56 protein-coding genes and 1 pseudogene (1 of these 57 cut by a window edge) are annotated in these 57016 nt (G+C 68.8%); 24 read left to right on the top strand and 33 right to left on the bottom strand.

Annotated features, from left to right (window positions below; translation table 11 throughout):
- From argJ to infC, 8 genes are all read right to left on the bottom strand, one after another.
- Positions 1-757, bottom strand: the 5' portion of a protein-coding gene (gene argJ / locus D0C15_RS23625; RefSeq protein ID WP_116049418.1) for a bifunctional glutamate N-acetyltransferase/amino-acid acetyltransferase ArgJ. It extends 395 nt beyond the left edge of the window; only the first 757 of its 1152 coding nucleotides appear in the window; it begins with the start codon at positions 755-757; its stop codon lies beyond the left edge, outside the window.
- Positions 754-1782 carry an N-acetyl-gamma-glutamyl-phosphate reductase gene (gene argC, locus D0C15_RS23620; RefSeq protein ID WP_116049416.1) on the bottom strand — a complete coding sequence of 343 codons (1029 nt, stop codon included), beginning with the start codon at positions 1780-1782 and terminating at the stop codon, positions 754-756. The genes argJ and argC overlap by 4 nt, the downstream gene beginning before the upstream one ends.
- A 104-nt stretch (positions 1783-1886) precedes the next feature.
- The gene (gene pheT, locus D0C15_RS23615; RefSeq protein WP_116049414.1) at positions 1887-4481 is read right to left on the bottom strand and encodes a phenylalanine--tRNA ligase subunit beta; all 2595 of its coding nucleotides are present in this window, start codon (positions 4479-4481) and stop codon (positions 1887-1889) included.
- A gap of 215 nt (positions 4482-4696) precedes the next feature.
- Entirely contained in the window at positions 4697-5764 is a 1068-nt protein-coding gene (pheS, locus tag D0C15_RS23610; RefSeq protein ID WP_116049412.1) for a phenylalanine--tRNA ligase subunit alpha, read from the bottom strand.
- Positions 5765-5915: 151 nt separating this feature from the next.
- Complete coding sequence (locus D0C15_RS23605) at positions 5916-6728, bottom strand: TrmH family RNA methyltransferase (protein WP_245976154.1); 813 nt, start codon at positions 6726-6728, stop codon at positions 5916-5918.
- An 8-nt stretch (positions 6729-6736) separates the two neighbouring features.
- Positions 6737-7108: a 50S ribosomal protein L20 gene (gene rplT / locus D0C15_RS23600; protein ID WP_116049409.1), complete on the bottom strand. Its 372-nt coding sequence runs from the start codon at positions 7106-7108 to the stop codon at positions 6737-6739.
- Between the two features lie 69 nt (positions 7109-7177).
- Positions 7178-7372, bottom strand: coding sequence for a 50S ribosomal protein L35 (rpmI, locus tag D0C15_RS23595; protein WP_091675522.1), 195 nt, complete (start codon positions 7370-7372; stop codon positions 7178-7180).
- Between the two features lie 79 nt (positions 7373-7451).
- Positions 7452-8084 (bottom strand): translation initiation factor IF-3, encoded by a 633-nt coding sequence (gene infC, locus D0C15_RS23590; protein WP_116049407.1) that lies wholly within the window; start codon positions 8082-8084, stop codon positions 7452-7454.
- A 320-nt stretch (positions 8085-8404) separates the two neighbouring features.
- Between infC and D0C15_RS23585 the strand changes: the two genes are divergently transcribed.
- A complete protein-coding gene (locus D0C15_RS23585; protein WP_425455416.1) occupies positions 8405-8701 on the top strand; it encodes a DUF1844 domain-containing protein in 297 nt (98 codons plus the stop codon).
- A 238-nt stretch (positions 8702-8939) separates the two neighbouring features.
- On the opposite strand, the gene D0C15_RS23580 is transcribed toward D0C15_RS23585, so the two are convergent.
- From D0C15_RS23580 to D0C15_RS23565, 4 genes are all read right to left on the bottom strand, one after another.
- Positions 8940-10214 (bottom strand): hydroxyacid-oxoacid transhydrogenase, encoded by a 1275-nt coding sequence (locus tag D0C15_RS23580; protein ID WP_116049405.1) that lies wholly within the window; start codon positions 10212-10214, stop codon positions 8940-8942.
- A gap of 89 nt (positions 10215-10303) precedes the next feature.
- A complete protein-coding gene (locus tag D0C15_RS23575) occupies positions 10304-10687 on the bottom strand; it encodes a RidA family protein (RefSeq protein ID WP_116049450.1) in 384 nt (127 codons plus the stop codon).
- A gap of 23 nt (positions 10688-10710) precedes the next feature.
- Positions 10711-11460 carry an IclR family transcriptional regulator gene (locus tag D0C15_RS23570; protein ID WP_116049402.1) on the bottom strand — a complete coding sequence of 250 codons (750 nt, stop codon included), beginning with the start codon at positions 11458-11460 and terminating at the stop codon, positions 10711-10713.
- Positions 11461-11533: 73 nt separating this feature from the next.
- A complete protein-coding gene (locus D0C15_RS23565; RefSeq protein WP_116049400.1) occupies positions 11534-12523 on the bottom strand; it encodes a sugar kinase in 990 nt (329 codons plus the stop codon).
- Between the two features lie 188 nt (positions 12524-12711).
- Here D0C15_RS23565 and D0C15_RS23560 point away from each other — a divergent pair, with 188 nt between their 5' ends.
- The 7 genes from D0C15_RS23560 (at position 12712) to D0C15_RS23530 (ending at position 22032) form a co-directional block, all read left to right on the top strand.
- Complete coding sequence (locus D0C15_RS23560) at positions 12712-14034, top strand: amino acid deaminase (RefSeq protein ID WP_116049398.1); 1323 nt, start codon at positions 12712-12714, stop codon at positions 14032-14034.
- Positions 14035-14082: 48 nt separating this feature from the next.
- Entirely contained in the window at positions 14083-15678 is a 1596-nt protein-coding gene (locus tag D0C15_RS23555; RefSeq protein WP_116049396.1) for an N-acyl-D-amino-acid deacylase family protein, read from the top strand.
- A gap of 33 nt (positions 15679-15711) precedes the next feature.
- Positions 15712-17130: a lactonase family protein gene (locus D0C15_RS23550; RefSeq protein ID WP_116049394.1), complete on the top strand. Its 1419-nt coding sequence runs from the start codon at positions 15712-15714 to the stop codon at positions 17128-17130.
- A gap of 225 nt (positions 17131-17355) precedes the next feature.
- On the top strand, positions 17356-18648 hold the full coding sequence (locus D0C15_RS23545; RefSeq protein ID WP_116049392.1) for an extracellular solute-binding protein: 1293 nt from the start codon (positions 17356-17358) through the stop codon (positions 18646-18648).
- A gap of 33 nt (positions 18649-18681) precedes the next feature.
- Complete coding sequence (locus D0C15_RS23540) at positions 18682-19653, top strand: carbohydrate ABC transporter permease (protein ID WP_116049389.1); 972 nt, start codon at positions 18682-18684, stop codon at positions 19651-19653.
- A complete protein-coding gene (locus tag D0C15_RS23535; protein ID WP_116049387.1) occupies positions 19653-20531 on the top strand; it encodes a carbohydrate ABC transporter permease in 879 nt (292 codons plus the stop codon). The genes D0C15_RS23540 and D0C15_RS23535 overlap by 1 nt, the downstream gene beginning before the upstream one ends.
- 10 nt (positions 20532-20541) lie before the next feature.
- Complete coding sequence (locus D0C15_RS23530) at positions 20542-22032, top strand: beta-N-acetylhexosaminidase (RefSeq protein WP_116049385.1); 1491 nt, start codon at positions 20542-20544, stop codon at positions 22030-22032.
- Between the two features lie 14 nt (positions 22033-22046).
- Here the strand turns inward: D0C15_RS23530 and D0C15_RS23525 are convergent, their stop codons facing one another.
- Both D0C15_RS23525 and D0C15_RS23520 read right to left on the bottom strand, forming a co-directional pair.
- The gene (locus D0C15_RS23525) at positions 22047-22724 is read right to left on the bottom strand and encodes a response regulator (protein WP_116049382.1); all 678 of its coding nucleotides are present in this window, start codon (positions 22722-22724) and stop codon (positions 22047-22049) included.
- The gene (locus D0C15_RS23520) at positions 22721-24376 is read right to left on the bottom strand and encodes an ATP-binding protein (protein WP_116049380.1); all 1656 of its coding nucleotides are present in this window, start codon (positions 24374-24376) and stop codon (positions 22721-22723) included. Before D0C15_RS23520 ends, D0C15_RS23525 begins: the two co-directional genes overlap by 4 nt.
- Positions 24377-24578: 202 nt before the next feature.
- Between D0C15_RS23520 and D0C15_RS23515 the strand changes: the two genes are divergently transcribed.
- A complete protein-coding gene (locus tag D0C15_RS23515; protein ID WP_116049377.1) occupies positions 24579-25898 on the top strand; it encodes a cation:dicarboxylate symporter family transporter in 1320 nt (439 codons plus the stop codon).
- Positions 25899-25904: 6 nt separating this feature from the next.
- On the opposite strand, the gene D0C15_RS23510 is transcribed toward D0C15_RS23515, so the two are convergent.
- Together D0C15_RS23510 and uvrA are read right to left on the bottom strand one after the other, a co-directional pair.
- Positions 25905-26345 carry an SRPBCC family protein gene (locus D0C15_RS23510; RefSeq protein WP_116049375.1) on the bottom strand — a complete coding sequence of 147 codons (441 nt, stop codon included), beginning with the start codon at positions 26343-26345 and terminating at the stop codon, positions 25905-25907.
- Positions 26346-26373: 28 nt separating this feature from the next.
- Complete coding sequence (gene uvrA / locus D0C15_RS23505; protein WP_116049373.1) at positions 26374-29229, bottom strand: excinuclease ABC subunit UvrA; 2856 nt, start codon at positions 29227-29229, stop codon at positions 26374-26376.
- A 231-nt stretch (positions 29230-29460) separates the two neighbouring features.
- Here uvrA and D0C15_RS23500 point away from each other — a divergent pair, with 231 nt between their 5' ends.
- Complete coding sequence (locus D0C15_RS23500; RefSeq protein ID WP_116049370.1) at positions 29461-30138, top strand: MBL fold metallo-hydrolase; 678 nt, start codon at positions 29461-29463, stop codon at positions 30136-30138.
- Between the two features lie 66 nt (positions 30139-30204).
- Here D0C15_RS23500 and D0C15_RS35165 read toward each other — a convergent pair whose 3' ends face one another.
- Genes D0C15_RS35165 through D0C15_RS34260 form a run of 4 tightly spaced genes read right to left on the bottom strand, consistent with a single transcriptional unit; the run spans position 30205 to position 31173 of the window.
- Positions 30205-30369, bottom strand: coding sequence for a hypothetical protein (locus D0C15_RS35165; RefSeq protein ID WP_245976153.1), 165 nt, complete (start codon positions 30367-30369; stop codon positions 30205-30207).
- 59 nt (positions 30370-30428) lie between these two features.
- The gene (locus D0C15_RS23490; RefSeq protein WP_245976152.1) at positions 30429-30626 is read right to left on the bottom strand and encodes a PhdYeFM domain-containing protein; all 198 of its coding nucleotides are present in this window, start codon (positions 30624-30626) and stop codon (positions 30429-30431) included.
- A complete protein-coding gene (locus D0C15_RS23485) occupies positions 30623-30967 on the bottom strand; it encodes a hypothetical protein (RefSeq protein ID WP_116049368.1) in 345 nt (114 codons plus the stop codon). The genes D0C15_RS23490 and D0C15_RS23485 overlap by 4 nt, the downstream gene beginning before the upstream one ends.
- Positions 30964-31173, bottom strand: a complete 210-nt coding sequence (locus D0C15_RS34260) for a hypothetical protein (protein ID WP_162830221.1) — start codon at positions 31171-31173, stop codon at positions 30964-30966. The genes D0C15_RS23485 and D0C15_RS34260 overlap by 4 nt, the downstream gene beginning before the upstream one ends.
- 147 nt (positions 31174-31320) lie before the next feature.
- On the opposite strand from D0C15_RS34260, the gene D0C15_RS23480 reads away from it, so the two are divergent.
- The 3 genes from D0C15_RS23480 to D0C15_RS23470 all read left to right on the top strand — a co-directional run bounded on the left by D0C15_RS23480 (position 31321) and on the right by D0C15_RS23470 (position 34040).
- Positions 31321-32733, top strand: coding sequence for an NsdA family TPR-like regulatory protein (locus D0C15_RS23480; RefSeq protein WP_245976151.1), 1413 nt, complete (start codon positions 31321-31323; stop codon positions 32731-32733).
- A 17-nt stretch (positions 32734-32750) separates the two neighbouring features.
- On the top strand, positions 32751-33233 hold the full coding sequence (locus D0C15_RS23475) for a hypothetical protein (RefSeq protein ID WP_116049365.1): 483 nt from the start codon (positions 32751-32753) through the stop codon (positions 33231-33233).
- A 585-nt stretch (positions 33234-33818) separates the two neighbouring features.
- Complete coding sequence (locus D0C15_RS23470) at positions 33819-34040, top strand: hypothetical protein (RefSeq protein ID WP_116049363.1); 222 nt, start codon at positions 33819-33821, stop codon at positions 34038-34040.
- 65 nt (positions 34041-34105) lie between these two features.
- Here the strand turns inward: D0C15_RS23470 and D0C15_RS23465 are convergent, their stop codons facing one another.
- Together D0C15_RS23465 and D0C15_RS23460 are read right to left on the bottom strand one after the other, a co-directional pair.
- The gene (locus tag D0C15_RS23465; protein ID WP_116049361.1) at positions 34106-34537 is read right to left on the bottom strand and encodes a nitroreductase family deazaflavin-dependent oxidoreductase; all 432 of its coding nucleotides are present in this window, start codon (positions 34535-34537) and stop codon (positions 34106-34108) included.
- A 35-nt stretch (positions 34538-34572) separates the two neighbouring features.
- Positions 34573-34911 (bottom strand): cupin domain-containing protein, encoded by a 339-nt coding sequence (locus tag D0C15_RS23460; protein WP_116049359.1) that lies wholly within the window; start codon positions 34909-34911, stop codon positions 34573-34575.
- Between the two features lie 107 nt (positions 34912-35018).
- On the opposite strand from D0C15_RS23460, the gene D0C15_RS23455 reads away from it, so the two are divergent.
- A complete protein-coding gene (locus D0C15_RS23455) occupies positions 35019-35420 on the top strand; it encodes a toxin-antitoxin system YwqK family antitoxin (protein ID WP_162830220.1) in 402 nt (133 codons plus the stop codon).
- A 24-nt stretch (positions 35421-35444) separates the two neighbouring features.
- Here the strand turns inward: D0C15_RS23455 and D0C15_RS23450 are convergent, their stop codons facing one another.
- The 3 genes from D0C15_RS23450 to D0C15_RS23440 all read right to left on the bottom strand — a co-directional run bounded on the left by D0C15_RS23450 (position 35445) and on the right by D0C15_RS23440 (position 36687).
- The gene (locus tag D0C15_RS23450) at positions 35445-35909 is read right to left on the bottom strand and encodes an SRPBCC family protein (RefSeq protein ID WP_245976150.1); all 465 of its coding nucleotides are present in this window, start codon (positions 35907-35909) and stop codon (positions 35445-35447) included.
- Positions 35909-36241 (bottom strand): ArsR/SmtB family transcription factor, encoded by a 333-nt coding sequence (locus D0C15_RS23445; RefSeq protein WP_116049352.1) that lies wholly within the window; start codon positions 36239-36241, stop codon positions 35909-35911. The genes D0C15_RS23450 and D0C15_RS23445 overlap by 1 nt, the downstream gene beginning before the upstream one ends.
- A 77-nt stretch (positions 36242-36318) precedes the next feature.
- On the bottom strand, positions 36319-36687 hold the full coding sequence (locus tag D0C15_RS23440) for a MerR family transcriptional regulator (RefSeq protein ID WP_116049446.1): 369 nt from the start codon (positions 36685-36687) through the stop codon (positions 36319-36321).
- A 147-nt stretch (positions 36688-36834) separates the two neighbouring features.
- Between D0C15_RS23440 and D0C15_RS23435 the strand changes: the two genes are divergently transcribed.
- Entirely contained in the window at positions 36835-38442 is a 1608-nt protein-coding gene (locus tag D0C15_RS23435) for a peptide chain release factor 3 (protein ID WP_116049350.1), read from the top strand.
- A gap of 29 nt (positions 38443-38471) precedes the next feature.
- Here D0C15_RS23435 and D0C15_RS23430 read toward each other — a convergent pair whose 3' ends face one another.
- Positions 38472-39308 carry a maleylpyruvate isomerase family mycothiol-dependent enzyme gene (locus D0C15_RS23430; RefSeq protein WP_116049445.1) on the bottom strand — a complete coding sequence of 279 codons (837 nt, stop codon included), beginning with the start codon at positions 39306-39308 and terminating at the stop codon, positions 38472-38474.
- A gap of 56 nt (positions 39309-39364) precedes the next feature.
- Positions 39365-40123 carry an ABC transporter permease gene (locus D0C15_RS23425; protein WP_162830219.1) on the bottom strand — a complete coding sequence of 253 codons (759 nt, stop codon included), beginning with the start codon at positions 40121-40123 and terminating at the stop codon, positions 39365-39367.
- A 40-nt stretch (positions 40124-40163) separates the two neighbouring features.
- Between D0C15_RS23425 and D0C15_RS23420 the strand changes: the two genes are divergently transcribed.
- Positions 40164-40874 carry a histidine phosphatase family protein gene (locus tag D0C15_RS23420; RefSeq protein ID WP_245976149.1) on the top strand — a complete coding sequence of 237 codons (711 nt, stop codon included), beginning with the start codon at positions 40164-40166 and terminating at the stop codon, positions 40872-40874.
- 21 nt (positions 40875-40895) lie between these two features.
- Here D0C15_RS23420 and D0C15_RS23415 read toward each other — a convergent pair whose 3' ends face one another.
- Complete coding sequence (locus D0C15_RS23415; protein ID WP_116049348.1) at positions 40896-42365, bottom strand: SDR family oxidoreductase; 1470 nt, start codon at positions 42363-42365, stop codon at positions 40896-40898.
- 38 nt (positions 42366-42403) lie between these two features.
- On the opposite strand from D0C15_RS23415, the gene D0C15_RS23410 reads away from it, so the two are divergent.
- The gene (locus tag D0C15_RS23410; RefSeq protein WP_245976147.1) at positions 42404-43258 is read left to right on the top strand and encodes a helix-turn-helix domain-containing protein; all 855 of its coding nucleotides are present in this window, start codon (positions 42404-42406) and stop codon (positions 43256-43258) included.
- A gap of 75 nt (positions 43259-43333) precedes the next feature.
- Positions 43334-44347, top strand: coding sequence for a LacI family DNA-binding transcriptional regulator (locus tag D0C15_RS23405; RefSeq protein WP_116049343.1), 1014 nt, complete (start codon positions 43334-43336; stop codon positions 44345-44347).
- Between the two features lie 9 nt (positions 44348-44356).
- Here D0C15_RS23405 and D0C15_RS23400 read toward each other — a convergent pair whose 3' ends face one another.
- Both D0C15_RS23400 and D0C15_RS23395 read right to left on the bottom strand, forming a co-directional pair.
- A complete protein-coding gene (locus D0C15_RS23400) occupies positions 44357-45364 on the bottom strand; it encodes a substrate-binding domain-containing protein (protein WP_116049341.1) in 1008 nt (335 codons plus the stop codon).
- A 53-nt stretch (positions 45365-45417) separates the two neighbouring features.
- Positions 45418-46014 carry a TetR/AcrR family transcriptional regulator gene (locus D0C15_RS23395; RefSeq protein WP_162830218.1) on the bottom strand — a complete coding sequence of 199 codons (597 nt, stop codon included), beginning with the start codon at positions 46012-46014 and terminating at the stop codon, positions 45418-45420.
- Between the two features lie 241 nt (positions 46015-46255).
- On the opposite strand from D0C15_RS23395, the gene D0C15_RS23390 reads away from it, so the two are divergent.
- Complete coding sequence (locus D0C15_RS23390; protein ID WP_116049337.1) at positions 46256-46843, top strand: DNA-binding protein; 588 nt, start codon at positions 46256-46258, stop codon at positions 46841-46843.
- A gap of 43 nt (positions 46844-46886) precedes the next feature.
- Positions 46887-47540 carry an RES family NAD+ phosphorylase gene (locus D0C15_RS23385; protein WP_116049335.1) on the top strand — a complete coding sequence of 218 codons (654 nt, stop codon included), beginning with the start codon at positions 46887-46889 and terminating at the stop codon, positions 47538-47540.
- 77 nt (positions 47541-47617) lie between these two features.
- Here D0C15_RS23385 and D0C15_RS23380 read toward each other — a convergent pair whose 3' ends face one another.
- Together D0C15_RS23380 and D0C15_RS23375 are read right to left on the bottom strand one after the other, a co-directional pair.
- The gene (locus D0C15_RS23380) at positions 47618-49600 is read right to left on the bottom strand and encodes a S9 family peptidase (protein WP_116049332.1); all 1983 of its coding nucleotides are present in this window, start codon (positions 49598-49600) and stop codon (positions 47618-47620) included.
- Between the two features lie 29 nt (positions 49601-49629).
- Positions 49630-50703, bottom strand: coding sequence for a TerC family protein (locus tag D0C15_RS23375; RefSeq protein ID WP_116049330.1), 1074 nt, complete (start codon positions 50701-50703; stop codon positions 49630-49632).
- Between the two features lie 355 nt (positions 50704-51058).
- On the opposite strand from D0C15_RS23375, the gene D0C15_RS23370 reads away from it, so the two are divergent.
- The gene (locus D0C15_RS23370; protein ID WP_116049327.1) at positions 51059-53935 is read left to right on the top strand and encodes an alpha/beta fold hydrolase; all 2877 of its coding nucleotides are present in this window, start codon (positions 51059-51061) and stop codon (positions 53933-53935) included.
- Positions 53928-54896, top strand: coding sequence for an ABC transporter permease (locus tag D0C15_RS23365; RefSeq protein ID WP_116049325.1), 969 nt, complete (start codon positions 53928-53930; stop codon positions 54894-54896). The genes D0C15_RS23370 and D0C15_RS23365 overlap by 8 nt, the downstream gene beginning before the upstream one ends.
- Positions 54897-54927: 31 nt before the next feature.
- Here D0C15_RS23365 and D0C15_RS23360 read toward each other — a convergent pair whose 3' ends face one another.
- Positions 54928-55476 carry a GNAT family N-acetyltransferase gene (locus tag D0C15_RS23360; RefSeq protein WP_116049438.1) on the bottom strand — a complete coding sequence of 183 codons (549 nt, stop codon included), beginning with the start codon at positions 55474-55476 and terminating at the stop codon, positions 54928-54930.
- 190 nt (positions 55477-55666) lie between these two features.
- Between D0C15_RS23360 and D0C15_RS35160 the strand changes: the two are divergent.
- Positions 55667-55876: pseudogene (locus tag D0C15_RS35160) on the top strand (pyrroloquinoline-quinone synthase PqqC); the annotation flags it as partial.
- A gap of 691 nt (positions 55877-56567) precedes the next feature.
- Positions 56568-56981 (top strand): hypothetical protein, encoded by a 414-nt coding sequence (locus tag D0C15_RS23350; RefSeq protein ID WP_162830217.1) that lies wholly within the window; start codon positions 56568-56570, stop codon positions 56979-56981.
- Positions 56982-57016: the final 35 nt, after the last annotated feature.

Raw genomic sequence — 57016 nt, 5'->3', positions numbered from 1 at the left:
GCTGGGCCAGGTCGCGGCACACGGCCTGCACAGCGGCGGCGAACTCGTCGGCGGCGGGAACCGCGCCCGAGGCGCCGTTGCACAGCAGCAACACCGTGTCGTTGGTCGACATGCACCCATCGGAGTCCAGCCGATCGAAAGTGGTCCGCGTCGCGGCCCGCAGCGCGCGGTCGGCGGTGGCGGCATCGACCTCGGCATCGGTGGTGAGCACGACCAGCATCGTCGCCAGCGCGGGCGCGAGCATTCCCGCGCCCTTGGCGATACCGCCGACTGTCCAGCCTTCGCCATGCTCCACAGCCTGTTTACTGTGGGTGTCGGTGGTCATGATCGCCTCGGCGGCGTCGCCACCACCGTCCGCGGAGAGGGCGGTCACCGCCTTGGCGATTCCGGCGGTCAGCGCATCGCTCTGCAACTGCTCGCCGATGAGGCCCGTGGAGCAGACCGCGACATCGATCGCCCCGAGGCCGAGTGCGTCGGCGACCTGTTCGGCAGCCGCGTGCGTGACCTGGAATCCCTGGGGGCCGGTGTAGCAGTTGGCGCCACCGGAGTTGAGGACGATGGCACGGGCGCGACCGTCGGCCAGCGCCTGTTCGCTCCACAGCACCGGATTGGCCTTGCAACGGTTGGCGGTGAACACCGCTGCGGCGACGTCGGCAGGTCCGTCGTTGACCACGAGGGCGACGTCGAGTTGGCCGCCTGCCTTCAGCCCGGCGGCCACACCGGAGGCGCGGAAGCCACGAGGTTCGGTGATGCTCACGGTGCGACCCCCACGGTGGACAGGCCCGTTGTCTCGGCGAACCCGAGCGCCAGGTTCATCGACTGCACGGCACCACCCGCTGTGCCCTTGGTGAGGTTGTCGATGGCGGCCACGGCGACCAGCCGCCCCGCGTCCGCATCGATCCCCACCTGGAGCAGAACCGCGTTGGAACCGACGGTTGCCGCGGTCGCGGGCCACTCGCCCTCGGGCAGCAGGTGGACGAACGGCTCGTCCGCGTAGGCCTTGTCGTAGGCGGCGCGCACGGCATGCTCATCCACGCCGTCGGCGAGCCGGGCGCTGGCTGTGGTCAGAATCCCGCGTGGCATCGGGGCGAGAACCGGGGTGAAGGAGACGGTCACCGGGGCGCCGGCCACGGCACCGAGGTTCTGCGCGAACTCCGGAGTGTGCCGGTGCGCGCCTGCCACGCCGTAGGCCCGTGCCGATCCCATGACCTCGGAGCCGAGCAGGTTGGTCTTCAGGCTGCGTCCCGCGCCGGAACTACCGGTGACCGAGACGATGCTGACCTCCGGCTCCACCAAGCCGCCGGCGAGTGCGGGTGCCAGTGCGAGGGTGCCGCCGGTGGGGAAACAGCCGGGCACCGCGATCCGGTTGGCCCCGCGCAACCGCTCACGCGCCCCCGGCAGTTCGGGCAGCCCATACGGCCAGGAACCCGCGTGTTCGCCGCCGTACCAGCGAGCCCAGTCGGCGGACCCGGTCAGCCGATGGTCCGCTCCGAGGTCGACGACGAGCACGTCCGGGCCGAGCTGTGCGGCGATCTCCGCGGAGTGCCCATGTGGCAAGGCCAGGAAGACCACGTCGTGACCGGCCAGGGTCTGCGCGTTGGTGTCGAGCAGTACGCGATCGGCCAGCGGAACAAGCTGCGGCTGGTGCTCCCCCAGCCGGCTGCCCGCACTACTCGCCGCGGTCAGTGCGCCGATCTCCACCTCGGGGTGGGTCAGCAGCAACCGCAGCAGTTCACCACCCGCGTATCCGCTCGCGCCGGACACGGCTACCGATACCGTCATGCGAATGATTATGCATCCGTACGCAAGCTTAATCAAATGGAAAGCAGAGCGCCCCCGGGTGACTCTCGTCATCCGGGGGCGCTGATCGCTGCCACGTCGGCCGGTCAGCTCCGCAATTCGGCTCCGAATCGTTCCGCCGCCGCGGCCACCGCGGCGTCGCGGGCTTCGGTGGCCTCCTCGACGGTCAGCGTCCGCTCCGGAGCCCGGAAGCGCAGCTTGTACGCAAGCGAACGCTTGCCCTCGCCCACCTGGTCGCCGCTATAGTCGTCGAACAGTGTGACGTCCTCGATCAGTTCACCCGCCCCGCGCCGCAGCGCCGCGGCCAGCTCGGCCGAGGGCACGCCGGCTTCGACGACGAGAGCGACGTCGAGCAACACCGGAGGGTAGGTCGAGATCGACGGTGCCGGGCGGTCCTCCGGCAGCGGGATGGCGTCGAGATCGAGCTCCATGGCCACGGTCCTGGCGGGCAGCCCGAGCGCTTCGACGACCTTCGGGTGCAACTCCCCCGCGTGCCCCACCGGCCAGTCGCCGACCAGCAGTTCGGCGCAACGTCCGGGATGCCACGGAAGCAGGTCCCCCGCCCGCACTCGAAGCGGAACACCTGCCGCCTCACCGACCATCCGGGCGGCCTGAACAGCGTCCGCCCAGCCGGCCTGCTCGCCGGGACCCCACCAGCCGGACCTCGACCGCTGGCCGGTCAGCACGGCCGCCACATGCAACGGCTGCGCCGGAACCGAGGCCTCCAGTGCGGCGAGTTCGTCCTCGGTCGGCCGCCGGTCCACCCCGAGATCGGGCACCGGAACGCGCTTCGCGCCCGGCAGCACGACCTGGCCCATGTGAAAGAGCGCGAGATCACGGAAACCGCGAGAAGCGTTGCGCTGCAACGACTCCAGCAACCCCGGCAACAGCGAGGTGGCTAGTTGATTCCTGTCCGACTCGAGCGGGTTCAGCAACGTCAGCCCGCGCCGCCGGACGTCGTCCTCCGGCAGGCCGAAGGCGTCCCATGTGGACGGCGTCACGAACGGGAAGGGCAGTACTTCCACGTAGCCGGACTCGGCGAGCGCCCTGGAGACCGTCCTGCGCCTGCGCTGCTTCTCGGTGAGGCCGCGACCAGCGGGCGCGGAGGGCACGATCGAGGGGATGCTGTCGTAACCCTCGAGCCGCAGCACCTCCTCCACCAGGTCCGCCTGCTGGACCAGGTCGTCGCGCCAGCTCGGTGGCACGGCGGTGACCAGCGCGGTGCCGTCGTCGCCGGTGCCCACGGTGATCTTGCAGCCGATCTGGCTCAGCCTGCGCGCGGTCACCCCGCGCTCGTAGCGCACCCCTGCCACCTGGTCCGGCAGGCTGATCGGCATCGTGACCGCGGGCTGCGCCTGAACCTCACCCACATCCGTGCGGCCCGGCTGGATGCTGCCGTCGCCGTACTGACGCAGCAGGCGCGCGGCAAGCTCTACCGCCGAGGCGCACAGCTGCGGATCGGTGAACCGCTCGAACCGTTTCGCCGCCTCGGAGAACAACCGGTGCCTGCGAGCGGTCCTGCTGATCGATGATGGATCCCAATGCGCCGCCTCGAGCAGCACGTCGGTGCTCTCGGTGGAGATCTCGGTTCCCGCACCGCCCATGGTGCCGGCCAGCGAGGCGACCCCACTGTCGTCGGCGATGACCACGTCGTCCGGGTCGAGCTCCCGCACGACATCGTCCAGAGTGGTCAGTTTCTCGCCGGGCTTGGCCCTGCGCACGACCAGGTCACCCCGCACCGAACCGGTGTCCCATGCGTGCAGCGGGTGCCCAAGCTCGAGCATCACGTAGTTGGTGACGTCCACCGCGAGGGAGATCGACCGGATACCGGCGAGCAACAGCCGCCGCTGCATCCACCACGGCGTCGGCGCACCGGCGTCCAGGCCGGTGACCCGCCGCACCACGAACCGGCTGCATCCGGAAGGGTCCTCGATCCGGACCGGCCACGCGTCGCCCTCGGCCTCCGGGATCTCGATGGCCTTGCCGTCGGCGGGGTCGCCGAACGGCACGTCCAGCGCACACGCCAGTTCCCTGGCCAAGCCGCGGATGGACAGCGCGTAACCGCGGTCCGGCGTCGGCACCAGCTCGAGCACGGTGTCGTCGAGCCCGAGCACCTCGCGGCCGTCGTCACCAGGGCTCGCGGCGCCGGTCGGCAGCACGAGGATGCCCGCGTGGTCCTCACCGAGCCCGAGCTCCTTCGCCGAGCAGATCATTCCTTCACTGATCCGGCCGTAGGTCTTGCGCGCGGCGATCGCGAATCCACCGGGCAGCACGGCTCCGGGCAGCGCGACGACGACGAGGTCGCCCTCGGTGAAGTTGCTGGCACCACAGACAATGCCCTGGGTGGGCGGGCCCGGTGCCGTCACATCCTCGTCACCGTCCGAGTCGGCCGGATCGTCCACCGACACGGCGGGCTCGGCGGCCTCGCCTGCCTCGCCGGGTTCGTCCGACTCCGGCACATCTCCGACCTCGACCCGGCAGTACCGGATCGGCTTCTTGAACTCGGTCAGCTCCTCGATCTCGACGACCCTGCCGACCACCAGCGGTCCGGTGACCTCACCGAGCGGATGGACGCCGTCGACCTCGATGCCGATGCGCACGAAGGCATCGGCCAACTGCTGGGGCGCCACCGGTTCGCTCAGACCGAGATGCTCGGTCAGCCAGCTGGCGGGGACTCGCACTACGCCTCCTTATTTCGCGGGACACCCGCACCCGGTCGGCCTGACCGAGCAGCTTCGCAATGGTCGCTCACTCAGGCCTCCGTAATCTGCGGGACACCCGCACCCGGTCGGCCTGACCAAGCAGCTTCGCAATGATCGCTCACTCAGGCCTCCGTAATCTGCGGGACACCCGCACCCGGTCGGCCTGACCAAGCAGCTTCGCAATGGTCGCTCACTCAGGCCTCCGTTCCGAAGGGGAGGGTGAAACGGATGTCGCCCTCCACCATGTCGCGCATGTCGGGGATGCCGTTGCGGAACTGCAGCGTGCGCTCGAGGCCCATGCCGAACGCGAATCCCGAGTAGACGGCCGGATCGACACCGCAGGCCCGCAGGACGTTGGGGTTCACCATCCCGCAACCACCCCACTCGACCCAGCCGGGTCCGCCCTTCTTCTCCGGGAACCACACGTCGACCTCAGCGGAGGGCTCGGTGAATGGGAAGAAGTGCGGCCGGAAGCGGGTACCGGAGCCCTCGCCGAACATCGCCTTGGCGAAGGTGTCCAGCGTGCCCTTCAGGTGCGCCATGGTCAGGCCCTTGTCCACCGCGAGCCCCTCGACCTGGTGGAACACCGGGGTGTGGGTCGAGTCCAGCTCGTCGGTACGGAAGGTACGGCCCGGCACGACGACATAGACCGGAAGCTCGCGCTCGAGCAACGTCCGCGCCTGCACCGGAGAGGTGTGCGTCCGCAACACAAGTCCGGAATCCTCGGGCGCGACGTAGAAGGTGTCCTGCATCTGCCGGGCGGGATGGTCCTTGCCGAAGTTCAGCGCGTCGAAGTTGAACCACTCAGCCTCGACCTCGGGCCCTTCGGCGACCTCGTATCCCATCGCCACGAAGGCATCGGCGACCCGCTCGGAGATGGTGGTGATGGGGTGGCGAGCCCCTCGGGGAACGCGGTCCCACGGCAACGTGACGTCGACGGCCTCTTCGCGCAGTACGTGCTCGTCCCGCTCGGCCTGCAGTACGACGCGGCGCTCGTCGAACGCGGACTGGATCGCCTGCCGCGCCTCGTTGACGCGCTTTCCCGCCTCGGCCTTCTCGGACTTGGGCAGCCCGCCGATCTCCCTGCGTGCCAGCAGCAGCGGGGAGTTGTCGCCGAGATGGGCTGGTTTGATCGCGGCGAGTGCGTCCAGGTCCGGCGCCGAGGCGAACTCCTCGGTAGCCGACTTGACGGCCGCCTGCAGGGTTTCCGGCGCGAGAACGTCGGCCGAACTCGGCTCTTGTTTGTCGTTGACTCCGGACATAACTCCTCGGCGTCCGCTGTGACAGGGGCTCGCGTGCACGGCTGCGGGACAGACAGGTGTGCACGCACGGAGCGATTACCCTGCGATTCTAAGTGATCGGGATCGGGACACGGCCGGAGCCCTCGGCTGCCTGAGCGCTCCCGGCCCCCGCTCACCCGGTGGTGGGACAGCGGCGGGCCATCGCGCTGGCGTAGAGACACACAGCGGCCGCCGTGGCGAGGTTGAGACTTTCCGCGCGGCCGTACAACGGCACTCGCAGCGTCCGGTCTGCCGAATCGAGCACCTCCGAGGGCAGCCCGTGCGCCTCGTTGCCCAGCAGCCACGCGGTCGGTTCGGTGAGCCCTTCGGCTGCTTCCAGGCTGACGTCCGCACTGCCGTCGGCGGCCACCGTTCGCAGCCCGGCACGACCACAGGCCGCCAGCACCGCACTCACGTCCCGGCTGCGGGCCACCGGAAGGTGGAACACACTGCCGGTGGAGGCGCGTACGCACTTGCCGTTGTGCACGTCCACTGCGTCTCCCGCAAGGACGACGGCGTCCGCACCGGCGGCGTCGGCCACTCGGATCACGGTGCCCGCGTTACCTGGATCGGCCACACCGACGAGCACGGCCACCAGCGCGGGGGTTCCCGCCAGCGCCTGTTCCAGCGGGACGTCCACGGTGTCGCAGACGGCGACGAGCCCCTGCGGGGTCACCGTCTCCGACAGCAGCTCAGCGGCCCGCCGGTCGATCATCGACACCCGCACGCGGCCGTCAGCCAGCGCCAGCACCTCGGCGTTGCGCTCCGCGGCGGCCTCCGTCACGAACACCTCGTGCACGATGCCGTGACTCAGCGCCTCACGGACCGCCTGCGCCCCCTCGGCGAGAAAGCGTTCCGCCGCCTCACGGCCGGACCGGGTGGTGAGTTTCCGGGCAGCAACAACCCGGGGCGTCTTGTGTGAGAACACCCCGGGCTGCTGGTTCACCGCGAAGTTCAGGCTGTCTTCTGCGCGGGCACGTGCTGCTTGGCGAGCTCGGCCAACGCCGTGAAGGCGGCGGCGTCGTTCACCGCGAGGTCCGCGAGGATCTTGCGGTCGACCTCGACACCAGCGGCGCGCAGGCCCTGAATGAACCGGTTGTAGGTCACGCCGTTCTGCCGGGCCGCCGCGTTGATGCGGGTGATCCACAGCTGGCGGAAGTCACCCTTGCGGGCACGACGGTCCCGGTAGGCGTAGTTGAGTGAGTGGAGCGTCTGCTCCTTGGCCTTGCGGTACAACCGCGAACGCTGACCGCGGTATCCGCTGGCCAGTTCGAGAGTTGCGCGACGCTTCTTCTGGGCGTTCACCGCCCGCTTGACGCGTGCCACGGGTCCATCCTGTCGATCAGGGGGCGCGATCGAGCGCCCCGGGTTGGTTTAGAGCAAGTCCTGGAGTGGTCAGCGGCCGAGAAGGCGCTTCAACCGAGGCACGTCCTGAGCGGCGACCTCGGTGGTGCCCTCCAGCCGGCGGGCGAGCTTGCTGGACTTCTTCTCCATCAGGTGGCGACGACCGGCCTTCTGACGGCGGAGCTTGCCACTACCGGTGATCCGGACGCGCTTGGCGGTCCCGCTGTGGGTCTTCATCTTGGGCATTAGTAGTCCTCTGCGTTTCTCATGCGGCAGCACACCGGAATCCGGTGTGCTGCTGACTGTGCTGGCCCGCCTCGGCCGGTCAGGATTCCGCTGTCTCGGATTCCCGCGCCGCCTTCGGCTTGGCCTTCACGTTCTTGTACGGCGCCAAGACCATGATCATGTTCCGGCCGTCCTGCTTCGGGTTGGACTCCACAAAGCCCAGCTCTTCGACGTCGTCGGCGAGCTTCTGCAGCAGGCGGAAACCGAGCTCCGGCCTGGACTGCTCCCGGCCACGGAACATGATGGTCACCTTGACCTTGTTGCCGGCCGCGAGGAAGCGGGACACGTGGCCCTTCTTCGTCTCGTAGTCGTGCTGGTCGATCTTGGGCCGCAGCTTCTGCTCTTTGATGACCGTCAGCTGCTGGTTACGGCGTGACTCGCGGGCCTTCTGCGCGCTCTCGTACTTGAACTTGCCGAAGTCCATGAGCTTGCACACCGGCGGTCGCGCCTGCGGAGCGACCTCGACGAGGTCGAGATCCGACTCCTGAGCGAGCCGCAGCGCATCCTCGATCCGGACGATGCCGACCTGTTCACCATTGGGTCCGACAAGCCGGACCTCCGGCACCCGGATGCGGTCGTTGATGCGTGTCTCGGAGCTGATGGGGCCTCCTTGGTCCGAAGAATAGTTACTATCGTTCTCGACCTGGTGCCCACATACCTCAGGCCCCGTCACCGTATGGTGCGCGGGGCCCGCATTCCGATCGACGCCCGATCAAAAGATCGGGCGAGACGCGAAGGCCACCACCGGAAATCCGGCGATCACTCTTCGCGTGACCGGACCCGGCCGCCTGGAGAACAGCGGCGACGCGGGTGGGAGCGGGGCTCCACTTGCGGCCCCCGATCGCTCGGGGGCTGGTCGCACGTGGAAGGGTACCAGACGTGGTAAACAGCGCTGACAATGAGGACATTTATTCCCGTCCGCACGTCCATGAGTCGCCTGATGCGGGGGCGGCGCAAGCCGGGCGTTCGCCGGACGACAGGGGCCTCGAGGACATTCCCAGCGTCGAGGTGATCAGCAGGGCTGCCGTGATGCTGATGTCGGCCGCCGCCGAGCGGCTCGGGCTGTCCGACGACGACCCCGACAACAGTCCGCACCGCGACCTGGACGAGGCACGGCGCCTGATCACCGCGCTCGCCGGGCTGGTCACATCCTCCGTCCAGTACCTCGGCATGCACGCCGCCCCCCTGCGCGACGGACTCAAGTCCCTGCAGCAGGCGTTCCGGGAAGCCTCCGCCGTACCTGACGCCCCTGGTCAGGGCCCCGGCGAGAAGTACACCGGCCCCGTCTGACCCTGCCACCAACGCTCGCACTTTCCCGGGAAAGCGCGAAACCAGAACACCCAACACCCTGGTCAGCGGCCCTACCCCCACCGCACTTTCCCGGGAAAGCGCGAGACCGCAACACCCAACACCCAGGTCAAGGGCCTGACCCATGCGCGCTTTCCCGGGAAAGTGCGAGGCCGGGGCACCCAACTGCCTGGTCAGGGGCCTGACCCTTCCGCGCTTTTCCGGGAAAGTGCGGTTTGGGTCACCAGTTGGTCATTGACGTGCGGAAGATGGACGACAGGTCCTGGTCGGTGACCGGACGCGGGCAGACGCCGAGCAGCCGCTGCTGCTTCATCGCGCCGGCCACGAGGCCGTCGACGTCGGCCTTGTCGTAGCCGACCTCCGCCAGCCCGCTGGGGATGCCGATGTCACGCATCAACGACGCCAGCACCGCGGGCAACTGATCACGAGGATCGTCCTGGCGGGGTGCGTCCGGCGCGAGCAGCTCCGCTGCCCGCAGGTGCCGCGCGGGATCCGTGGGAAAGGTGAAGCGGAAGGCGGCGGGTGCGGTCAGCGACACCGACTGGCCGTGCGGCACCAGAGGCCCTGGCGGGTAGCCCTCCGGTTCGTAGTCCCGGACCATCCCGGCGATCGGGTAGCCACAGGCATGCGGAATGTGCACGCCAGCGTTGCCGAAGCCCATACCCGCGAAGGTCGCGGCGAGCATCATCTCGGTCCGCGCCTCCAGGTTTCCTCCGGTCAGCACGGCCGCGCGAAACGATCGCCCGAGCAGGCGCATCGACTGCTCGGCCCACACGTCGGAGATCGGGTTCGACCCGCAGTAGGCCACCCTCGTCTCCGGGGTGTGCCGAGCGAACGCGTGGTACGGCTTTGCCGTGTACGACTCGAGGGCGTGACAGAGGACGTCCATCCCGCTCGCGGCGGTCACCGCGGCGGGGAGGGTCAGCGTGAGCAGCGGGTCGACCACCGCGAGAGTCGGCCGCAGCCTTGGGTGACTGATCCCGGTCTTGACCTTCAGGTCCAGCAGGTCGAGAACACACACCGGGGTGCTCTCCGCCCCGGTTCCCGCGGTGGTCGGCACCGCGACCAGCGGCTTGAGCGGACCGGGCGGCGCCTTGCCCTCGCCGATCGGCTTGTTCAGATAGTCGTTCAGTTCACCGGGATAGGTGGTGAGCAGGTTGACGGCCTTGGCGGTGTCGATCGCGGAACCGCCGCCGACCGCGATGAATCCGTCCCACTGCGAGCCGCGGGCGAACTCCACGGCCGCGGCCAGGCTGGTGTCGGTCGGCTCGACATGCACCCCGTCGTAGATCTCGACCGTCAGTCCGGCCACCTTGGCCGCGTCCGCGATCCGCTGCGGGATGCCGGTGGCCACGAGGCCGGGGTCGGTCACGATCAACACTCGCGCCGCACCCTGCTGAGCCAGATCGTGGCCGATCTCGTCGACGGCTCCCGCGCCGAACTTCAGCGGCACGCCGCCCCAGGTGAAGACCGTCTCGTTCAGGTACTCCGTCAAGTCCCGCCTCCACCTTGCATCCGTTGAGGAATCAACCGACGTTGACACGGCGGCGCGAGCCCGTCAACGGGCTCAGTGCCCAAACGCGCTCAGGAATCCAGCACGGCGAGGGCGTCGATCTCGACCAGCAGCCCGGCGGGCAGGCCCACGTACACGGTGGTCCGTGCCGCGAACGGCTCGCGGACGAGCGCGTTGTAGGTCTCGTTGAACTCGGCGAAGTGCGCGGTGTCGGTCAGGTAGACGCGCATCATCACGACGTCGTCGAGGCTCGCGCCTGCCCCGTCGAGCACGGCCTCGAGGTTGCGGACCGTCTGCCGCGCCTGCTCGGCCACGGTCGTGCCCACGACCTCACCTGTCTTCGGATCGATGCTCACCTGCCCGGCGACCTGCAGAATGTTGCCCTTGCGTGCCGCCTGTGCGTAGGCGGCCACCGGCGCGGGCGCGTTCTCCGTACTGATCGTGACCTTCGTCATCAAGTTCCCTTTCCTGTCGTTGCTCACTGCCCCTTGCTCCATCCACTGAGGAGCGAGGCCGATTCGGCGGCGGCGAGAAGCTCGGGCACCAGTGCCATCAGGCCCTCGTAGTCGAGCAGTACCCGAGGGACCGACAGCGAGACCGCCGCCAGCGTTGTTCCGCCCTGCCCTCGGATCGGCGCGGCGACGCAGTGGATGAAGTCCTCGTGCTCGGCGTTGTCCACCGCGTACCCCCGCTCGGCCACGACGGCGAGTTCGGTGAGGTACTCCTGCGCGCTGCCGATGGTGTTCGCCGTCATCCGTGGATAGTCGATCCCGGCTGCGACGTCGCCCCTTCGCTGCTCGGGCAACGCGGCGACCAGCACCTTGCCCACCGCCGTACAGTGCAGCGCGGCTCGCTTACCGACCCTGGAGTACATCCGGACCGAGTGCCTGCCCTCGAACTTGTCGATGTAGACGACCTCGCCGTCCTCGTAACTGGCCAGGTGCACGGTGTGGCCGGTGCGCTCGTTGAGTTCGGCCAGCGCGGGTTCGGCGCTGCGTCGTACGTCGCGCTGCTCGAGTGCCTGGTTGGCGAGATCGAACAGCGCGCTGCCCAGCCGGTAGTGGCGCGGCCCCTCCCGATGGACGAAATGGTGCGCCTCCAGCGTGCGCAGCAACCGCAACACGGTCGACTTGTGGACGCCGACCTCCTCGGCCAGCTCGTCGAGTGTGCGCGCGTCCCTCGCGAGACCACCCAGCAGACTCAACGCCCGATCCAGACTCTGGCTCATGCCACCCGCCTCAAACGCCGGCGGGCTCCACATCGCTCACAACCACACCCGGCATGGTCACGGTGCCGGTACCTCATGCGTCCTCCCTGGCCACGCTCCGCATGGCGCTTTCGCCAAGGCGGTTCCTCCGCTGGACGGCACGGGCGGTCAGTTCGGCCGCCGCCCATACGCTCTCGTCGGCCTCCAGCAGCTCGCCGACAACGCCGGGCGGCAATGGCAGGCCCACATCATCCTGGGTCAGCAGTGTCGACGCCGCCTGCAGGTGCCCCTGCCGCAGCCGCAGTCGTGGCGCGGTTCCACGCAGGGTCGCCGCGAGAAACCCCGCCGCGAAGGCGTCTCCCGCCCCCACCGGCTCCACGACCCGCACTCGTAGCGCGGGCTCGAACACCGCGTCCCGGTCCCGTTCGAGCAGCGTCGCCCCGCGTTCGCCGTGTTTGACCACCAGCGTGGCCGGCTGCGGGACCAGGGCCCGCAACGCATGTGCGTCACCCGTTCCCCACACCACCTCGGCCTCGTCGTCACCAACCAGCACGATGTCGGCGAGGTTCGCGGGCTCGGCGAGCAGGGCACCGTCCCCGCCGGGCCACAACGCGGGACGCCAGTTGACGTCGAAGGAAACCAATCTGCCCTCACGGGGAGCGGTCAGCACCGCCCGCACCAGCTCGGCGCAGCTCGGCGAGAGCGCGGGCGTGATGCCGCTGAGGTGAATCAGCCGTACACCTCCCAGATCCAGTTCGGCCAGCAGGCCGGGCCCCATGCCTGACGCCGCCGATCCCGCCCGGTAGTACCGCACAGGGCCACCGCGCGCGCCCGGCTCTTTGAAGTACACGCCGGTAGGCCTTTCGGGGTCCACATAGGTCGCTGTGACGTCGACGCCAGAGGCGGCGATCTCCTCGACCAGCGCACGGCCGAACGGATCGGCCCCGACGGCGCTCACCCAGGCACTGGATGTACCGAGCGCGGCAAGATGACAGGCCACATTGGACTCCGCGCCACCGATGGTCCGGTTCCAGGTCCGCACGGTGTGCGCGGGACCCGATTCCAACGGCACGAACACCGCCATGGACTCCCCAAGGCACAGCACCTCGGGAGCAGGAGCACCGCCAGCCACTGACACCCTCCAGATTCGTCATCGGTGTTCGGCAGCGTTGACCAGCCGCATCGGCGATGCTACACCTTTGTGATGCATTGCACGCAACAGCCGTTGCATCCCATGCAACGTGACGCCCTTCAGGATTCCGAGGAACTCCGATGAGCAACCATCCACCGAAGGCAGGCAGCCTCGACTCCACAGCTGTCGCACGCATTCGGACCGAGACGCTCGACTGGCGGTTCAAGTCGGTGCCCACCGAACTGTGCGGCAGAACGATCGAAGAGGCGACCGCCATCCGGCCCCGACTTTTCGACGACGGCTTCCTCGGCCCGTTCGTGGTCCTAGAATCAGCGGCACTCGAGCACAATCTCGCCACGATGGCGGCGTGGTGCGCCAGGCACGGGGTCGCCCTGGCGCCGCACGGGAAGACCACGATGGCCCCGCAGCTGTTCGAACGCCAACTCGAACATGGCGCGTGGGGCATCACCGCCGCCAACGCCGGTCAGCTCCGCGTCTACCGCGCGTTCGGGGTGTCGCGGATCCTGCTCGCGAACCAGCTGATCGACGCGTCGGCACTGCGCTGGCTGGCCGGCGAGCTGGACGGGGATCCGGAGTTCACCTTCGCCTGCTGGGTGGACTCGGTTCGCGGAGTCACACTGATGACCGAGGCGCTGTCCGCTGCCGGGGCGAGCAGGCCGGTCGACGTGCTACTGGAACTGGGGGCGGCCGGTGGAAGAACCGGTGTCCGTGATCGCGACAGCGCGCTCGCCGTGGCAGCCGCCGTACGCGACAGCCCCGCACTACGGCTTACCGGCGCCGGCGGTTATGAGGGTGTGCTCGCCCACGACGCCACCCCCGAATCCCTCGCCCGTATCGACTCCTATCTTGACGATCTCCGCTCACTGGTTCTCGCACTGTCCGAACAGGACCTGCTGGACCGGTCGCGCCCGACCGTCGTCACGGCGGGCGGCAGCGCCTTCTTCGACCGGGTCGCCGAGGGCATCACGACCGGATGGCCCGAGGACCTGGACGTGCTGCCCATTCTGCGCAGCGGTGCCTACCTCACTCACGACGACGGCTTCTACCGCGGAATCTCCCCGCTCGGCACGTCGCCCCGCTCAGCAGGGGAATCGTTGCGGTCGGCGTTGCGCGCGTGGGCACAGGTGACCTCCAAACCCGAGCCGCACCTCGCGCTGCTCACCCTCGGCAGGCGGGACGCGTCCTTCGATCAGGGACTGCCCGAACCGCAGTGGCACCGCGCACCGGGCCGTCTTCCCGCCCGGCTCGACGGGCATGAGGTCACCGCGCTCAACGACCAGCACGCCTTCCTCCGGCTACCGGATGAATCGCCCGTGGAAGTCGGCGACTGGATCGGGCTGGGCCTTTCCCATCCCTGCACGGTCTTCGACAAATGGCCCCTGCTGCCGGTCGTGGACCGCGACGGAGAGACGGTCGTCGACTTCGTCCGCACCTACTTCTGACCCGCCGCCGATTGCCCTGCCTCCCCGTCCCCTGTCCCGAGGAGCGACATGGATCTCGTCGTACGTGGCGCGCGGATCGCCGACGGCACCGGTCGGCCGCTCTACCCCGGAGATGTCGGCGTCTCCGATGGCCGGATCGCCGAGGTCGCGCACGCGGGAACACTCACCGGGCGCAGGACGGTCGACGCGACCGGGCTCGTACTGGCCCCCGGATTCATCGACATGCACTCTCACTCCGATCTGCAGTTGCTGGCCGCGCCGGACCACCTGGTCAAGCTCGGCCAAGGGGTGACCACCGAGGTACTCGGGCAGGACGGACTGTCGTACGCACCTGTGGACGACAGCACACTCGAGGCGCTGCGCGCACAACTGGCCGGCTGGAACGACGATCCGCCAGGCTTCGACTGGAACTGGCGCTCGGTCGGCGAGTACCTCGACCGGCTCGACCAAGGCATCGCGGTCAACGCCGCCTACCTGGTGCCCCAGGGCTCGGTGCGGATGCTGGCCGTCGGCTTCGCGGACCGTCCCGCGACCGCGGCCGAACTGGATCGCATGCGCGAACTCGTGGCCTGCGGGCTGGACGAGGGCGCCGTCGGCATGTCTGCCGGGCTCACCTACACCCCAGGGATGTACGCGGGCACCGACGAACTGGTGGCCCTGTGTGAGGTGGTCGGCGCGCGGGGCGGGTACTTCTGCCCGCACCACCGCAGTTACGGGGCGGATGCGCTGGCGGCCTTCGCCGAGATGGTGACCATCAGCCGTCGCGCGGACTGCCCGCTACATCTCGCGCACGCCACGATGAACTTCCCGGTCAACCGGGGCAGGGCACCGGAACTGCTCGACCTGCTGGACGCGGCCATCGCGGACGGTTGCGACATCTCCCTCGACACCTATCCATACCTCGCAGGCGCGACCTACCTCTCCGCCCTGCTCCCGAGCTGGGCGGCCGAGGGTGGACTGGAAGCGACACTGCGACGTCTGTCCGATCCAGACACACGCGAGCGAATCAGGGTGGCGATCGAGGAGACCGGGTCCGACGGCGCACACGGCGTGCCGGTCGACTGGGCCGGAATCGAGATCAACGCGGTGCGCCGTCCGGAGAACGCAGATCTGGTCGGGCACAGCGTCGCGGAGTCCGCACATGCCAAGGGAGTCGCCCCCGCCGCGCTGTACTTCGATGTCCTGCTCAGCGAGCGGCTCGGGACCTCCTGCCTGATGCACGTCGGCGACGAGGAGAACGTACGCACGATCATGCGCCATCCGGCGCATACCGGCGGAAGCGACGGGCTGCTTGTCGGCGCGCGTCCGCATCCGCGCGCGTGGGGCACGTTCCCCCGGTACCTCGGCCACTATGTGCGCGGCCTGGACGTGCTGGACCTGGCAGAATGCGTCGCCCATCTCACCGGCAGGGCCGCTCGGCGGCTGGGATTTGCCGACCGTGGTCTGGTGCGGCCCGGTCATGCCGCCGATCTCGTGCTGTTCGATCCGGATACAGTGGCCGATACGGCGACCTTCGCCGAGCCCCGGCGACAACCGGTGGGCATCTCGCACGTCTGGGTCAACGGTGTCACCGCGATCGACGACGGCAGGCCCACCGGAGCCCTCGCAGGACACGCACTGCGCGGAATCCGGAGTGGACGGTGAGCTCGGCGCCCGGGTGGCCGCGGCAGTCGTGGCATGCGCACCGCAACGGTGCTCGCGCGGTTCGGCTACACCCGGCCACAGCTCGCGCCGCTGACCGTCGCGGCCTCGGCCGGGTCGCTCATCGCTTCGCACGTCTGCGACGGCGTGTTCTGGATCGTCTCGCGCTACTTCGGGATCTCGGTCGCCGACACCCCGCGTACGCGGACCGTGCTCTCGCTGACCGGCTTCGGCCTCGCAACGGCACTGATGGCCTTCGTCTGGACCTCCGCGAATGCGGATACCACTGGGTACACAACGAAAGTAGGGGTCATGACCGGAATGGATCGTCGGAGATTCCTCGGGGCGGCCGGAACCGCCGGGCTGGGCACCGTTCTCACCGCACCGGCCGCGTTCGCCGCACCGCGAGCAGCGGAAACCACGGGAGGAGGCGCGACGGCGTTTCTCGGCAGCTACTCGACCTGGGGCTCACCTCCTGGGCAGGGACTGCAGGTGGCCGCCAGATCGAGAGCAGCCCTCGACGTCGTGTCCACGGTCGCCGGCGTTCCCGATGCCTCGTTCCTCGCGTTCTCCCGGGATCGGCGGCGGATGTACGTGACGAACGAACTCGTGCCGGACGGCACGGTCACCGCGGTGGACGTCTGCGATCCTCGGCGACCACGGGTGCTCGGCACCCGCTCCACCCGCGGCGCGGGTCCTACGCACCTCAGCGTGCACCCGGGCGGGCGGCACCTGCTGACCGCCAACTACACCGACGGAACCGTTGTGGTGCACCCGATCCTGCGCGACGGCACCCTTGGCGAGTCGACGGATCTGGTCCAGCACACCGGCGACGAGCGCGAGCCGCACGCGCACCAGGTGCTCACCGACCCGACCGGCCGTTGGGTACTCGCCGTCGATCTCGGCGCGGACTCGGTGTACGTGTACCACCTCGACCGCAGGGCAGGGACACTCGCACCGCACCGGCAGGTGCGCCTGCCCTCGGGTGCGGGGCCGCGGCATCTCGCGTTCCATCCCGGCGGCCGATTCGCCTACATCCTCGGGGAACTGCGGCCGGAGATCACGATCGCGGCCTGGAACCCGGGCAGCGGCGAGCTCACCCTCGGCGAGCCGGTGCCCACGGTGGACGACGATGCGCAACAGCCACAGTATCCGGCCGAGATCGCCGTGTCCGGGGACGGCCGATTCGTCTACGCGAGCAACCGGGGCGAGGACACCATCGCGACATTCGCCGCTGGGAGAACTGGTGACGCCCTGCAGCGGATCGGCAACGTCAGCACCGGCGGCGTCTGGCCCCGGCATTTCACGCTGGATCCTTCGCAACGGTGGATCTACGTGGCGAACCAGCGTTCGGGCACGGTCACCTGGCTGCCCCGCGATCCCCACACCGGTCTACCGGGCTCAGTCGCGGGCTCGGTGAGTGTCCCGTCAGCAGCGATAGTCACCTTCGCCTGAGTTGGTACGCCTGCAAGTACACCCAAGCAAGATCATCATCTCCTTTTTCTACTACCAACTGCGGTTCGGTCGGCGGTAGAAAACTGCCTTTTCGATCTTGCTTGGTGGTACTTGCAGACGCCCCTTCTTAATTGGTCTAGACCCCTTGTTTTGGGGTTTGGGGCGGTTCTACGATCTGTTGCTAATGATGAAACGTAGATTGCAAACAGTGCAACGAGGTGACGGATGAAGATCACTCGAACGATCGCGGCGTTGTTCGCCACGTGTGCGACAGTGGGCGCGGTTGCCTGCGCCCCGGCGCAATCGGGACCCGCCGGCGAGGGCGGGGACGCGCGAACCGGCACCCTCCGGGTCTGGCTCTTCGACGAGGCGAACCGCGCACCGAAGGAAGCGGTGGTGAACGAGGCGATCGCCGAGTTCGAAGCGGCACACGAGGGCGTGGACGTCGACGTCCAGTGGGTCGCGGTCGAAGGCCGCGCGGACAAGTTCTCCGGTGCCTTCAACGACCCGTCCAACGCACCGGACGTCGCCGAGTTCGGCAACACCGACGTCGCCAGCTACGTCGAGACCGGGGCGATGGCCGACCTCACCTCGGATATCGAGTCCTGGGAGCATGGCGCCGACCTGCTACCGAGCGTGCTGGAAACGACCAAAGTGGACGGAAAGGTCTACGGCCTTCCCTGGTTCACCGGAGTCCGTGCGCTCTACTACCGCACCGATGTCTTCGACGAGCTCGGCATGCGACCTCCCGCCACAATGGACGAACTGGCCGACACGGCACGGGAGATCCGGAAGCAGAAGCCGGAACTCTACGGAATCTCCGTCGGCGGGAAGTACACGTACGCGATGTTGCCGTTCCTCTGGGCCCACGGCGGCGAACTCGCCACCCAGGAGAGCGACCAGTGGCGCGCGTCCCTCAGCTCGGACGCGGCACAGCGAGGCGTCTCCGCCTACACCGAGCTGATCAGCGCCGACATCTGCCCGCCGCAGCAGTGCGCGGACATGACGGGAACGCAGAGCGTGCAGGCCTTCTCGGGAGGCAAGGCCGCGATGACCATCGGTGGCGACTTCAACCGCAAGGCCATCGAGGAGGGACTCGGCGACACCTTCGGCGTCGTTCCGCTTCCCGGCACCGACAAGGGCTCCATCGCCCCCGCGTTCGCCGGTGGCAACCTGCTCGGCGTCTTCGACGCCAGTGAACGCCGCGGCCTCGCCGTGGAGTTCACCCAGCTGCTCGGCAGCCCCGAGTATCAGTCCAAAATGTACGATGCGATGGGCAACCTGCCGACACTGTCGGGAACCCAGTCGGAGCTGGCCGGTTCGGACGAGTTCCTCACCCCGTTCATCGACACCCTGCAGGCAGGCACGAAGTTCGTCCCGGCCACCCCCGCCTGGTCCCAGATCGACGCGCAGCAGATCCTGCCGACGGCCGTCCAGCAGGTGGTGACCGGGGAGCAGGACGTGCGGATGGCGCTCTCCGGTGCGGCCGAGCAGATGAACAGCGCCTTCGGCGGGTGAGGCAGGTATGACCTCAGCCCATCCCGCGTGCCGATGACCACGCAGTCGACCCGGCCCGCCCAGCGACAGGCCCCCACGGCCGTCCCGGCCTCCGCGCGGCGTCGGCGACGCGGAGTCCGGGACGGTCGCACCGCCGCCCTGTACCTGGCCCCTGCCGGAATCCTGCTGCTTGGCCTGCTGGCCTACCCGCTCTACCAGCTCGTCCTGATCTCGTTCTACGACTACGGCCAGGCCGAGGCCGCGGGCAACGCACCTCTGGTGTTCATCGGCTTCGACAACTACGCCCAGCTGCTCAGCGCCGTTCAGTTCTGGGAGGTGCTCGCCAAGACCATCGGGTTCGCCGCGGTCTGCGTACTCGGCAGTCTCGCGGTGGGGACCTCACTGGCCGTGCTCGCCAGCAGGGTGCGGGCCGTGCCTCGGATGCTGCTCTTCCTGGCCGCTCTGGGGGCATGGGCGACCCCGGCGATGGCGGGCTCCTACATCTGGCTGTTCCTATTCGACTCCGACTTCGGGCTGGTCAACGAGGTGCTGGTCGGACTGGGCCTGAACGCAATGGCGGGTCACTCCTGGACCTTCGGCACCTACAGCGCCTTCGGCCTCGTCGCGCTGGAGGTGATCTGGTGCTCGTTCCCGTTCGTGATGGTGACGATGTACGCCGGAATTCAGGGCGTGCCCGAGGAGGTCCTGGAGGCGGCCGCGCTGGACGGGGCCTCCTGGACGCGGATCGCGACCTCGGTCGTCCTGCCGATTCTGCGGCCACTGCTGATGATCGCCACGATCCAGTCGATCATCTGGGACTTCAAGGTGTTCACCCAGATCTACGTCATGACCAACGGAGGCGGCGTCGCTGGACGCAACCTCGTCCTCAACGTCTACGCCTACCAGGAGGCGTTCGCCGGTGCGGAATATGGCCTCGGGGCCGCGATCGGCGTGGTGATGACCCTGATCCTGCTGTCGATCACGACGTTGTACGTACGTTCCCAGCGACGAAGTGTGGAGCTGTGATGGTGGCCCGGAAGACACACGCAGTACGGCGCGGGGTGCGTAAGCCAGGCAGGCTCGTCGCCGAGATCGTGGCCGTAGTGATCGCGGGTGTGGTCGCGTTCCCGCTGTACTGGATGGTGCTCTCCGCGCTCAAACCCGCGGGAGAGATCCAGTCGGCGAACCCCCGGCCGTGGACCCGCGCGCCGACGCTGGAGAACTTCGAGCGGGTACTCGGAGCGGCCGGGTTCGCCCGCTACTTCGCCAACAGCGTGCTGGTGGCCGTCGTCGTGGTGGGCCTGTCGCTACTGATGTCCTTCCTCGCCGCGGTGGCGTTGACGCGGTTCCGGTTCCGTGGCCGCGTCGTTCTGCTCATCATGCTGCTGGTGGCGCAGATGGTGCCGGTGGAGGCGCTGACGATCCCGCTGTTCTTCCTGATGCGCTCGGTCGGCGACGTCGCACCCGCGTTCGGGCTGAACGAACTGGGCTCGCTCGTGCTGGTGCATCTGGCGTTCAACCTGCCGCTGGCGATCTGGATGCTGCGCGGGTTCGTGGCCGCCGTCCCGGTGGATCTGGAGGAGGCCGCCAAGCTGGACGGCGCGAGCCGCGTCCGGTTCACCTGGCAGATCCTGTTCCCGCTGGTACTGCCCGGCCTCGTCGCGGTGAGTGTGCTGGCCTTCATCCACGCGTGGAACGACTTCCTCTTCGCCAAGACGTTCATCATCTCCAAGACCGAGAACCAGACGCTGCCGCAGGCGATCCTGGTGTTCTTCAAGCCGGAGGAGAACGACTGGGGCGCGATCATGGCAGGATCGACACTGATGACCATTCCGGTGCTGATCTTCTTCGTACTCGTGCAGCGCAAGCTCGTGTCCGGCCTCGCCGGTGCGGTGAAGGGCTGAGGGCGGGGCTATGCCGGCGTTCGAGTCGCTACTCCCCCGCCCCCTGTCGATCAGGCCAGACTCCGGCGAACTCGCCCTGTCCCTGGACTCGGCGGACACCCTGCCGGTCGAGATCGACGAGAGCCTGTCCGCCGAGGGCTACCGGCTGGAGATCACCCCGGACGGGGTACGAGCTCACGCCGCCGACACCGGTGGGGTGGAGTACGCCCGGCAGACTCTGCGGCAGCTCATCGGCCTCTCGGCGTTCCGGGCAGCGGGCGGACCGAGCACGTACGAGGTGCCCTGTGGCGTGATCGAGGACCGGCCCCGCTTCGCCTGGCGGGGGTGCCTGCTCGACGTCGCGCGGCACTTCCGGCCGAAGTACGAGGTCCTGCGTTTCCTCGACCTGCTGGCCGTGCACAAGCTGAACGTCCTGCACCTGCATCTCACCGACGATCAGGGCTGGCGCATCGAGATCCCCGGCTACCCCAGGCTCACCAGCGTCGGCGCATGGCGCACCGCGTCGATGGTGGGCAGGCACGACGGGCCCGAGCGGGACGGCAGACCGCACGGTGGCTTCTACACGGTGGACGACCTGCGCGAGATCGTCGCCTACGCGGGCCGCAGGGGAATCACCGTCGTGCCCGAGATCGACGTACCCGGCCACGTGCGGGCAGCGCTGGCCGCCTATCCCGAACTCGGTGTGCGTCCCGGGGACCAGCTGGACGTCTGGACGTCCTGGGGCGTGTGCGCGGACGTTCTCAACACCGAAGAGTCCACAGTGGACTTCTTCAGGTCGGTGTTCGACACGGTGCTGGACATCTTCCCCTCCGAGGTGATCGGCATCGGCGGGGACGAGGTGCCCACAGTGCGGTGGGAGAACGACCCCCGCAGCCGGGCGAGGGCGGAGGCGCTGGGCCTGGCGGGTCCGCACGAGCTGCACGGCTGGTTCCTCGAACGGATGGCCGCCCACCTGCACGCCCGGGGACGCAGGGCACTGGGCTGGGACGAGATCCTCGACGCGGGCGGCACTCACGCCAAGCCCGCGGTGGTCGCGTCCTGGCGCGGCGAGGAGGCCGGGGTGCGCGCGGCCCGCGCCGGGCACGACGTCGTCATGTGCCCCGAACAGTGGGTGTACCTGGATCACCGCCAGTCCGACCACCCCGGCGAGCCGATTCCGGTCGGCTACCTGCGCACGGTCACCGACGTCTACCGCTACGAACCCGTGTCCGCTGAACTGCCCGAGGCCGACAGGGGGCGGGTACTCGGGGCGCAGGCACAGGTGTGGACAGAGCATCTGGACACCCTGCGGAGGGTCGAGTATGCCGCGTTCCCCCGCCTCGCCGCGTTCGCGGAGGTGGTGTGGAGCCACGGAGAACGCGACCCCGCGGAGTTCCTGCACCGATTGCGGGAGCACCACCTGCCCCGGCTGGACGCACTCGGCGTCGAGTACCGCCCGCTCGACGGTCCGCATCCCTGGCAGACCCGGCCCGGGGTGCCTGGCCGGCCCCGGGATCTGTGACGAGCACTGAGGCGTCAGGTCACCGGGACGTAGCGCACCTCCGGCCGTCCCACCTGGCCGTAGTGCGGTCTGCGCTGCGCCAGCCCGTTGTCGGCGAGGTACTCCAGATATCTGCGGGCGGTCACCCGCGACGCGCCCACCGACTCCGCCGCTGCCGCCGCCGACAGCCCGTCCTCGGCCGCCGCGTGCAGCGCCGAGGTCACCGCGTCGAGGGTCTCCCCGCTCATCCCCTTGGGCAGCGTGCGGTGGTCGGCGGTCCGCAACTCGGCGAACACACCGTCCACATCCGCCTGCCCGGTCACCTCCCCCGGCCCCGAGACCTGATCGCGAAACCGGGCGTAGCGCTCCAGCTTCTCCCGTAGCGAGGCGAACGTGAAGGGCTTGAGCAGGTACTGCACCACGCCGGCGGAGACCGCCGCGCGCACCATCGCGAGGTCGCGGGCCGAGGTCACCGCGATCACGTCGGCGGCGACACCTGCCGCGCGCAGTGCCTGGCAGACGGCGAGCCCGTGTGTATCGGGCAGGTAGAAGTCGAGCAGGACCAGGTCCACCCTGCGCCGCTCACAGAATCGCACCGCCTCACCACCGCCGTGCACGACGCCGGCGACGGTGAACCCGGCGATCCGCTCCACGTAGAGCCGGTGCGCCTCGGCCGCCACCGGATCGTCCTCCACGACGAGCACGCTGATCATCGGTCGTCCTTCCGCCGGGCCGCCACGGGCAGCCGCACGATGAACACGGCCCCATCCTCCTGGCCGACATCGATTGTGCCGCCATAGCGCCGGACCGCCTGGCCCACGAGCGCCAGTCCGAGACCACGGCCCATCGGCCCGCCCGCGGGTTTCGTGGACCAGCCCTTACGGAACATCTCCTTCGCCGCTTCGGCGTCCACGCCAGGTCCGGTGTCGGCGACCCGGAGGAACATCTGGTCCGGCTCGGTGCGCACGGTCACCGTCACCCGTGGGCCGCTCGGTGCCCCGGCCACCCCCTGCACCGCGGCATCGAGGGCGTTGTCGATCAGGTTCCCGAGGATGGTGACCAGATCCCGCGGGTCGATCCCGGTGTCCGGTTCGCTACCACCTGCCCGGGTGTCCTGCGTGGCGGTGTCCTCGGTGAGCACGAGGTCGACACCGCGCTCGTCCGCCTCGGCGGACTTGCCCAGCAGCAGCGCGGCCAGCACCGGCTCGGACACCGAACCCATGACGCGATCGGTGAGCTGCTGTGCCGAAGCCAGTTCGGCGGTGGCGAACTCCAGCGCCCTGTCGATGCGTCCGATCTCGACCAGTGACACCACGGCGTGCAACCGGTTCGCTGCCTCGTGGGCCTGCGACCGCAGGGATTCGGCGAACCCACGCATGGTGTCCAGCTCACCGGTCAGGCTCTGCAGTTCGGTGTGGTCGCGCAAGGTGACCACTGTGCCCATGGCGCGGTCGCCGGAACGCACCGGAGCGGTGTTGACGACGAGGACACGGGTTCCGGTCACATGGATCTCGTCCGTCCTCGGCTCGGCCGAGGTGAACGCGCCGGCCAGTTCTGGGGCCAGTCCGAGTTCCGCCGCGGGGAGATCGCGTACGGGGCCGTGCAGGTCGAGCAGTTCGCGCGCGGCGTCGTTGCACAGCACCACACGCCCGTCCCTGCCGATGAGCACCAGTCCTTCCCGTACCGAGTGCAGAATCGCCGAGTAGTACTCGAACATCCCGGACAGCTCGGCAGGAGCTACCCCACGAGTCTGGCGGCGCAGGCGCGCACTGACCAGGTAGCTGCCGAACAGTCCGACGAGAAGTACCGCGCCCGCGACGATCAGCAGCGGGGGCAGCCGCTCGGCGAGTTCGGCTGAGAGCGCGCTGACGGTGATCCCGACCGCGACCAGCGCCACCACCTGGTCGCGGTCGGCGTCGAACACCGGTGCCACCGCACGGATCGACGGGCCGAGCGTGCCGGTGTAGGTCTCGGTCAGCATGCGGCCCCGCAGCGCTGCCCCGGTGTTGCCGATGAATCGCTGTCCTATCCGGTCCGGGTTCGGATGGCTGTAACGGGTTCCGTCCGGCGCCATGATCGTGATGAAGTCGACCCCGGTGTCGGCGCGCACCCGTTCAGCGAACGGCTGGAGTTCCCTGCTGGGGTCAGCGGTCGCTACGGCGGCGCGCACGCTCGGCGAGTCGGCGACGGTCGCGGCGACCGCTGTGACCTCCTGACTCGCACGGTCCTGCGTGGCCCTGTCCGCGTCGAGGTAGGCGAGCAGAACCCCGGCGCCGACCAGGACGAGTACCAGCACGGCCTGCAACACGAGCAGCTGCCGGGCGAGGCTCCACGGTCGGTTGGGCACGTCCTCATAGGACCACATCCGTGGCGGCTCAGAGCGGCCGGACGGTGCACGTTCTCGTCTACACAATGAACACAACCGTGACCCGGGTCATATCGATGCGGATAGTCACCTCGAACACACGCCACGACGGCGTCCGCAACTCGAGGAGGCAACGGTGCCCACACCGCCGACAACGCCGACACCGGCAACGGCAGGCCCGGTCCGCAAACCACGCGACCGCATGCACTACCTGTATATCGCGGTGGTCGCCGCGGTGCTGCTGGGCATCATCGTCGGATTCGCGGCCCCCGACTTCGCCGCCGAACTCAAACCGCTCGGCTCCGGTTTCGTCAGCCTCATCAAGATGATGATCAGCCCGATCATCTTCTGCACGATCGTTCTCGGCATCGGCTCGGTCGCCAAGGCGGCCAAGGTCGGCAAGGTAGGCCTGCTCGCCCTGGGCTACTTCCTTGTCATGTCGACCTTCGCGCTGACCATCGGTCTCGTCGTCGGCAACATCCTGCATCCCGGCGAGGGCCTCAACCTCGACCCCGCGGCCGCCGCCAAGGTGCAGGAGCAGGCCACCGGTTCGGAAGGCACGGTCGACTTCCTGCTCGGGATCATCCCGGAGACGCTGGTTTCGGCCTTCACCGCGGGTTCGGTGCTGCAGACGCTGCTGGTCGCGCTGCTGGCCGGGTTCGCCCTGCAGAAGCTGGGCCCGGCGGGTAAGCCGATCCTGCGCGGCATCGAGCACATCCAGCGGCTGGTCTTCCGCATCCTGGCGATGATCATGTGGGTCGCACCGGTCGGCGCGTTCGGCGCTATCGCCGCCGTCGTCGGCGAGACAGGATGGGACGCACTGCGCAGCCTCGCGGTGATCATGCTCGGCTTCTACGCCACCTGCCTGTTGTTCATCTTCGTGGTGCTCGGATCGGTGCTCTGGTTCGGTGCGCGCATCAATCTGTTCAGCCTGCTGCGCTACCTCGGCCGGGAGTTCCTGCTGATCGTCTCGACCTCGTCGTCGGAGTCCGCGCTGCCGAGGCTGATCGCGAAGATGGAGCACCTCGGGGTCAGCCGGCCGGTGGTCGGCATCACGGTCCCCACCGGGTACTCGTTCAACCTGGACGGCACCGCCATCTACCTGACGATGGCGACCCTGTTCATCGCCACCGCCCAGGGCAGCCCACTGCCGCTCGGTGAGCAGATCTCCCTGCTGGTGTTCATGATCATCGCGTCCAAGGGCGCGGCCGGGGTCAGCGGCGCGGGTATCGCGACCCTCGCCGGCGGACTGCAATCCCACCGGCCGGAACTGGTGGACGGGGTCGGGTTCATTCTCGGTATCGACCGGTTCATGTCCGAGGCACGGGCACTGACCAACTTCGCGGGCAACGCGGTGGCCACGGTGCTCATCGGCTCGTGGACGAAGGAGTTCGACAGGTCGCAGGCCCGCGAGGTGTTCGCCGGACGGGACCCGTTCAACGAGGCCACGCTGGTCGACTCGCACGAACCGAAGGACACCGAAGCGGAGCCGGAGCGGCAGAAGGAGGCCGTGCTGGCCTGACCCCGCTCAGCGGACGTGTGCCCGCAAGCCGCGCTGCCCGTGCCGCATCATCAGCGCATGGTTGGCCCGCAGGACCGGCCGGGCCAGCGGCGACAGCGCACGCAGCAGTGGCTTGCGGACACACACCACCTGCCCGATGTCGAGCCGGGTGCCTCCGGGCACCCGGCTCAGGCTGCAGCGGAGCTCACCGTCGAGGTCACCGGACAGCCGGACCCTGAGCCGTCCGGCGTCCGCGTTCTCCTCGATCCGGACCATCCGCAGCACGATCGTGTAGGGCAGGGTGGCCCGGCAGGTGAGCTCGGCGGTGTCCTCGTCGATCTCATGAACGTCGCGGACGTCCGCCCACCAGTCGGGGTAGCCGCCGAGGTCGACGAGGACACCGAACACCGTCGGCAGCGGAGCCTCGATCGACCAGACCGAACGAAATCGATAGTCGCGGGGCCCCATGGCCTGCCGGATCGGCGTACGCACCCGCTCAGCCGAGGATCGGCTTGAGGAACTGACCGGTATAGCTGGCCTGCACCTCCGCGACGTCCTCCGGAGTGCCTTCGGCGACCACAGTGCCACCGCCGGAACCGCCCTCGGGCCCCATGTCCACGATCCAGTCGGACGTCTTGATCACGTCGAGGTTGTGCTCGATCACGAGCACCGTGTTCCCCTTGTCCACCAAGCCGTTGATCACACCGAGCAGCTTACGGATGTCCTCGAAGTGCAGCCCGGTGGTCGGCTCGTCCAGTACGTAGACGGTCTTGCCCGTGGACCGCTTCTGCAACTCGCTCGCGAGCTTCACTCGCTGCGCCTCGCCACCGGAGAGGGTCGGCGCAGGCTGCCCGAGACGCACGTAGCCGAGGCCGACGTCGACGAGCGTCTGCAGATGCCGGTGAATCGCCTTGATCGGTTCGAAGAACTTGGCAGCTTCCTCGATCGGCATGTCGAGGACCTCGGCGACGGTCTTGCCCTTGTAGTGCACCTCCAGCGTCTCCCGGTTGTACCGGGCGCCCTTGCAGACCTCACAAGGGACGTAGACGTCGGGCAGGAAGTTCATCTCGATCTTGATCGTGCCGTCACCCGCGCACGCCTCGCAGCGACCGCCCTTGACGTTGAACGAGAAGCGGCCCGGCTGGTAACCGCGCACCTTCGCCTCGGTCGTGGACGCGAACAGCTTGCGTACGTGGTCCCACACTCCGGTGTAGGTGGCCGGGTTGGATCGCGGGGTGCGCCCGATCGGCGACTGGTCCACGCGGACCAGCTTGTCCACCTGGTCGAGGCCGCGGATGCGGGTGTGCCTGCCGGGCACCTGCCTGGCGCCGTTGAGCTTGTTCGCCAGCACGGTGGCCAGGATGTCGTTGACCAGAGTGGACTTTCCCGAACCGGACACTCCGGTGACGGAGACCAGGCAGCCGAGCGGGAAGGAGACGTCCAGCCCGCGCAGGTTGTGCTCGCGGGCACCGACCACGGTCAGCTGCCGCTTCTTGTCCACGGGCCTGCGGATCGCCGGCAGCGGGATGACCTCCCGCCGGGAGAGGTACGCCCCGGTGAGGGACTCCTTGTTGCGCAGCAGCTTCTGGAACGATCCGCTGTGCACGATCTTGCCGCCGTGCTCGCCCGCACCCGGCCCGATGTCGACCACCCAGTCACTGGCCCGGATCGTGTCCTCGTCGTGTTCGACCACGATCAGGGTGTTGCCCAGGTTTCGCAGCCTCGAGAGCGTCTCGATCAACCGGTGGTTGTCCCGCTGGTGCAGGCCGATCGAGGGCTCGTCCAGCACGTAGAGCACACCGACGAGACCGGAGCCGATCTGGGTGGCGAGCCGGATGCGCTGCGCCTCGCCACCGGAGAGGGTGCCCGCCGGCCGGTCGAGGGACAGGTAGTCGAGGCCGACGTCGAGCAGGAAGCGCAGCCTGGCCTGGATCTCCTTCAGGACGGCCCCGGCGATGATCGACTCTCGCTTGCCGAGAACCAGCTCGTCGAGGAACTGCGATGCCTCCGCGATCGACAGCGCGCAGACCTCGGCGATCGAGCGGTCACCGCGGGTCTCGTGCTCCAGCGTGACCGCGAGGATCTCCGGCTTGAGCCGCGTGCCCTGACAGCTCGGGCAGGGCACCTCGCGCATGTAGCCCTCGTAGCGCTCGCGCATCTGCTCGGACTCGGTCTGCTCCTGGCGGCGCTCCAGGAACGGGATGACGCCCTCGAAGTTCGCGTAGTACGAGCGCTGGCGGCCGTAGCGGTTGCGGTAGCGGACGTGCACCTGCTCGTCGACACCGTGCAACACGGCCTTCTGCACCTTCGCGGGCAGCCTGCGCCAGGGGGTGTCCATCCGGAACCCGATGGCCTCGGACAGCGACTCCAGCAGTCGCTGGAAGTACTCCGCGCTCTGCCCGCCGGACCAGGGCGCGATGGCCCCGCCCTCGAGGGTTTCCTCGTCGTCGGGGACGACCAGTTCGGGGTCGACCTCCTTACGGATGCCGATTCCCGAGCAGTCGGGGCAGGCACCGTAGGGCGAGTTGAACGAGAAGGAGCGCGGCTCCAGGTCCTCGACGGCCAGCGCGTGCCCGTTCGGGCAGGCCAGGTTCTCGGAGAAGCCCCGAACACGATGCGGATCGTTGTCCGGCAGATCGACGAAGTCCAGCTCCACCAGGCCGTCGGCGAGACGCAGCGCGGTCTCCACCGAGTCGGTGAGCCGCTGCTTCGAACTCGATTTCACCGACAGCCGGTCGATGACCACGCTGATCTGGTGCTTCTCCTGCTTCTTCAGCTTCGGCGGCTCGGTCAGCGGGTAGACGGTGCCGTCCACCACCGCACGGGAGTAACCCTGCTGCTGGAGGTTGGCGAATAGATCCACGTACTCGCCCTTGCGGCCGCGGATGACCGGCGCGAGGACCTGGAAGCGGATGCCCGCCTCCATGTCGAGTACCTGGTCAACGATCTGCTGGGGCGTCTGCTTGCTGATCCGCTCCCCGCACTTGGGGCAGTGCGCCTTGCCCGCGCGGGCGTAGAGCAGGCGCAGGTAGTCGTAGACCTCGGTGATGGTGCCCACTGTGGAGCGCGGGTTGCGCGAGGTGGACTTCTGGTCGATCGAGACCGCGGGCGAAAGGCCTTCGATGAAGTCGACGTCGGGCTTGTCCATCTGCCCGAGGAACTGCCTAGCGTACGCGGAGAGTGACTCCACGTAGCGACGCTGCCCCTCCGCGAAGATCGTGTCGAACGCCAGGCTCGACTTGCCCGAACCCGAGAGTCCGGTGAACACGATCATGCTGTCGCGGGGCAGGTCTATGTCGACGCCGCGGAGGTTGTGTTCGCGGGCGCCGCGAACTACGAGGCGATCAGCCACCCGAGGGGTCCCTTCACTGGTTCTTGGAGCGCCGACGTGTCGGCAGCCGAGATGCTAGGACCGACCACCGACAAAAACGCGAGCGCCGGATCGCGGTGGGGCCATAGGGCCTGCTCACCCAGTACATCCCAGTACATCAGCGGCACCTACGAGAGTACGTGGCACACGCGGTGGATGGCGAACGGGTGCGGCGGCTCACGCTCGCGGCGAGGCTTGGCTAGCCTGGGCGACGTGAACGTCGTAGAGGAGTACACCGGTCATGTCGAGCCCGGCGGGGACGCAGCGCGACGCACGCTTGACGCGCTGACGATCACCAAGCTGTCGGTCGGCCCGATGGACAACAACGCGTACCTGCTCACCTGCCGCACCAGCAACGAGGCACTGCTGATCGACGCCGCGGCCGATCCAGAACGGATTTCCGACCTGATCGGGCACGGTCCGGACCGGCCCGCCCTGCGGCTGGTCGTGACGACGCACCAGCACCCCGACCACTGGCAGGCGCTGGGCGCGGTCGCGGGTGCGAACGGGTCGTACACGGCGGCCCATCCCGCCGACGCGGAGCCGCTGCCGATCCCGCCGGACCACCTCGTGGAGCAGGGCGACACCCTGACCGTGGGTGACATCACCCTCGAGGTGATCCACCTGCGCGGCCACACACCCGGCTCGATCGCGCTGCTCTACCGCGACCCCAACGGGCACCCGCACCTGTTCACCGGCGACTCCCTGTTCCCCGGCGGGGTGGGCAAGACAACCAGCCCGGAGGAATTCGCCACCCTCGTCGACGACGTCGAGCAGCGGATCTTCGCCGAGCTCCCGGACGACACCTGGTTCTACCCAGGCCACGGCGACGACTCCACCCTCGGCGCCGAACGCCCCAAGATCACCGAATGGCGCGATCGCGGCTGGTAACCCGACTTCGCAGATCCCGGGCCCGAGTTGGCAGATTCGGGGCTCGAGTTTGCAGTTCCGGCGGCGTCACGGCCCCCAAACGCCGCTGGAGCACGCCCGCACACCGGCCGAGGCAGCCCCGAGCTTCGCCGGAACGGACAGTGTGAGCAGCCCATCCAGCGGCGCGAAGTCGGCGATAGCCGCACCGAGTTCCTCCGTACGCGGCGCGCGAACAGCGGCATCCTTGGCCATCGTCCCCCTGATGCAACTCGGCCAGCGTGCTCGCGGTGGGTTCCGGTACACGAGGTCGCTCAGCCACGACCTCGCACCCACACGTCGTCGGCGTCCACCCGGTCCTCGGTGCCGAAGAACTCATCAGCTTCGTGCCGCATCTGGAGCATTTCGACACGCGGCAAGCCTCGGTGGCGCTGGACCAGTTCCTCGGCGGTCAGCCGACGCCTGCGCGAAACATGCCGCAGCTCGGCCACCTCGACGCCATTTCGCGTCACGGCACCCAGATCCCACTCGGCGACCGTCCGAGTACGAGCCGAGGCGCGCCAACCGTCTCCGGTCCAGGCAATGTGAGCAGCCCATCCACCACCTCGGCCAGCCCGCCCTCGCGCTGCCACACCACGCAGCCCATGTGGTCGACGCGCAACCCAGCAGCGTCCGTCGTGTACACCACCCGCAGCGCGTCGGCGAATCCGCCGGGCCACGCGCGTACGCCACGTAACTCGGTCAGTTCGCCGTCGTCGTCGGTGACCGGCAGGAACGACCAGCCTGCCTCACGCAGGTCCACAAGGCGCTGCAACTCAGGAAACGCCGCGATCGCGCTGTTGGTCGCGGTCACCGGCTTGGCCTGCGAGTCGGAGCCCGGCAGGCACGCGGCGTCGAGGGTCGCGGCGCACCTGCCGGGGGCTTGATGGAACGGCGGAGCTGGGCGCGCAGCAGGGCCGCTGTGACACTGTCGTGCCACCAGCTCGCGGCCAGCGGGGAGAGCAGGGTGCCGGAGGCGACGGTGCCGATCAGCAACAAGGCCAGCAAGTTTGCGCTCATGGGTCGAGCGTCGCGGCGATCGCAGCGTCAGGGGACGCCAGCGAGCGGGACCGGTAGGGGCGTCGCGGGGAAACCCGGGGCAGTTCCTTGGCGACGAATGACGCGACGCGTCAGTCCGACTACAATGCGCACAGTCTGGGAGGGACTGTGCCGGAACCAAACCACCTGCTGCGCGCCGCTCGCGAGCGCCTGCCTTCGGCGTGCGTGCCTGGCGACTACGCCAGCCGCGCCGAGGTAGCCGAGGCCGTCAACGCGTGGCTGTGGGAGAACACCGGCAAACGCTATGAGCTGGACGCGCACTACCTCGCCAAGTTGGAGCGCGGTGTGGCTCGTTGGCCCGGCGCCGCCTATCGCTCCGGTCTGCGGTATGTGCTCGGCGCAGCCGACGACACTGCCCTCGGCTTCGTGCCGCCCCGGCGCGCCAAGACGGCTCCGCTACCCCCGTCCGCCGAGACACCCGGTAGTTGGCGGACCGGGGCCCTGATCCAGCGCGCCACCGCGATGACTCAGCATGACCTCATGCCGCCTACACGTCGCACCGTGCTGGCAGGGACCGCGCTCCTGGCCGGGCATACGCTCGCTGCCGAACTCCGGCCGCTGCTGTGGCCGGTGGCCGCCGACCCGATATACGGCGGCAGCGCGTTCACCCCGCCCGAGCTGGAGGCCACTGCGCAGCTTGTCGGCGAGCTACGCGTGTGGCGCTCGCGCAGTAGCGCGCTGTCCCGCGCAGCCGTGGTCGCTCAGCTCGGCGCGCACACCGAACACCTACGACACGCCCCGCAGGGCACGCCCGAGACGCTGCGCGCGTTCCGGCTCGGCGCGGAGCTAGCCGAGATCGCCGCCTCGATGGCGTGGGACGCTGCCGAGCACGCCCCCGCGCAGCGCTACTACACGCTGGCCGCCCAACTCGCGCACGCCGCCGGTGACGACAACCTCGCCGCAGTAGCGCTCGCCGCCCTAGCACGGCAGTGCTACGACCTCGGACGGCCCGCCGACGGGCTGGAAATGACCCAACTCGCCCAGTACGGCACCCGGCGCAGTGCCACCCCGCGTCTGCGGGCCGTGCTCGCCACCCGCGAGGCGTGGGCCTATGCATGCCACGGTGACGCCCGTGCCTTCCGCCGCGCCGTTGGCCTCGCCGAGGACCACCACGCGGAAGGCGTTCGTGACGCCGACGCGGGCACGCCCACCGCGCGCAGCCTGGACGACGCCGAGCTGGCCGGTGTGATCGGCGCCCGCTACCGCGACCTCGCCCGTTTCGACGCCCAGCACGCGCGCACCGCGCAGGACTACATCGGCCGCGCGCTCGCGTTGCGCCACCCCAGCCGCGCCCGCAACCGCGCCTTCGACCTAATCGGACTCGCACGCACGCATCTCATTACCCGTGAGCCGGATCGAGCCGCCGAGCTGATCGGCAAGGCGGTGCCGTTGGCCGGAAACTGGGCGTCTGGCCGCGTCGGTGTCAAGCTGCGCGACTTCCACGAAGAGGCGGCCCCGTTCGCCAGGACACCCGTCGTACGTGAGGCCCGCGAAGCCATCGCCGATCTGTTCGCAGCGTAGACAGAGAGGAACACCCGTTGCCCCGCATCGGAATCACCGGTCACTCGAACCTGACCGCCGACACCGTGCCCCTGGTTGCCGATGGCATCCGCGCGGTGCTAGCAGAGCACCCGGCGTCGGGACTGGTCGGCGTGACGTGCCTGGCGCGCGGTGCCGACCAGGTGTTCGCCCGCGTCGTGCTCGCCCTCGGCGGCGCCGTCGAGGTCGTGCTACCCGCCGCCGACTACCGCGAGCGAAAGGTCAAGCCGGGCAACGCGGCCGACTTCGACGCCCTGATCAGCACGGCCGCGATCGTGCACACCATGCCGTTCACCGAGTCCAATCGCGAGGCATACATGGCCGCCTCGGAGCACGTTCTGGGCACAGTGGACGCGATAATCGCTGTGTGGGATGGCGGCCCCTCCGGTGGGCACGGCGGCACTGCCGACGTGGTGGACGCCGCCCGCGAACGTGGCCTGCCGGTCACGGTGGTGTGGCCGGACGGTGCCGAGCGGGACTAGCCACGCCTCGGCGCAGAACCGCAGGCAGCAGCGGCGACTTGCCGCGGATCGCGAACGCACAGAGCCCTACTTGCTCGCACACTCCAACGGTTCCGGCTCCACGTCCTGCTCGCCCGCGCGTATTCGGCGAGCTGCCCGAAGCCGCAGACGCACTTGTCGCCCTACCCGGAGCCCAGGCACCCGCGCCGAACACGACGTTGTCAGCAGTCCGATCGCCATAGCGCGGAGACGGGAACTGCCCAGATGCGGTCGCGCCCAGCCCAACAGCATGACACGGAAGGAGGAAAGCAGTTCGGTCACTCTAAGTGCCGCGTTGCGCTGTAGCAGACCCGTCACAGCCACAGCCGCTAAACCACAGAACGCGGAAACGCTAACCTGCAAAACGCGCTTCCCGGAACTCGCAGATCGCGCCACACCCGACAGCGCCGAGCTGCTGACATGTAACCCGGCTTGTCAGTTCCGGGGCTTGACTTGGCAGCTCCCGGGCGTCAGTTGGTAGTTCCGGGAGGCGTCACGGCCCCCATATACCGCTCGGTGACTGCCCGCACGAGCCGAGGCGCACCAGGCATCCCCGGCGCTGCCAGGGTGAGCAGCCCGACGCCCTACGGCCACGACGTGACCGACTGGGCAGGGTTCCCCGTGCTCCGTGACATCCGCGAGCTGCGTATGGTGTCAATGGCCTGCCAGGTCGGCGCAACCGCCCTGCTCGCTATGACCAGCAGGCCGCGCGCACCGGCGGGCTTGTCTGCCGTGGGCGACACGGAGCAAGCCCGTGGGCAGGACGGCAGGCAGCTCCGTAAGAGGTAGCCCGTGGTACCCCGGAACGAGCAAATTCTTAGCCCGCCGACCTCGGAGAACGCATCCCGTCGTCGTCAGCCTGTCGGTTCGAGCAGGACGAGCGGGATCTCCCTGCTGGTCTTGGTCTGGTAGTCGGCGTAGTTCTTGTAGTCGGCGGTGATGCGTGGCCACAAGCGCTCCCGCTCGTCCGCGGTCGCGACCCTGGCCTTCATCCGCTGCCCGGGCCGGCCCTGCACAGCCACCTCGACGTCGGGGTTGTCCCTGAGGTTGAGGAACCATGCGGGATGCTGGTCGTCGCCGCCGCGGGATGCGACGACCACCAGAGCGTCGCCTTCGCGGACCGGCGAGGTCAGCATCACCGAACGGGGACGTCCGGTCTTACGGCCCGTGGTGGTCAGTTCCAACACGGGCATGTTCGCGACCTTCCACCCAGCTCGGCCACCCGTGACCTTCAGCAGACCGCGGTGGATGGCGTTCATGGTCTTCAGCGCGAAGTCACTGGGCATGTACCAAAGCTACACGCTGTCGATCATCCGGAGGCCTAGTCGCGCATCCACTCGGTGACCATCCTGTCGGCGGCGTGGATGCACACGAGTTCGAGACGGCCAGGGCCGAGGTTGCGAAAGCTGTGCGTCGTGTTGGGCCCGACCACCACGATGTCGCCAGGGCCCGCGTCGGTCTCCTTGCCGTCGGCGACGAACACCCCGTGGCCCGACCGTACGATCCACGTCTCCGCGTACGGGTGACGATGCGGATCCGGCCCCTGACCCGGCTCGTTGTCGACCAGGAAGAAGCTGATTCCGGCACCGTAGGAGGCTCCCTCGAACTGAGCGCTCCGTGGCCCCTCCGGCGGGTGAACCTTACGGATGACGTGGTGCATGGGCTGCCTCCTGGAGCACGTCAGAACTGTGTGCGCCGATGATCCCGCAGATTCCGGCTCTGTGGAGGCGGATCGCCGGTACTCTCCCGCCCGGAGGTGCAGGCCGTATGCCGACCGAGAAGAACCGGCTCGACGACCAGGGCAGGAGAACCGGGCCGTGGGAGGAGACCTTTCGCGACGGAAAGCTCTCCGGCGCCGGCGAGTACACCGAGAACGAGAAGACCGGGCCCTGGAAGTTCTACTTCCGCAACGGGCGGCTGAAGGCCTCGGGGAGTTACGCGAACGGTGAACTCACCGGGCCGTGGGAGTGGTATCGCGAGAACGGCCACCTGCTCCAGGTGGGCGCCTTTCGCAATGGCAGACAGCACGGGCCCTGGACGCGGTATCACCCGAACGGCGAGGTGTACGACGCAGGTGACTACGTCGACGGCAAGAAGGTCGGCGAGTGGCACGTGTACGACCAGGAAGGGAACCTGGTGCGCAGCAGGAAGCACAGGACGACGTCCTGACCCTCCCGAACTCGCGCAGGCCGGTCAGCGCCGAGCCCGGGAGAGGTAGGCGGTGAGGTCGTCGAAACACTCCGACCAGCCGCTGTGGTGGGAGTCGCGATCCTCCTCGGACGTCAGGCCGGCCTGACGGAAGTCCATTGTGGTCTTACCTTCCTCCTCGGTGAAGGTCACGGTTACCAGGGTTTCGTTGCCAGGCGTGCCATCGCCGGCGTCCCAGGCGAAGGTGAACACCAGCCGTTCGGGCTCGACGATCTCCCGGTACACACCCTGCGCCCAGTATTCGACGCCGTCCGCAGCCGACCGGATACACGTCCGCCATCGGCCGCCCTCGGTCACGTTGGCCGTCACAGACTCAGCCGTGAAGCCCGTCGGTCCCCACCATCGCGCCAGCTGCTCCGGGTCTGTCCACGCGCGGAACACGAGCCGGCGGGGCGCGGCGAACACGCGCTCGATCACCAGTGTCCGGTCCGGATCGACGTCGCCCATCATCAGCGCGTTCCCTCCTGGATCTCGCGCAGGTGGTCGTCCAGCCGATCGAATCCGTCTCCCCAGAAGCTGCGGTAGCTCTCCAGCCAGTCCGCCGCACCCGCCATCGGTCCCGCGTCCAGCCTGCACGGCCGCCACTGCGCGTCCCGCCCACGCGCGATGAGCCCTGCCCGCTCCAGCACCTTGAGATGCTTCGAGATCGCGGGCAGGCTCATCGTGAACGGCGCGGCCAGTTCCGTCACCGTCGCTTCCCCGCTCGCCAGCCGTGCCAGAATCGCCCGGCGCGTGGGGTCGGCCAGTGCCGCGAACGTGCTGCTGAGCTGATCAGTCGCCATTTCAGTCAACCACCTAGCTAATTAACCGTTCGGTTTAATATAGCCGAGGGCTGCCGGACGTCAAGCCAGGGACAGGGTCACTGTGGTGCCGAGGCGGCGAGCCGGGCGCGCAGGAGTTCGGCGAACTGCTCGGCATTGCTCAGCTTCGCTCGTAGTTCCGCGCAGCGCTGCTCGGCGGTCTCGGCGAACTCTCGCAGCCTGCCCGGTGAGATCTCCCCGGTTCCCGAGTCCGGGTCGAGCACAGCGAGCAACTCCCCCATCTCGTCGAGCTGGAATCCGAGCGGCTTCATCCGCTTGACCAGCCCGAGCCGGGTGACGTCGGGCTCGGTGTACAGCCGGAACCCGCCCTGGCTGCGCGCACTCGGGACCACGAGACCGACCTCCTCGTAGTACCTGATCGTGCGCAGCGAGAGACCGGTACGCTCGGCGACCTCGCCGATCTGCATGTGCTGGCCCACGCCCGTCGCTCCTTTCCCCGCCTCCACCGTGCCACAACCGTGGCCACCCCACGGCGACGGTGCCGAGCACACTACGGTGACGTGCGGGAGCGCCTCGAACAGCGGGGCCGTCGAACATCTCGAGGGAGCCGGACGATGACGCCGAGCGGTGCCACCCTATCCACGCATGACATCGTGGACGAGGCAGGCAGGCGGCGCACATTCGCGGTGATCAGCCATCCCGACGCGGGAAAGTCGACGCTCACCGAAGCGCTCGCCCTGCACGCGCAGGTACTCACCTCCGCGGGCGCGGTGCACGGCAAGGGCAACCGTCGCGGAGTGACCTCCGACTGGCTGGAGATGGAGCGCACCCGTGGCATCTCCATCACCTCGGCGACCCTGCAGTTCGCGTACGGCGACAACGTGATCAACCTGCTCGACACTCCTGGCCACGCCGACTTCTCCGAGGACACCTACCGAGTACTGGCCGCCGTCGACTCGGCCGTCATGCTCCTCGACGCGGCCAAGGGCCTCGAACCGCAGACGCTGAAGCTCTTCGACGTCTGCCGCTACCGGGGCATTCCGGTGATCACCTTCATCAACAAGTGGGACCGCCCTGGCCGGGAGGCCCTCGACCTCTGCGACGAACTCACCGAACGGATCAACCTCCAGCCGATGCCACTGACCTGGCCGGTGGGTATCGCCGGGCACTTCCGCGGCGTCCTGGACGCGCGCACGGACGAGATGGTGCGCTACGACCGCACCGCCGGAGGCGCCACCGTCGCCCCCGAACACCGGATGTCCCCCGACCGCGCCGAGGTCGAGGAGGGCGCGGACTGGACCGCGGCGAAGGAAGAGTACGAGTTGCTGGCCGCCAGTGGCGGCGAATTCGCCTACGACCGCTTCCTCGACGCCTCCGCGACTCCCGTGCTGTTCGGCTCCGCCATGCTCAACTTCGGCGTCCGGCACCTGCTCGACCTGTTGGTGGAGCTCGCCCCCCGTCCGACGCCGCGCACCGATGTGAACGGTGACACCCGGGATCTGGACAGCCCGTTCTCGGCGTTCGTGTTCAAGGTGCAGACCGGAATGGACCGCGCGCACCGAGACCAGGTGGCCTTCGCCCGCGTCTGCTCGGGCCGGTTCGAACGCGGGATGACGGTCACCAACGCGACCACGGGCCGGCCGTTCGCCACGAAGTACGTGCAGCAGGTGTTCGGCCAGGAACGCTCCACTGTGGAAGAGGCCTACCCTGGTGATGTCATCGGCCTGGTCAACGCCACGGCGTTGCGCGTCGGCGACACCCTGCACGACGGAAAGCCCGCGGTGAAGTTCCCCGGGCTGCCCAGTTTCGCGCCCGCGCACTTCGCGGTCGCCCGGCCGAAAGACCTCAGCCGCGCGAAACAGTTCCGCAAGGGCGTGGACCAGCTCGAGTCCGAAGGGGTCGTGCAGATCCTGCGTTCGGACCGTCGCGGTGACGCCACACCGGTGTTCGCCGCGGTCGGGCCCATGCAGTTCGAGGTCGCGGCACACCGCCTCGAAGCCGAGTTCGGCACCGCGGTCAGCCTCGACCGGATGCCTTACTCGATCGTGCGCAGGCTGACCGAGCCAGACCAGCGCAACCTGATCGACTCCAGCCGTCGTGGTGAAGTACTCCAGCGCGGTGACGGCGCCCTGCTCGCGCTCTTCACCGACCAGACCGCACTGGGTGTGATGCGCAGGTTGCATCCCGAACTCGCCGTCGAGCCGCTCATCGCCAGCACCTGACGATCCGCGCCCCCCACTGAGGAATGTCCTCAGTGGATGATGGACACGATCCCGAGCGCGGCGCCGGCCAGTTTCTCGTCACCGTGGACGGTCGCGCGTGCTCTCGCCTGTTCGGGTGTGATCCCACGGGTGCACAGGCGCCACGTCGTGTCGGCATCCAGCTCGACGGTGGCGGCCGGTTGTGACCCCGCACGGGTGCTGAGTGCCCAACCGCGATCGGTTCGAGCGCAGATCCACGTGCCGCCCGCGGGGCCGGGCACGACGAACTCGACGGCCGCTCCTGCCCGCGCTTCGACCTCGCGCAGAGTATGGGGCAGCGCACGCATGAAGGTGTCGAGCACGGGACCGAGGAAATCGGCCACGGTCAGCCCCTGCCGGTCGAGGGCCTCAGCGAGCTGCTGATGGTGTGTCCAGTACTCGGTGAAGTCTCTCGCGGCGTCCAGCCACACCGGTGCCGGTTCCGGCCCGGCCCAGCTGACCGGCCAGCCGAGCGTTGTCATATCCGTGTCGTTCCAGTGCTGGATCATCTGCGTCCCCGTGCTGGACAGCAGATCGATCAACAGCGGCGGGCTGATCCTGCGTGCGGCGACCACCCACTCGTCGTTGATGCGGTGGATGAACGCGGGAAACGCCTCGCCGGCGTCCGGTGCCAGTGGCTGGAACTGGTCCCGGTGAATCGACAGCCTGCCCACGTGGTCGGCCAGCACGTGCGCGGCGACATCGTGGACTGTCCAACCCGGACACGCTGTAGGCCGTCCCCAGTCCTCTGCCCGCAGCCCGCGAAGCAGCACGAGCAGCGCGTTGTGCAACTCGGGCAGGAGGGGCCGGATATCGATGGCGGGGCCCAGCCAGGTCTCGTCACGCATCGCCTCACTCTGCCGCCGCCGGGTCAGCGCGTCCAACACATTCCCGTACCGCTGGATCAGTGCGCGGGGCGCCATTGGGCGTGCAACCGGCGCGCTGCGACCAGGTGCACGGCCACCAGCACGGACACGGACTCCGCGGCCAGCAGGCCGATCAGCACGAGCAGCTGGGTGATCCCGGCCTGTACCGGGCTCGCCCCGCCGAGCAGCATCCCGACGAAGGCACCGGGCAGGGTGACCAGTCCCACGGTCCGCGTCTGGTCCAGCGCCGGGATCAGCGCGTGCCCCGCCGCGGGGCGGCAGATCTCCAGTGCCGCCTGCCGTTGCCGCAGGCCGAGCGCGAGTCCCGCCTCGTACTCGCCGTAACGATCGCGCAGGTCGTCCACCGCGCGGCGAGCGGCCTGCGAGGTCGCCGACATCGCCCCGCCGATGACGATCCCCGCGATCGGCACGACGGCGATCGGCCGTATCGGCACCACGCCACTGGCCAGCACCAGCGTCAGCACGGGCAGGACACCGGCACCGATCGTGGCGGCCACCCAGAGAACGTCCCGGCCGGCACCGATCCTGCGGGCCGAGGTGAGCGCGGCGACGGAGAACATCAGCAGCACGAATCCCGCCGTCCACCAGCCTGACCGCAGGATCGCCGCGATGACCAGCGAGACCGCGGCGAGCTGGGCGGCCGCACGCACACCAGCCACGAGCACGGCGGGCCCCGACCCCAGCGAACCTCGCCACACCACCGCCGTCGCGAGCAGGAGCAGCACGCACAGCACGGCGATAAGCATCGGCCCTGGCACGATCGAAGCGTCCGTCACGGCAGTGATCGTGCCCCACGTCAACCGATATCCTGATCGGGTGACTGCGCCTGACCAGAAAACCGTGCCCGCTGCTTCGGACAACCCCGGCGACGAGGTCGAGTACCGGCAGTCCCGGTTCCGCCCTCCCCCCGGCGCCACCGAGTTCCTGCTCGTCCGGCACGGTGAGTCCGCCCCCGCCAGGGCGAGCGCGCCCTTCCCACTGGTCGACGGCCAGGGGGACCCGGATCTGGCACCTCAGGGCAGGCAGCAGGCGCAGCGGGTCGGAGCGCGACTGGCCACCGAGCGCATCGACGCGGTCTACGTGACCACGTTGCGCCGGACCGTGCAGACCGCCGAGCCACTGGCCCGCAGGCTCGGCCTCGTCCCCAAGGTGGAGGCCAACCTGCGGGAGGTGCACCTCGGCGAGTGGGAAGGTGGGCTCTTCCGCAAGCACGTGGCCGAGAACCACCCGATCGCCCACCGCATGCGCACCGAGCAGCGCTGGGATCTGATTCCCGGAGCGGAGGAGGCCGCTGCCTTCGCCGAACGGGTACGCGCCGGTGTCCGGCATCTGGCCGAGACCCACCCCGGAGAGCGCGTCGCCGTGTTCACCCATGGTGGCGTGATCGGCCAGATCCTCGCACTCGCGGCGGGGTCGCAACCGTTCGCATTCCTCGGTGCGGACAACGGCTCGGTTTCGGAGATCGTCGTGTCGGGTGACACCTGGATCGTGCGCCGGTTCAACGACACCGCGCATCTGGCGGGTTGACCGGGCGCCACTGCCCCGCTGTCACCGGGACCGCGCACCCAAGTGTTCCGCGGAGTCAACGATGTTGCGGACCATGCCGCCGAACACGATCCCGTGGAACGGCGCCACGGCGTTCCAGTAGATGTGTCCCGCCAGTCCCTTCGGCAGGAACACCGCCCGCTGGTGATATCTCGAGGTGCCGTCCTCTGCCCGCTCGGCGCGCAACTCCAGCCAGGCGCCACCTGGCACCTTCATCTCGGCGCGCAGGAGCAGCAGACTGCCCCTTTCCAACTGCTCGACCCGCCAGAAGTCGACCGCTTCGCCGAGGTTCAGTCGTTCCTGGTCACGGCGGCCCCGGCGCAGGCCGACACCGCCTGCCAGCCGGTCCAGCCAGCCGCGCACGGCCCAGGCCAGGGGGAACGAGTACCAGCCGTTGGTCCCGCCGACGCCTTCGATCACCCGCCAGAGATCGTCGACGCTCGCCGCGCACGCCGCGCTGCGCACGTCGGTGTAGCTGGATCCGCCCGACCACTGCGGGTCGGTCGGCAGCGGGTCCGACGGTGCGTCCGCCGGGCCCGCGGAGGACCACCTGGTCTCCACTCGCGCGTCCCGCACCTTGGCGAGCGCGTATCTCACCGCGGTGTCGTAACGCAGCAGACCACCGTGGGGGTCGGGTACGTACTTCTCGATGTCGTGCTCGCCGCAGACCACCTCGTGCACCAATGAGTCGATCAACGGCCGCGCGATCGCCCTCGGCACTGGCGTCACCAGGTTCACCCAGTGCGAGGACAACCGCGGAGTCAGCACCGGAACCGGCAGCATCCTACGCCGGGGCAAACCAGCTACCGCGGCGTACCTGCGCATCATGTCCAGGTAGGTCAGCACGTCGGGCCCGCCGATGTCGAACGTCCTGTTGACCTCCTCAGGCAGGTCCGCCGACTCGGCGAGATATCGCAGCACGTCGCGTACGGCGATCGGCTGGACGCGGTTGTGCGCCCACTCCGGAACCACCATCACCGGCAGCCGTTCGGTCAGATACCGCAACATCTCGAAGCTGGCCGACCCGGAGCCGAGGATCACCGCGGCCCGGAGCACGGCCGTCGGTACCCCGGAGCGCAGGAAGATCTCCCCGACCTCCGCGCGGGAGGCCAGGTGGTCGGACAGTTCGTCACCGTCCGGCCGCAACCCGCCGAGGTAGACGATCCGGCGAACGCCGGCCTCCCGGGCGACCTGCGCGGTGATCAGCGCCGCCCGCCGGTCGATGCCCGCGAAGCCCTTGCTCTGCAGCGAATGCACGAGGTAGTGGACGACGTCGACGTCACGCATGGCCGCACGCAGGCCGCTCTCGTCGAGGACGTCCCCGCGAACGGTCTCCACCTGCCGCGCCCACGGTACGTCCCGCAGCTTCGCGGGATCGCGGGCGAGGCACCGTACGGTGTGCCCCCGCTCGAGCAGCTGCGGTACGAGCCGCCCGCCGATGTAACCGGTCGCGCCGGTAACCAGACAACGCATGCCCTGATTGTCGGCGTCCCCGGGCAGACCTGCCGGTCATGCGTGTTCCCGGCCGGAAGCGGCTCACTGTCGGTGGTGTCGGGCACGATGGCCTCATGTACCGCGAGTACCGGCCGCCGCTGCCCCTCGGCGACATCGTGCGGTGCCTGTGGTCCGCGCGGATCCAAGGCAGCTTCCCCATCGTGCCCGACGGTTGTGCGGACCTGATCGTGGCAGGCGGGCAGGTGTTCGTCGCCGGGCCGGACACCACGGCGTGGCGCAGCACGCTGGCGAGCGGCACAGTGCTGCACGGTGCACGGTTTCGCCCAGGCCACGCGCCGAACGTGCTGGGGACGGCGGCCAGCGATCTGCGCGATCGCCGGGTAACCCTGGACGAGTTGTGGGGCCGCCGTGGCCGCGAAGCAGCGGAGCGACTGCTGGCCGCTCCCTCGGCCCTGCCCGCAGTCGTACTGGACGCTGCGCGCCGCGAGGCCGGCGACACCGGCGGCCGGGCCGATCCGCGCATGGAACTGCTGCTCGCCCGCCTGGACTCCGGAGTCTCCCGCGTCGGCGAGGCCGCCCACGATCTCGGCCTGGGGCAGCGCCAGCTGCGCCGGAGGTTCACCGAGGCCGTGGGTTACGGTCCCGCCACCTATCTACGGGTCGCCCGGCTGCAGCGCGCGCTCACGGTGGCCCCGAGGGTGGCGGACCTGAGCGCGCTCGCCGCCGAGTCCGGATACGCCGACCAGGCCCACCTCAGCCGGGACTGCCGGGACCTCACCGGGTTGGCCGCGAGCGAGTACTTCGTGCTCGGTGGCCGTTGCCCGCAGGAAGCGACGGTGGTGGCGCGGAGAGGTCCAGCGCGGTCCTCCGCGCGTGGTGCGCTGCCCGTGGCGGAGCCGGACGTTCGCTGACCGCGCCCCGGCCGCGCCGCGCTGAAGCTAAGGTTCAGTCGAAGACGGAACCTGCAGGTCGAAGGAGAACGCGCGGTGGCGACGATCAGCGATGTTGCGGCGCGGGCCGGGGTCTCCACGGCCACGGTGTCCAGGACCCTGAATGGCAAGTCGACAGTGGATCCCGTGCTGGCCGCCAGGGTGCAGGAGGCCGCGACGGAGCTGGGCTACCAGCCCAACGGACTGGCGAGGAACCTGCGCAGACAGGAGACGGCCGTCCTCGCGCTGGTGATCTCCGACGTGGAGAATCCTTTCTTCACCGCGATCGCCCGTGGCGTCGAGGACGTCGCGCAGACCGCGGGCTACTCGGTCGTGCTGTGCAACTCCGACGAGCAACTCGCCAAGGAGCGCCGGTATCTCGAGATCGCCATGCAGGAACGGGTCGCGGGGGTGATCGTCTCCCCGGTGGGTCCTTCGACGAGTGTGGACATCCTCACCAGCAGGGGCACACCGGTCGTGGCGGTCGACCGGCCGCTGACCGAGCCGGGAAGCGACCAGGTCCTGGTGGACACCAGGCAGGCCGCGCAGGAGGCGACCACACACCTGCTGGCAGCCGGATACCGCAGGGTGGGGTGCCTGACCGGACCTGCCGGAGTGCGTACCGCCGACGACCGGCTCGACGGCTACCTCGACGGCCTGCGTACTGCCGGGGTGACGGCGGACAACACCCTCGTGCGCAGGGCGGAGTACCGGGCGGGCTGCGCGGACGTGGCGGCTGAGGAACTTCTCGACCTCGAGCCGCCGCCGGACGCGCTGGTCGTGGCCAACAGCCCCATCGCCGTCGCCGTCCTGCAGGCGCTGGCCGCACGGGGTCTGCGCGCCGGAAGCGACGTCGGGTTGGTCGCGTTCGACGAGGTTCCCTGGGCGACGCTGATCGACCCGCAGCTCAGCGTCGTCGCCCAGCCCGCGTACGAGATCGGCAGGGTGGCGGCGGAACTGCTGCTCGCCCGGATCGGTGATCACTCCCGGCAGCCCACGGCGACAACGCTGGAAGCTCGGCTCATCCCCCGCGGCAGCTCCCGGCGCGATCGCCTACCGGCCGCGGGCTGAGCGCCTGCCTCATCCGGCGCGGCGCGTGTACACGTCGCGCACGTTCTTTCTGGTGACCAGTTCGGCGGTCAGCGTCTGCTGCTTCGGAGCGGGTTGGCAGCCAATGAGGATCCGCTGCGCGGTCGCGACCGCCTCCGCCCCGCCCGTGGGGTAGGCGAACGTCGCGGCAAGCTTGCCCGCGCGCACGGCCTCGAGCCCGCCGGACTCCGTCGGTAGCCCGCCGACACCCACGACGTCGACGTCGCCTCGACCGGCATCGCGTGCGGCGAGGTGGACTCCTTCGGCCATGGCGTCGTTGTGGGCGTAGACCGCCTCGACCTCTGGGTGCTCGGCGAACAGTGTGTTCGCCTGCTGGCGCGCCTTGTCCCTGAGCCAGTCGCCGTCGGCCGCGGCGACCACCCGGACGTCCTGATCCGCGAGGCCTTCGGCGAAGCCCGCGCTGCGCTCCTTCGCGAGGTCGGAGCCCGCGAGTCCACGGATCTCGGCGGTGCTCCCACCTTCGGGCAGCAGGCTCCGCGCGATGAACCGCCCCGCCTGCCTGCCCACCTCGACGTTGTCCGCGCCGATGAAGGAGGTGTAGTCCTCACCCTTGACCCGGCGGTCGAGCACCAGCACCGGAGTTCCCTGGTCGAAGGCCTTCTTCACCACGGGGGTCAACGCAGTTCCCTCATTCGGCGTGATGACGATCAGATCCACGCCCTCGTCCAGGAACCGCTCCACCTGCTGGGCCTGCGTCCCGTTGTCCTGCTGCGCGTCGGCGAAGCGCAGGGTGAACTGGCCGACCTCTGCCGCCGCCCGGCGAATATCGGCGTTGGTCTGCGCTCCGTACGGTTCGGCGACGTTGGCCTGACTCACGCCGATGGTGTACTCCCCGCTCGCGCCGGCACACGGCCGGGCGGCGCCGCCGTTACCGGCGACGGGAGCCTGACCAGCTCCGGAACCGGAGCAGGCGGACAGGGCCAGCAGTACGCATGCCACGAGCGCGATCACCCCGCGGCCACGCGTCCTCACCGTCATGGAGCTCCTTTCCCGAGATCGTCGCCGGACGAATTCCTGGGCGTGCGACCGGCTCACAGCCAGCGCTCGACGATACGGCGGGCCTGTTCCACGGCATCCTCGACCGGACCGAGCGGCTGCTGGAGGTGGCTCAGCGTGAGCCGGACGACGACCTCGACCAAGGGGGTCAATCCGGCCTGCCCGCCGTCGGGCACATCCGGGTAGAGCGTCCGCGCGTGTTCCAGCACCGCGCGGATCGCCCGCTGCAACACCGGCTCAGGCCGGACGGCCAGCAGCGGGATCAGTTCCTCCGCGCCGGGCAAGGGCCCCGAGAGAACCGCCTTGAGCAGGGCGTTCTCCGCGGCCCGCCGGAGGGTGTAATCGACGGCCGAACCGATTCCGTTTACCGGATCGCCGGGGTACTCGGCCATCCGTCCCGCGATGCCCGCGAGGAACCGGTCGGCCTCCCTGACCACCATGCTCTGGCCGAGGGTCTGCCTCGTGCCGACCTCCTTGTGCACGGTCTGCCGACTGACCCCAACCCTGGCCGCGAGCCCGCTCATCGTCACCCCGGCCCAGCCCTCGGCGCAGGTCAGATCCGCTGCCGCGTCAAGCAGGCGGTCCCGCAGCGGCGACCGCGACCGCGCCGGGGCGCTCCTCTCGCTACGCACGGGGCCAACAGTACTCACCCTGGGATACTGGTTCCCAGGTCGCCAGAGCGTCGTGACCAGCGTTGCCGACGGTGAACAAACTCGCCTGGGCATGGACAACGTCGCTCATCCCGGGCAGACTGATCCTCGATTCTCCACTCTTCGTGTTGCTTCGTGTGCGGTCTGTATACATTTCCGGTGAATTGAGGCACAATATGCGGGGAAAGCGCACGAACCCGCACATCCGGGATACTCTAGGCGCATGACCATCGCGCTGGAGAACGTACTGGCGAAAGCCGGGCTGAGAGTGGACGCCACGGAGTTCCTCACGCTGGTCGAGGACGCGGCCCGCAAGCTGGCGCCGGTCAACCCGGATCCCTCGCACTTCTTCTCGGCGAGTCAGCGATCGGCGCTGACCGAGGTCGGCCTCGACCTTTCGCCGGACGACGAAGGGGAGCACGACTACCGGGCCAGAACCGTCGCCGCGCACGCGGTGCTGGCAGAGGCAGCACTCACGGTCGGCCAGGCGGCGAAACGCCTCGGTGTCGACGAGAGCCGCATCCGGCATCGCCTCAAGGGCCGCAGGCTCACCGGCTGGAAGGATCAGGGTGGTGGCTGGCGGCTCCCCGGATGGCAGTTCACCGAGAGCGGCGTGCTGCCTGGACTCGAGGCGGTGTTGCGCGCCGCGCCGGACGACCAGCCCGCCCTGGTGGTGGCTGCCTTCATGAGCACCCCGCAGTCTGACCTGGTGATCAACGACAAGCAGGCGACCCCTCGGCAGTGGCTGCTGGCCGGTGGCGACCCGGAACCGGTCACCCAGCTGGCCAGCACCCTCGGCCATCCCGCCTAGGCCCGTGGCCGAACCAACGCACAAGGACGGTTAGACGCTTCACATGGCAAGGCTGCCCCTGCCGCCCGCGCGTTCCGTCCTGGTCAACGAACTGCGGCCTACCGAGGACATCGTCGCGGTGCACCCCGCGACCAGGCTCGTCCGGATCTTCACCGCGCACGGCAATCACCCACAGCAGTGGAACACGTTCCGCTACACCGGTCCGCTCCCCCACGGCCGTTTCGACCAGCAACCGCCGAAACGCGGGGCGCCAGTCACCGACCCAGCCAACGGGGTGCTGTACTTCGGGCTGACGGTCCGCACCAGTGTCGCGGAGGTCTTTCAGACCACCTCGACCGTGGACCGCAAGAGCCGTGGACCGCGCCTTGTCGTGGTCCGGCCCGCCCGGACGCTACGGCTGCTCGATCTCTCCGGCCTGTGGCCCACCAGGGTCGGTGCCTCACAGGAGATCTCCAGCGGACCGAAGAAGATCACGCAGGCCTGGGCCCGCGCCATCCGCTCGGCCTTCAGCGATCTGGACGGAATCTGGTACCGGTCCTCCATGGACGGTGGCGGCCCCGCGATCTGCCTGTGGGACCCGCCGGCGGGATCAGCGCTGCCGGACGACCCGGACGTGCTCCTCCCCCTGGACCACCCCGGCCTCGACGTTCCGCTGGGCAGAGTCTGTGAAGAACTCAACTACGTGATGGTCAACTGACCGCCCGTCCCCCAGGTTGGAGCGTCTGCAAGTACCACCAAGCAAGATCGACTTCTACGCTAACCGCCCCCATCACCTCAGCCGAGGTGCCGCGCCCACCACTCGAGCACCGCTTCGAACCGCTGCCGCCGGTGCCGCGGGCTGCCGGTCCTGGTCAACTCGTGGCCCTCACCAGGGAACAGGATCAACTCCGCCTCGACACCGTTCGCGCGCAGCGCGACGAACATCCGCTGCGCCTGCTCCAGCGGGCACCGCCAGTCCTGTTCCGAATGCACGACGGCGAACGGCAGGTCGATTCGGTCGGCGTAGCTGAGTGGGCTGCGTCGCCGCTGTTCCTCGGGATCGCTGCCGACGTAGCCCTTCGCGAACATCCAGCCGATGTCGGAACTGCCCACAAAGGAGTCCCAGGCGTTGACCGCCCGTTCGCTCCAGGCCGCACGGAACCGTTGACCATGGTGGGCGGCGAGCCAGCCGGTCATGAAACCGCCATAGGAGCCACCCATCACGCCGACACGCCCCGCGTCCAGATCGGAACGTTCGAGTGCCGCGTCGAGTATCGCGAGCAGATCGTCGGCGTCGACAGTGCCGAGCCTGCCGACGATCGTGCGGCCGTGCTCCTGGCCGTATCCGGCAGAGCCGCGCGGATTTGCCAGCACCACCGCGTATCCCGCGGCTGCGTAGACCTGCGCCTCGTCGAACAGGCTCCACTCGTAGGGCGCGAACGGGCCGCCGTGTATGAGCAGCAGAACCGGATGCGGACCGGTGCCCTCCGGCAGCACCAGCCAGCCGTGCACCGGGTAGTCGCCGGTGGAGGTGGCGGTCAGTTCGTGCAACGGCCGGACTCCGGCCGCCCGGACCGAGGCCGAGTAGTCGGTGAGCACCCGCTGCTCACCCTGCTCGATCACGACGACCTCGCCCGCGGACTCCTCGGTGGCGACGACGGCGGCGATCCGCCCATCGGCGACGGTGAACGTGCGCACGCACGAGCGCTCGCCTGCCAGCAGCCGCAGTGAGTCCAGCGAAGCCTCCGACGCACCGACGGGGACGGCCCGCAGTTCGGCCGCTCCTCGGTTGCGCACCACCACGAGCACGTCCGCACCGAACACCGTGGGCACACCCGCACTCGCGGCGCAGTCGACCGACTCGGCGTCGGTCGCCCGCCGTGGGCTCGACGGCTGCCCACCCGGGTCGGGCAGGGCCGCGGACCACAGGCCGGTGTTGCGCGCGATCTCGTCCAGGCCGCTGAACTCGGTACCGAAGAACCAGATCGTGCCGTCCTCCGTGACCGCCGGATGGTCGGCGGTGCCAGCGCTACGCACGACGAGCTCGGGCTCCCCACCTTCGGCCGGAATGCGGTAGAGATCCGTGGACACGGTTTCGGTCTGTCCCCAGTCACGCGCCGCGCTGACCACGATCGCCGCACCGTCAGGCGTCCACACGGGATCGGCGACGTCGGTGCGACCGTCGGTCAACGGGGGCGGGTCGGCGGATTCGCCCGTGCCCTCGGCACGCAGCGCCCGCGCGATGTCCAGTACGAACAACCGCGCGGGCCGGTCCAGCAGGAAACCGACGTCGTCGATCCGGTAGTCGAGCCGGGTGATCCGGCGCGGGGCCTCGTCGGCAGGGGCGGGCGCCTTGTCCGGCGTGCCACCTTCCTCCGGAGTTCCGTAGCGGCCGGGCTCGGGCACCCGCGCGGTGAACGCGATCCGCGTCGAGGCGGGGTTCCAGACCGGCGCACCGGCTCCGAGCGGCAGAGAGGTCAACCGCACGGCTTCCCCGCCGTCGGTGCGCATGACGTGCAGTTGCGCGCGCCCCCCTGGACCGTCATCCGCACCGGCACGGGTGAACGCGAGCCAGCGTCCGTCGGGTGAGAGCACCGGCGCGCTGTCCCGTCCGCCATGGGTCCAGGGCAGATCGCCACCGCCCAGCCCGACCCGGCGCAGCGAACTCCGGTACGAGTTGCTCGCCAGGTCGGGCCGGGACAGTCCGGCGATGAGGAGCTCACCGTGGAGAGTGAGCGAACCAGGAACGGTCAGCAGTTCGATATCGGTGGGGCGCACGGCCCGACCGTACAGGATTGTTAGCGGGACTAACTACCAGATTCGCGAGTCGACCTGCCGGCTTCGGCGTGGTCGGCTTCCCCGGCTCCACCCGTCTGAGCAGCAGCCGCACGCTCCTCCGGCGAGAGGGCGTTGAGCTCCAGGTCGGCTCCCGACGCCTCCGGATCCCTGCTCGACTTACGCAGGCTGAACACCGTGGTCAGCGTCAGCACCACGACGATCACGCCGAGCGACACCCAGTTGTTGATCTCCAGCCAGTCCGGGACGACGTGGTACTCGTGCAACGCGTGCAGGAACAGCTTCGCGCCGATGAAGGCGAGAATGATCGCCAGCCCCTTGGACAGGTAGACCAGCTTCGTCACGAGGCCACCGAGCAGGAAGTAGAGCTGCCGCAGCCCCATCAGCGCGAAGGCGTTCGCCGTGAAGACCAGGAACGCTTCCTGGGTGATCCCGAAGATCGCCGGGATCGAGTCGACGGCGAAGAGCAGGTCGGCGCTGCCGATCGCCACGATCACCACGAACATGGGCGTGATCCAGCGCTTGCCGTCCCGCTTGACCATCATGCTGTGGCCGATGTAGTCCTCGGTCACCGGGAAGATCTTGCGCACCCAGCGGGTCACGGCGTTCTCGTGGTACTCCTCGTCGACGCCCTTCTCCCGGACCATGCTGAACGCGGTCCAGACGAGGATGGCACCGAAGAGGAAGAACACCCAGACGAACTGGGCGATGAGCGCCGCACCGACGGCGATGAAGGCACCGCGCATCACCAGTGCGAGCAGGATACCGATCAGCAGCACCCGGTGCTGGTGAATGGCGGGCACCTTGAACGACGACATGATCACCATGAAGATGAACAAGTTGTCGACGCTGAGGGAGTACTCGGTGATATAGCCGGTGAAGAACTCGACGCCGAAGTCGTGCCCGCCGATGATCCACACGCCGATGCCGAACAGCACCGCGCAACTGACATAGAAGGTCACCCATTTGGCAGCTTCGCCGGTGGTGACCTGATGAGGTTTGCGGTCGACGACGACCAGATCGATCGCGATCAGGACGAGAAGCCCGCCGACAGTCGCAAGCCAGACCCACAAGGGGACGTTCATAGAAAAATTACCCTCCGGTTAGCGGATAGCAGCCACTACCCGGAGGTCTCTTCCACCGGCGAACTCACCGGCCGGCGGTGCCGGGCGCTCGCCGTACCACCGGTACAGGGGCTCCGTGCTGACGACACCGCCGCGAAGGAATACTCCCCTCCACGTCGCTGAGTATATTGCGCGATCGCGATCAACGACGCCAGCCAAGGTTGCGCTGGTCACCCGATTATCCTGCGTTAGCTCCGTCACATGTCGGCGATACTCATCCGTGAACTCGACCTGCCGTTCACGCGATCAGCGGTTCCCGCACGTCTGAGAGGTACCCACAGCACTCTCTCAGGAAACGGCGCATACGGTCGTCATCGTGCCCTTTGCCCGACTTCTTCCCCCAGGCCGTCGTCGCTACGCCGCTCTCTTTCTCGCCGTAGCCGTACTCGCCGCGGCCGCGCTGGTCTGGGCGAGCGCGGAGGACGCGCCGACCCCGGTGGCGACCACGGACGATTTCGTCGAGGTCCCGGCCGCACCGGGATCGGCCGAGGGGGTCCGGCTCGACACGACGCTGTACACCCCGGAGCAGACACCAGCCCCCGCCGTCCTGTTGCCACACGGCTTCGGCGGAGACAAGAACAGTGTCGCCCGCGAGGCGGGCGAACTCGCCGAGCGCGGCTTCGTCGTGCTGACGTACTCGGCCCGTGGTTTCGGGCGCAGCACCGGCGAGATCGCCCTCAACGACCCCCGTTTCGAAGTCGCCGACGCGGGCAGGCTGATCGACCATCTCGCCACCCTCCCCGAGGTCGTCACCGACGCGGATGGAGATCCACGGGTCGGCGTGACGGGCGCGTCCTACGGCGGGGCTCTGGCGTTGCTGCTCGCGGGTGTCGACGATCGGATCGACGCCATCGCGCCGGTGATCACCTACAACGACCTGGCGCAGGGCCTCACTCCGAACGCGGGAACCACGGGCTCGCTCGCCGCGGACACCCCCGCGGCGGGTGCCTTCGCCCCCGATGGAGTGTTCAAGGAGTCATGGGCCGGCATCCTGTTCTCCGCCGGTTCCGGCGCACCGACTCAGGCAGGCCCTGCGGCCGAGGCCATCGAGCCCGGGGCCGAACCGGACGAGAGCGAGCTGTCCGGCGGACAAGCAGGCTCCGGCGGGGCGAATCCGCCATCGGGCGGCCGCCAGCCCGCGGACGCACCTGCCGCCGACCCGTGCGGGCGCTTCACCGACGAGGTCTGCCGGGCCTACACCGACATCGCCACGGACGGCAGAGCGGACGCGCAGACGGTCGAGCTGCTCCGCCGGATCTCCCCCGTTTCGGTCACCGACCAGATCACCGCGCCGACCCTGCTCGTCCAGGGCGAGAACGACACCCTGTTCGGGCTGGACCAGGCGGATGCCAACGCCCGACAGATAACCGAAGCCGGCGGCGAGGTCAGCGTGATCTGGTACACCGGAGGGCACGACGGCGGCGCCCCCGGTCCGCAGCTGCGCGGCACGATCGCCGACTGGCTGGACTTCCGCCTGAACGGCACGGGCAGCGACCCCGTGCCGGAGTTCACCTACGAGGTGCAGGGCGCGCTGCGCACGAACGGCGCTCCCTCCGTACGCAGTGTCGAAGCGCAGGCCTACCCCGGTCTCGGCACGGGAACCACCGACCGCCGGCCGGTACGCCTCGCGGGACCGGAGCAGACCATCGTGAATCCGCCTGGCGGAAACCCCGCGGCGGTCAGCGGGCTACCCGGGCTCAACCGGATCGTCAGTGGCTCGTCGCGGCTGTCGAGCCTGTTCACGATCGATCCGCCCGGCCAGTCGGCCGCGTTCGTCTCCGAGCCGGTCCGGTCACAGCTGCTGATCACCGGTGCCACCAACGTGCGGCTGCGAGTCGCGGCCGATGGACCGGTGCCGGAGTCCGGCGCGGTGCTGTTCGCCAAGCTCTACGACGTTTCTCCCGACGGAGCGCGGACACTACCGGGCAACGCGATCGCCCCACTGCGGCTCCCGGACCTGCCCGCCGACGGTTCGCCGGTGGAGGTCACGGTGACCTTGCCAGGCATCGTCCGGCCGATCGAGGAGGGACACGCGCTGCAACTGGTCGTGGGCACCACGGACCAGTCCTACGACACCCCCACCGCACCCGCGTCCTACCGGATCTCTCTCGCCGGAGACAACTCGCTGGCGGTACCGGTGGTACCGGGCGTCACCACCGGCGGCGCCTGGCCGGTCGGGCAGCTACTCGGGATAGCCGGGGTACTGGCCGCGGCGATCGCGGTGGCCGCGATAGCCGCCGTACGCCGCAGGCGTGCGCATCACGTGGACGAATCCCTGGCCGACACGCCTCTGGTCATCGACAACCTGACGAAGTCCTATCCCGGGGGACTGACCGCCGTGCGGGATCTGTCGTTCCGGGTGGAGCGGGGCCAGGTGCTGGGTCTGCTGGGTCCGAACGGCGCGGGCAAGACCACGACACTGCGAATGCTGATGGGTCTGATCAGCCCGACCGAGGGTGACATCAAGGTCTTCGGGCACACCGTCGCCCCCGGCGCTCCCGTCCTGTCGAGGATCGGGTCGTTCGTCGAGGGTTCGGGATTCCTGCCGCACCTCTCCGGCGCGGCGAACCTTCGTTTCTACTGGGCCAGTACCGGCAGGCCGTGGGAACGGGCGCATCTCGACGAGGCACTGGAGATCGCCGGGCTCGGCGACGCGGTACACCGCAAGGTGCGCACGTACAGCCAAGGCATGCGACAGCGACTGGCGATCGCGCAGGCCATGCTCGGCCTGCCGGAGCTGCTCGTCCTCGACGAACCGACCAACGGGCTCGACCCGCCACAGATCCACCAGATGCGCGAGGTGTTGCAGCGCTACGCCGCCACCGGGCGCACGGTGCTGGTCTCCAGCCACCTGCTCGCGGAGGTGGAACAGACCTCGACGCACGTCGTCGTCATGCACCGGGGCAGGCTCGTCGCGGCGGGCGAGGTGGGCGACATCGTCGCCGCGGGCGGCGAGGCCACCTTCCGGGTGGACCAGCCCGAGGAGGCCGCCGCCGCACTGCGCGCGGTCGGCGGTGTGTCCGGAGTGGACATCGAAGGCCCGCTGGTGCACGCCGACCTCGACGGGCTGCCCCGCGCGGCGGCCGTGGCCGCGCTGGTGCGGGCCGGGATCGCGGTGGAACAGGCCGGGCCCCGGCGACGGCTGGAGGACGCATTCCTGCAATTGGTCGGAGAGGGTGAATCCAGTGGGTAGCTCGAGGAGGGGTTCGGCAACGGAGGCAAATCCTGGCGCCGACCACGGCGTGCACACGGATCCGGCGGCACTGCTCGAACTCACCGACGCGGCGGAGCACGAACCGACGGAGGTGGCACCGGACGGTTCGGTGGCGGGCTATCGCGTGTCGCGCACGCTGCCGCTAGGCGTGGAGCTTCGCAGGCAGCTACGCAGGCGGCGGACCCAGCTCCTACTCGGATTCGTGGCGCTGCTGCCGTTCATCCTGGTGGTGGCGTTCGAGATCGGCGCCGCCAACGAGAACCGCCGGTCCGGCGGATTCATCGATCTGGCCACGGCGAGTGCGCCCAACTTCGTCGTGCTCGCGATGTTCGTGTCCGGCACGTTCCTGCTGCCGATGATCGTGGCGTTGTTCTTCGGCGACACGATCGCCAGTGAGGCGTCGTGGTCGAGCCTGAAGTACCTGCTGGCCGTTCCGGTTCCCCGGCACAGGGTGTTGCGGCAGAAGGCCATCGCGTCGGGACTGCTGTCGGCGGGTGCACTCGCCCTGCTGCCGTTGGTGGCGCTGCTGGTCGGGGTGATCTGGTACGGCGCGGGGGACGCGATCAGTCCCACCGGCGACGCCGTACCGTTCGGCGACAGCGTCATCGCGATGATCCTCGCGGTCGCATACATCATCGTCCAGCTGTCCTGGGTCGCCGGCCTCGCACTGCTGCTCAGCGTCTCCACCGACGCGCCGCTGGGAGCTGTCGGCGGTGCGGTGCTGGTCTCGATCGTCTCGCAGATCCTGGACCAGATCACCGCGCTCGGCGACCTCCGGGAGTTCCTGCCGACGCACTACTCCTTCGCGTGGATGGATCTGATCTCCACCGATATCGACTGGACGGACATCGCCAGCGGAGCGCTGTCCGCCGTCGTGTTCGCCACGATCTTCCTGTTGCTGGCCGGTCGGCGGTTCGCGACGAAGGACATCACCAGCTGACATCCCACGCCCGGCCGGCCATCGCCGGACCTCAGCTCGCGGCGGCGAAACCCCGGTCTGTGGTCAGCCGGGCGTGGATCTCCACGTCGTACCAGGTGCCCTCGTAACGGAGCTTGTCGCGCTGCACCCCCTCCGGCCGGTATCCGGCACGGGTGGCGACCTGACAGGAGGCCGGGTTGTTCAACCGGTGACCCAGTTCCAGTCGGTGCAGACCGACGTCGTACAGGGCCCAGTCACTGGCGGTGCGGCAAGCGGCTGTCGCGACTCCCCTGCCCCTTGCGGCCTTGATCGTCCAGTAGGACACCCAGCCGCAGCCGTGGCGACGGTTCACCGCGCCCACCTCGACACAGCCGAGCACCACTGACCGCGCGTCCACCACGGCCCATGAGTAGCCCGTCCCGGTGGCCCAGTGCCGCTGCCGGGCAGCTATCCAGGCCGCGGCGGCGGGGACGGTGTCCACCGGCTCCTCGGACTGACGCCACATCTCCGGGTCGGTGAAGGCGCACAGCACCGCGTCGAGATCATCGGGATCCCACGGGCGCAGCCACAGATCGCCTCCGGCCGTCAGACGTTCGTTCACCGATCCAGCTTCGGTCAGCACCGCCGCGGGGTCCACCGGTTTTCCGGTGACTCTTTCTCACGACCTTGGCCTCCGCGTCATTCCCCGATCGCCACTGGCCGAATGGAATGACGACTCCTTCACCAGTGCCGGACCCGCTCGCCGGACAAACGCATGCACACCGCGGACGGGCCCGGCCGGAGGAACAGTGATGACGGACTCTCCGTTGAGCGAGAACGAATTCGTCGCGGCTCTGCGCGACCTCGAACCCTGTTACTGGGGCACACACAACCGCTGGTACTACCAGCGAAGGCTGCCGCAGAAGGACGCCGCGATCTGGCTCGATCGCATCGTCTACCACGACGGGCGGACCGACGGCGAGGGCGGAGCCGAGCGCTGGCTGCGACTAGGACGCGCGCTTGCGCCGTGGCCGGGAGGCGGCCTTGACAACCTTCTCCCAGTTCGGCGCGGCCCATCTTCGACCTGCTATCAGCAGCTTCCATGTACAGGGTGGGCTATGGCTGATAACTAATCTCCGACTAAAAATACCGACGGGATTTGAACGCACCATTATTAGTAAATACTTTGTCGCGATGACTCGATTCCCGATAGGGTCTTTGAGTCAATTTATGCGCTTTTATTTCGCGAGTTGTTCACGCTATCAGCGGATTCTTTGCATTCTCTTGACGAGTAGCGTTCCGCGAGTCAGATTCGTCGATCCACCAAGAAGAGATCAAGAGAGGACGCCTGCGCGAAGACCGAGAAGAACATTCTGGAATCGATTCGTGAGAGGGCCCCTTGGTGAAGTTGTGGCGCAAACGAAGATTGTCCCGATGAGTACACGGTGCTCAACACCAGCGGCAGCGGAAGCTGGAGCACCTCGACTTATTATGAGTCTGTAAGTCCGGGCACGTATGAGCTGTACGTAGAGGTCTGGGCAGGGACCCACTTCTGGTAGCCCCAGGCAGGGGAAGCCTGCGGTCGGACCAATTTTCATGGTGGCCCCACCGCAGGCCCTGTCTGGAGAACGAGCCGACTTGCCCACCACTTCGTGACCGTTCTACGCTACATATATTAATTCGACAGAAACCGATATCAGGCGGGGGCACGACGTGGAACGCGATGAGCGCGACGCAAATCGGCATTGGGCGGAGAATCCGGCGTTAGATCCCACTCGTCAATGGGAGAACACACCCGAGGTCGTCACCGACCTCCATCTCCTGATTAAACGACTGTCGCCTGAACGCTTGGATCTGCTGAGAACGGTCGCCGACAGCCCGCACGTACAGGTCACCAAGACGGAGGAGGCTCAGGCGACGTTTCTGAACAAGGTCGCCGAGGCTTTCGGGTTCGTGCCCATGATCACGATCGATGGACGCACCTGTTCGTTGGTTCCCGAGATCCGAGCGCCGCTCTACGAAGCGTTCAAGGCGTTAGTACTGCAACGGCAGTTAAGGAAGTGGGTAGCCGCGGCGTTTGTAGTGGCTGAGGCGGGCTTGGTGTTGTCGTCGGCGGCGGAAGCGTGACCAGGACCAGATGTGTTCGGCGGCGTCGGCGACAC

The sequence above is a fragment of the Amycolatopsis palatopharyngis genome (genome assembly GCF_003385185.1).
Classification (GTDB): domain Bacteria; phylum Actinomycetota; class Actinomycetes; order Mycobacteriales; family Pseudonocardiaceae; genus Amycolatopsis; species Amycolatopsis palatopharyngis.
This window is presented reverse-complemented; position numbering and strand designations above follow the sequence as displayed.

Bases quoted from the DNA above. Each gene is read 5' to 3' on its own strand.
- argC (WP_116049416.1), bottom strand. From the start codon at position 1,782: ATGACGGTATCGGTAGCCGTGTCCGGCGCGAGCGGATACGCGGGTGGT.
- pheS (WP_116049412.1), bottom strand. From the start codon at position 5,764: ATGTCCGGAGTCAACGACAAACAAGAGCCGAGTTCGGCCGACGTTCTC.
- rpmI (WP_091675522.1), bottom strand. From the start codon at position 7,372: ATGCCCAAGATGAAGACCCACAGCGGGACCGCCAAGCGCGTCCGGATC.
- D0C15_RS23575 (WP_116049450.1), bottom strand. From the start codon at position 10,687: ATGACGAAGGTCACGATCAGTACGGAGAACGCGCCCGCGCCGGTGGCC.
- D0C15_RS23570 (WP_116049402.1), bottom strand. From the start codon at position 11,460: ATGAGCCAGAGTCTGGATCGGGCGTTGAGTCTGCTGGGTGGTCTCGCG.
- D0C15_RS23565 (WP_116049400.1), bottom strand. From the start codon at position 12,523: ATGGCGGTGTTCGTGCCGTTGGAATCGGGTCCCGCGCACACCGTGCGG.
- D0C15_RS23560 (WP_116049398.1), top strand. From the start codon at position 12,712: ATGAGCAACCATCCACCGAAGGCAGGCAGCCTCGACTCCACAGCTGTC.
- D0C15_RS23555 (WP_116049396.1), top strand. From the start codon at position 14,083: ATGGATCTCGTCGTACGTGGCGCGCGGATCGCCGACGGCACCGGTCGG.
- D0C15_RS23550 (WP_116049394.1), top strand. From the start codon at position 15,712: ATGCGCACCGCAACGGTGCTCGCGCGGTTCGGCTACACCCGGCCACAG.
- D0C15_RS23545 (WP_116049392.1), top strand. From the start codon at position 17,356: ATGAAGATCACTCGAACGATCGCGGCGTTGTTCGCCACGTGTGCGACA.
- D0C15_RS23540 (WP_116049389.1), top strand. From the start codon at position 18,682: ATGACCACGCAGTCGACCCGGCCCGCCCAGCGACAGGCCCCCACGGCC.
- D0C15_RS23535 (WP_116049387.1), top strand. From the start codon at position 19,653: ATGGTGGCCCGGAAGACACACGCAGTACGGCGCGGGGTGCGTAAGCCA.
- D0C15_RS23530 (WP_116049385.1), top strand. From the start codon at position 20,542: ATGCCGGCGTTCGAGTCGCTACTCCCCCGCCCCCTGTCGATCAGGCCA.
- D0C15_RS23525 (WP_116049382.1), bottom strand. From the start codon at position 22,724: ATGATCAGCGTGCTCGTCGTGGAGGACGATCCGGTGGCGGCCGAGGCG.
- D0C15_RS23520 (WP_116049380.1), bottom strand. From the start codon at position 24,376: ATGTGGTCCTATGAGGACGTGCCCAACCGACCGTGGAGCCTCGCCCGG.
- D0C15_RS23515 (WP_116049377.1), top strand. From the start codon at position 24,579: ATGCACTACCTGTATATCGCGGTGGTCGCCGCGGTGCTGCTGGGCATC.
- D0C15_RS23510 (WP_116049375.1), bottom strand. From the start codon at position 26,345: ATGGGGCCCCGCGACTATCGATTTCGTTCGGTCTGGTCGATCGAGGCT.
- D0C15_RS35165 (WP_245976153.1), bottom strand. From the start codon at position 30,369: ATGGCCAAGGATGCCGCTGTTCGCGCGCCGCGTACGGAGGAACTCGGT.
- D0C15_RS34260 (WP_162830221.1), bottom strand. From the start codon at position 31,173: ATGAGCGCAAACTTGCTGGCCTTGTTGCTGATCGGCACCGTCGCCTCC.
- D0C15_RS23465 (WP_116049361.1), bottom strand. From the start codon at position 34,537: ATGCCCAGTGACTTCGCGCTGAAGACCATGAACGCCATCCACCGCGGT.
- D0C15_RS23460 (WP_116049359.1), bottom strand. From the start codon at position 34,911: ATGCACCACGTCATCCGTAAGGTTCACCCGCCGGAGGGGCCACGGAGC.
- D0C15_RS23455 (WP_162830220.1), top strand. From the start codon at position 35,019: ATGCCGACCGAGAAGAACCGGCTCGACGACCAGGGCAGGAGAACCGGG.
- D0C15_RS23450 (WP_245976150.1), bottom strand. From the start codon at position 35,909: ATGATGGGCGACGTCGATCCGGACCGGACACTGGTGATCGAGCGCGTG.
- D0C15_RS23445 (WP_116049352.1), bottom strand. From the start codon at position 36,241: ATGGCGACTGATCAGCTCAGCAGCACGTTCGCGGCACTGGCCGACCCC.
- D0C15_RS23440 (WP_116049446.1), bottom strand. From the start codon at position 36,687: ATGCAGATCGGCGAGGTCGCCGAGCGTACCGGTCTCTCGCTGCGCACG.
- D0C15_RS23435 (WP_116049350.1), top strand. From the start codon at position 36,835: ATGACGCCGAGCGGTGCCACCCTATCCACGCATGACATCGTGGACGAG.
- D0C15_RS23430 (WP_116049445.1), bottom strand. From the start codon at position 39,308: ATGCGTGACGAGACCTGGCTGGGCCCCGCCATCGATATCCGGCCCCTC.
- D0C15_RS23415 (WP_116049348.1), bottom strand. From the start codon at position 42,365: ATGCGTTGTCTGGTTACCGGCGCGACCGGTTACATCGGCGGGCGGCTC.
- D0C15_RS23410 (WP_245976147.1), top strand. From the start codon at position 42,404: ATGCGTGTTCCCGGCCGGAAGCGGCTCACTGTCGGTGGTGTCGGGCAC.
- D0C15_RS23400 (WP_116049341.1), bottom strand. From the start codon at position 45,364: ATGACGGTGAGGACGCGTGGCCGCGGGGTGATCGCGCTCGTGGCATGC.
- D0C15_RS23390 (WP_116049337.1), top strand. From the start codon at position 46,256: ATGACCATCGCGCTGGAGAACGTACTGGCGAAAGCCGGGCTGAGAGTG.
- D0C15_RS23385 (WP_116049335.1), top strand. From the start codon at position 46,887: ATGGCAAGGCTGCCCCTGCCGCCCGCGCGTTCCGTCCTGGTCAACGAA.
- D0C15_RS23375 (WP_116049330.1), bottom strand. From the start codon at position 50,703: ATGAACGTCCCCTTGTGGGTCTGGCTTGCGACTGTCGGCGGGCTTCTC.